This window comes from Ruegeria sp. AP12 (genome assembly GCF_056540025.1).
Window position 1 is genome coordinate 56,741 of record NZ_JBQFVZ010000006.1, and the last position, 55,089, is coordinate 111,829.

Here is a 55,089-nt window from a genome sequence, read left to right on the forward strand (position 1 = left end):
GATCGTCCCCCGGCACGTCCGAGATCGCCAATACCGTGGCCTTGCCGCCCTTGAAATGCGACAACAGCCCACCGCATTTGACTCGCGACAGTTTGCGCCGTTCGGCATTCATAGCGGTGATGTCCAGCCCTTCGGCCAACAACTGACGGTTCAGGGCCGCAAGGTCCTGCAAGGATTTACCGGGCACAAGATCCTCGGCCAGCGAGGAGGCGCCGCCTGACACCAGAAGCAACAGATGCGATCGCGCTGCCATCTGCTCCACCGCTTCCCGCAGGGCGCGGCCCCCGTTCAGGCTGCGTTGATCGGGCACGGGATGAGAGGCCTCGATCACCTCAACCCCATCCGGCAGATCGCGCCCGTGATCGTCCTTGGTTACCACAAGGGTTGGAACATCCCCGAACTGATCCAAGGCTGCCCGCGCCATGGCGGCGGCGGGTTTGCCCACAGCCAGGATGCGGTCGGGTCGGGGAACACCGGGCAGAGCCGCTTTTGTCGCCGTGTACCCATCAACCGCCGCCACACCAGCCCGCCAGTATTCGATTGCTTGTTCGGTACGCGTCATCAGTTTTCCATCCAGATCGTCACCGGCCCGTCATTGACCAGTTCAACTGCCATATCCGCCCCGAATTGCCCCGTTTCCACCGGGATACCATGCGCGGCGAGGTCTTTGGCAAAGGCTTCATACAAGCGTTCCCCGACATCCGGCGGGGCCGCCGTGGAAAAGCCGGGGCGGTTGCCGCTTGTGGTATCAGCCGCCAGCGTGAATTGACTGACCACCAGGGCCGATCCGCCACTATCGACCACCGAGCGGTTCATCTTGCCCGCTTCATCCTTGAAGATACGCAGCCGGGCTATCTTTGCGGCCAGTTTCGCGGCCTGACCTTCGTCATCTCCCTGCACGGCGCAGACAAGGATCATCAGGCCGGGGCCGGACTGCCCGATAACAGACCCATCCACCGAGACCCTGGCATGTGAGATACGTTGTATGACTGCGCGCAAAGCTCTCCCCTTCGGTATTTTTACCTGCCGGTTTAGCCGCGCCAGTCGACAATGTCACCCAATGCGGCCCGGTCGGTGCGAAAACTGTTCGCCGGGTGATCGGCATCGGCATAGCCGAACGAGATCGCGCACAGGATCAACCGATCATCAGGAATATCGAAATACTTGTGCAGGAAGGGGCTGTAGGCTGCGACTGCCGCTTGCGGGATGCTTGCAACCCCAAGCGCCTGCGCGGCCAGCGTGAACGCGGTGACGAACCCGCCGCTGTCCATTGCGCCATAAGGCCCAAGTTCGGCCGGGCTGGACAGGATCGCGCAATGGGGGGCACCGAACAGGGCATAGTTTTCCATCATCTGGCGCGCCGATCCCGCCCGGTCGCCATGTTCGACGCCAACGGCTGCGTACAACGCCCAGCCGCAGGCGCGCCGTCGATCCTGATAGACGCCGGAATAAGAACTGGGGAAAGCAAGGTCCGGAGCAGGCGTTCCGGTTTCGACTTCATCGCGCAGCGCGCGGCGGAACCGGTCCGTTTCCTCTCCGCTTGTGATCACCAACTGCCAGGGCTGCGCATTGCACCAGCTGGGCACTTGTGAGGCACTGGCAACGATTTGCTCGATATCCTGTTGTGGCACCGGGTCCGGGCGAAATGCCCGGCACGAATATCGATCCGTCAACAATGTGTTCAACGCGGATAGTGTCACGGCGATCTTCTCCTTCCCGGCAATCGCGCCGAAGATGACCGCCGCCATCAGGATGTGCAAGGGGCTGGTTTTGCGCCGTTACTGCTGACCGGTCGCCATCAGGTAGCCAGCAACAGCTGCCACCAGCAGGCCCAGAACCACGGCAATCGTGATCTTGATCGCCGACCAGGGGCGTTCGCCCTGAACGCGCCCGGTGCGCCCATTGACGACAAAGCGATAGGTCTCGCCCCGGTATTTATAGGCCGCCATCCAGACGGGCAGCAGAATGTGCTTGAACGTGACATCGCCCACGTCGGTTTCGACCGAATGAATGCGCTGACGGTCGCCGCCGATATCAAACCGCACATCCCGTTCGATCACACGTGCCATGTGCTGACGCGCTTCGGCGTACCCGTCTTGCAGGTCCACCGTGTAGGCCTCGGCCCGGAACCCGGCCAGATATTGCGGCTGATAAGGTTCCAGCGCAGGCAGATCCCACGGCTCCAGCGCGTCCGTATACGCCTTGGGCAGGGACCGCGAGGCCAGCACCAGCACATCGTCAAAACACCGTGCGACCCGACCGGATTTGGGGGTCCAGCGCACCTTGGGAACCTGCTGCTGCACGCGCTTCCCGTCACGCATCACGGTTCGGGTTTCGTAATAGACCACCCCACGCTCGCCGCGATAGCTGGATTTGGTGTCGGCGTCGAACGTCCAGTAAGGGACATAGATTCCCTGCATCTTACGGCCCTTGCGCGCATAGTCCTGCAACCCGTTGGGGGCGAACCACAACCGACCCAGCCAATCGTTCATGGCGGTGTGGGCGGTCCGTTCGTCCAGCGCAAACGGCAGAACACCCTTGGGCTTGATATGACGGTTCACGCCGGTATCCGTCACCACGGGGGTGGCACAGAACGGGCATTCGGCGGCGTGGGTGTTAGGGTCGAACTCGACCTGAGCGGCGCAGTTGGGGCAGGACAGAACCCGCGTTTCTTCGATCTCGCTGTCGGGCAGGCGATCGGCAATGGCGGCGTCAAAGTCCAGCTCGCGCAGTTTCGCACCGCCCCAAGGGCCCGCGCCGATGGGCTGGGCATGCCCGCAATGGTCACAGGTCAGCGTGCCATCACCGGGATTGAACCGATAATCCGCGCCGCATTGTTCGCAGGGAAAGCGGTGTTCTTCGTTCATGTCAGAGCCTTGCACATTTGACTCGTCCGCCCGTTCTGGTCACGCACCCGGCGGTGGGGGCGGCAGAATGGTAAACAGCTGCGCCAGTTCCTGCACCTCGCCCGCTTTCTTCCAGCCGTCCTGACCGGCAGTCCAGACATGGGTTTCGCGGGTCAACTGCCCTTCGCTGGCCATGCGTCCCATTTTGGCCTTTGAAAACGGACCGCTGGTCTGTCCGTCCACCGCGATGTGCCAGACATGTTCAACGGGAGGTGGGGGCGGCGGCGCCGCATGTGCTGCCGGTTGTGGGGCAGCGGGGGCGGGCGATCCCCACGGGCCGCGCGGCTGACCCGCTGCCATGTTCGCCATCTGCTGCGCCATGGCCATTCCCATTCCCATGCCCAGACCGGCACCCATGCCGCCACCCTGACCGGGGTTGTTCGCCGCCGCTGTCATCGCCTCGGCTGCCGAATATTGGGTGAACTTGCCCAGATCCCCCGCCAGCCCCATCGAGGTGCGCTTGTCCAAAGCGGCTTCAACCGCTGGCGGCAGCGAGATGTTCTCGATGTAGAACTCAGGCATGTCCAGCCCATAGCTGTCCAGTACCGGAGACACCTCAGCTGCGATCAGCTTGCCCAGATCGGCGGTGTTGGCGGCCATGTCCAGAACCGGGATGCCGGATCCCGCGATCACGCGGCTGAATTCCTGCACGATGATGTTGCGGATCTGAAAGCTGATCTCGTCCATGGTGAATTCACCATCGGTGCCGACGATCTCGACCAGAAACTTGGCCGGGTCCTTCACCCGCACGGTATAGGTGCCATAGGCCCGGATGCGCGTTGGGCCAAATTCCGGATCGCGCAGCATGATCGGGTTCTTCGTGCCCCATTTCAGGTCGTTGAACCGGGTGGTGTTGACGAAATACACTTCGGATTTGAATGGCGATTGAAAGCCGTGATCCCAATGCTGAAGGGTCGTCAGGATCGGCATATTGTTGGTCTCAAGCATATAAAGACCGGGCGTGAACACATCCGCCAACTGCCCTTCATGCACAAACACCGCCGACTGACCCTCGCGCACGGTCAGCTTGGCACCGTATTTGATCTCGTGCCCTTCACGTTCGAACCGCCAGACCATCGTGTCACGGGTGTCGTCCACCCAATGGATGACATCAATGAACTCGCCTGTCAGAAAATCGAAAATTCCCATCTGGGTTCTCCTGTCCTTGGGGTCAGAGCGGCTGACCCATCAATTCGCGTGCAATGATCCTGACAACAGGGCGGGCCTGATCGACGGATACCCCGGGTTGAAGCCGCGGATCGTAGAGCATTTGCAGCAGTTTCTCATCATGACTGGTCAGCAGGGCAAACTCGTCATCATCGTTGAAGATCGAAGGCCGCGCGGCGGGGCTGTCATTGGACAGGCCAAGGCCTTGCGCAATTTCTTCATGGATACAGCTTAGCCGCACCAAATCTGGCAGTTCCGCGCGGATCAAAGTGACCGCGCGCACGTATTTGTTGGGCGAGGATGTGGTGGCCGAGGCAAAGACAAAACAATCGAAATTCGCGCGCGGATTGGCGACCAGTTCCAGCGAGGCCTGACTGATATTCGGGATCAACTGCCTGAGGCGGGACACCACATAGGCGCTATCATCCTTGCCGGCGAAGAACACGTGAAAATTGGCCTTGCGGCTGACAGTCGAAACCGGGTGCCCGGTCAGCCGCGCCAGACGGGCGGCATAAGACTGCACATCCGCTGCATCCTTTTCCCGCGTGGCGGGCAGGACCGAAGGGCCAAACTCGGTCTGGATGCGCACAGGCCCATCCCAGCGGCTTAGCTGGCCATCGGTCTGGCGCGATCCCAGTGAGACGCTGTGGTTCGGGTATTCGCTGTAAAACGCAATCGTCTCGAAATTCCGGGTCAGATCGTCGGCGTCATACGGCGCGTCAGGGCCGCCGCCATCTGTCCGCAACAGGCCGCGCGTCAGCAGATCGCGTTCGACGCGCTGATAGAACCGGGCCAGGTCCTGACTGGCGGCTGAGGGCGGTACATAAGCGTTGGCCGCAGGCGGCGGCGCTGCGGGGCGCGGCGGAGGCACGACGGCGGATGTCAGGGCTTCCTCACAGCCGACCAGCGCCAGCAGCGCGATACCCCCAAGGGCCAGTTTGACAGAGTTCAAAGGCCGCACGCCCAGTCCACCTTATCCCGGAATAGCCGTTCCTGCATTGTCGCCGGTCCCGTCGCGCCGCGCCTTGGCGGCGGCAAGCGTATCGCGCAGTTCGGTCTCCATCTTCTGCAACTCCTGCTCGGCGGCGGCGCGCTTGGCCTTGCCTTCGTCGGCAATGGCGAGGCTTTCGTTGATCGTGCCGATCAGGTCGGCGTTGGCCTGTTTGACAGCCTCGATGTCGAAGACGCCGCGTTCCATTTCCTCACGGATCATCTTGTTGCTCTCGCGCAGATTGGCCGCGTTCGAGGTCAGCAATTCGTTGGTCAGGTCATTGGCGTCGCGCACGGCGGCTGCCGCCTCGGCGCTGCGCTGGATGGTGACGGCCTGCGCCAGTTGGGTTTCCCACAGCGGCACCGTGTTGACGAGGGTCGAGTTGATCTTGGTGACCAGCGACTTGTCATTCTCCTGCACCAACCGGATCGAGGGCAGCGACTGCATCGTCACCTGACGGGTCAGTTTCAGATCATGCACCCGACGTTCCAAGTCGTCGCGCGCCGCGCGCATGTCGCGCAATTCCTGCGCTTTCATAACCTGTTGATCTTCGGGCGCGGCCTGAACTTCGGCCTCTTTTTCCGGAATATCGTGGCTGTCCAACTCGGTCAGCTTTTCCTCACCCGCCGCGATGTAAAGCGCCAGTTCATCATAGAACCCCAGCGTTTTTTCATAAAGCAGGTCGAGCGATTTGATGTCTTTCAGCAGCGTATGCTCATGGCTCAGCAGATCGTCCGTGATGCGGTCGATCTGGCCCTGAACCTCTTCATATTGGGCGGTGAACTTGGCAAAAGGCGCGGCCTTGCCCAGCAGCTTTTCCCACCAGCTCCGCTCGCGCCGTACGTCCAGTTCACTGACCGAGAAGCCCCGGATCGTGGTCACAATATTGCGCAGGCTATCGCCAGCGGGGCCTACATCCTTGTTGCGCACATCGGCCAGCATGGCCTGGCTGATTTCCTGCAACTCGGCTTGCGCAGACGACCCAAAGGACACGATCGAGTTGGTGTTGCCCATATCGATCTCTTCCATGCGCTTGCGAATCTCGGCGCTGACCGGTTCGTCGGCTTCCTCAAGCGAGACAACCTCGGCCATCGGTTCGGGCAGCGCCACGGCGGTGACTTCCTGCACCAGAGTTTCGGCCTCGACCGCCTTGTTCTTGATCTCATCGGACATGGGGATGTTCCTCGCTCAATTTTTAGCCGGTCAGTCCAACCGGACGCCTTCGCGTTGCAGCCTGTCGCGCAACACGTCAATTTCGACCGTCAGATCACTGCGGTCATCCAATAGCATCTTGCGCGTGCGCGCGGCGAAATTCTGTTCAAGATCGTCCAGCAAGGCGGAATAATCGGCCAGCGCCTGCCCGTCGCGGGTGCGGGCGTAAACGTCTGCGAACTTGACCGTCGCATCGCGCGCGCCCTGCAGGTATACGGTCAGATATTTGCGCGCCCCGGCCAGATCGCGGGGGTCCTCTTCGACCGTGCGGAACAGATCGCGGGCGGTATCCTGAAACCGTTCAACCCGCGCCTCGACCCGGCGATCACCGGCGCGTTTGATCGCATCCGTCATTTCGGACAGGTGTTTTTCAGCATCATCGACCACACGGGCCACGCGATCCTGCTGGAATGTATCGACGCCTTCCATGCCTTTGTCCTTCATCGGGTCCAGCCCGAACGACACGGAATGCAAAACGGCTGCGGCAACTCCGAACAGCACGGGCGCCAGCAGGCTGACCTGTCCGGCGGTTTCGGCATCCAGATACTCGGTCCGGTACGCAGCCAGCGCGGTGCCAAGACCGGTCAGAACACTGGCAAAAATCTTGCGTGGAAAGGCCGGGCGGCGGGCGGTTTTGCGTGAATGATACGCGGCCTCGGCCCGCAACCCTTCGCGCAGCAGAAACGCGGCAGCGGTCAGCAGGCCCGCCGCAACCAGGCCGATGGTCATGCCAATCGCGCCGTCGTTCAGAGACAGGAAAACCAACGGGATCGCAGGCAGGAACAGAATATTCGCCCGCGCACCCGCAGGTTCGACCCGTGCGCCATCAAACTGGCCGCGCGGCAGCGGCGCGTCGGAAGGAGACTCACCCTGAGGGCTGTATTTGCCGCCAAACCGCTTGGCCATGCTCATAGTCCCCCCAGCAAGCCGGTGCACACGCCCAGCATCAGGACCAGCAGGACCACATAGGCCAGTTTTTGCACTCCGCTCCCGGACATTGCGCCCCCCAAATAGCAGCATTCCCAGAAAATTTAAGGGATGCGCAGGCTTGGCGCTAGGGGGAAGGTTGCCAAACCCGCGTCACTTGCGGGGTTTCTTGCCGATCGGTGGTCGTTTTCTTTGCGGCCGCGTGGCGCGTTTGGCAGTGCCTTCGGGTTTTGCGTCACCATCCAGGCCCAACTGATCGCGCATCACGCGGCGGCGCACCTCTTCCACCTGACCGGGTTTCAAATCGCCTAGCTGGAACGGGCCGTAAGAGACACGCAGCAACCGGTTCACGGTAAAGCCGATATCTTCCATCGCCCGCCTGATCTCGCGATTCTTGCCTTCGCGCAGTCCGATGGTCAGCCAGGCATTCGCACCTTGCTGGCGATCCAACGAGACGGTCATCGGCTGGAACCGCTCACCATCAATCACAAGCCCTTTGCGCAGGGGGGCGAAATCTTCTTCCTTGGGCCGTCCGTTGACCCGCACGCGGTATTTGCGCAACCAGCCGGTCGAGGGCAGTTCCAGCTTGCGCTTGATGCCGCCGTCATTGGTCAGCAGCAGCAAGCCTTCGGAATTCAGGTCCAACCGCCCGACGGACATCACGCGCGGCATATCCTCGGGCAATTCGTCGAAAATCGTCGCGCGGCCCTTTTCGTCCTTGGTCGTGGTCACCAGCCCGGTCGGCTTGTGATAGAGCCACAGGCGCGAGGGTTCGGGTTCCGAGACCGGTTTGCCGTCCACGGCGATCCTGTCTTTGGCGGTCACGTTCAGGGCCGGGCTGTCGATCACCTTGCCGTTCACGCTGACGCGGCCTGCTTCGATCATGCGTTCAGCCTCGCGCCGCGAGGCGACGCCTGCACGGGCCAGCACTTTGGCGATCCGGTCGCCGGGAATAGAGGTATTGCTCATGCCCCCGGCCTTACCCCATCCGGCCCGCTTGCGAAAGGCAGGTTTCTGATGCAGTCAGGGGCATGGTGTTCAAATCGCATATGGACAAGGCACTGGCCGAGGCGCGCGCGGCAGCTAAGCGGGGCGAGGTTCCGGTGGGGGCCGTTATCGTCGCGCCCGATGGCCGGGTCGTGGCAGCGGCTGGCAACCGAACGCGCGAGCTGAACGACCCCACCGCCCATGCCGAGATACTGGTCTTGCGCGCCGCCTGCGCCGAGGCCGGGTCCGAGCGTCTGCCGGGTCATGATCTCTATGTGACGCTGGAGCCTTGCGCGATGTGCGCCGCCGCGTTGGCCGCTGCGCGTATCCGTCGGGTGTATTATGGCGCATCCGACCCGAAATCAGGCGGTGTTTCCCATGGTGCGCGGGTGTTTTCGCACCCTCAGGCGCATCATGCGCCCGAGGTTTATGATGGTATCGCTGCTGACGAGGCGGCGGCACTTTTGAAGGATTTCTTCGAGGCACGCCGCAAGGATGTGCCGGGCTGAAGCCCGGCCTACAGTTTGATCGGCTGCATCACTTCGGGTTCGATCACGTCCACTCCGGGCAATCCGTCGATCAGCGTTTGCGCCGATTGTTCGAGGATGGGGAAGGTCTTGTAATGGCAGGGAATCACCGTCTTGAAATTGAAGTAGCGCTTGGCCGCATAGGCGGTCGCTTTCATGTCCATTGTGAAATGCCCGCCCGCAGACAGGATGCCGATATCGGGTTTGTAGTAATCCCCCATCCACTCCATATCCGCCATGATGTCGGTATCGCCCGAGACATACAGCATCCGCCCTTCGGCTGCGATCATGAAGCCGACCTCGCTGCCCCCGGTTCGCAAGCCGTCGGGCGTTGAAAAGGTCGAGCTGTGCGAGGCAGGCACCATCGTCACCTTGACCCCGTTCAGATTGACCGTGCCGCCTTTGTTGAAACCGATGGTCTCGATCCCCTCGGCCTCGGCCCAATAGCCCATCAGGTCGTACTGCCCGACGACCGGTATGTTCAGGTTTTTTGCCAAAGGCAGAACATCCACCACATGATCGAAATGGGTGTGGGTCAGCAGGATATGCGTCGCGCCGTCCACGGCTGCATCGTGCTGGTCTTCAGGCAGAACGGGGTTGCCTGTCAGCCATGGATCGACCAACAGCACCTGCCCCTCGGTTTCGATGCGAAAACTGCCATGGCCCAACCAAATGATGTTCATGCCGAAATTCCTCCTGCGATGCCTATTGGCTCCAGCCTAGCATTCGCTATGTAAAATTCCATGGACTGGATGCAGCAAATCGACGGCTATTGTGAGCGATTGTCCGCCGCCTATTGGGCCGAGCCCATAAATGCGGTCACCAACGCGGCCTTTCTGATCTCGGCCTTCATCATGTGGCGGCGGGTGCGGGGGCAGGATATGCCGCTTGCGATGGCGTTGGTCACGGTGTTGGCGGCGATTGGCGTTGGCAGCTATCTGTTTCACACCCACGCGCAGGTCTGGGCCGCGATTGCCGACGTGACGCCGATCCTGCTGTTTATCCTGATCTATATTTTCGCGGTGAACAAAAATGTCTTGGGCATCTCCACGGGCTATGCGCTGAGCGCGACGATCTTGTTCATCCCCTATGCCGCGGTGACGCCGCCCGTGTTTCAGCTTGTGCCGGGATTGGGTGGCTCTGCCGCCTATGCCCCGGTGCCTTTGCTGATCTTGATTTATGCATTCCTGTTGCGGCATCGAGAGCCAGCGTTCGCAAAGAACATGGCGATTGGTGCAGCTCTTTTGATGTTGTCGATTACCTTCCGCGCACTGGACGCGCCGATCTGTCAGCAGTTTCCTACCGGCACGCATTTCCTGTGGCACATCCTGAACGCCACCATGCTGGGCTGGATGATCGAGGCCTACCGCCGGGTGATCATCCGGACGCGCGCCGCTACAACCCCTGATCCTTGATCACGCTGGCGATCCGCTCGCCGATGATCCGGCTGGATTTGCGCGACGGATGGATCAGATCGAATGAGAAATACGAGGCATCGCCGGGCCGCGCAACATCCTGGCTTGAGACAAAGGTGATCCCCTCATCCAATTGCGCGAGCCTTGCGATCCGCGCCTCGAATTCATCGCCTTCGGCCTTGCAGTGTTCGATGGGTGTGTACAGGTCGGGGCTGCGCAGGTAACCCACATAGATAACCCGCGTACCGGTTTCGCGAATCTGGCGCACAAAGCGGGGTATCTGACCGCTTTGACCGTCTTCCGAGATCATGTTGTCCAGCACCGCATCGCAACGCGAACACCCGCAGCCCAGCATCAGATCATTGCCGCCGCCATTGACCACCGCCCAGGACCAGTCGCCTTTGACAAACTGGGCCTGCACCCCACTTTGGGGCGCGCCCTTGTCGTCAAACTGCGTTTGCAACCACGCCGCAGATACCGTGCGATCCACCACCGGAGCGCCGATGTTTTCTTCGATCACATCCGGAATCGACGACCCGGAGGGCGAATTCCACGCCATCAGCGAATCGCCAACCGCAATAACCTTTGCATCCGGCTTGCTTGACGGCAGTTCCTGACAGCCCAGCAACAGGCACAGCAACCCGGCGGCGAGATACAGTTTTTTGAACACGGCTGAGACTCCGGAGATTCTACGGGTCTCAGAGTGAGCGTTAAATGGTTAATGCCCGATTAACCGCATCAAAACACGAACAGGTTTGCGTCAGGCCCGGAATGCGGCGGCCAGATGCTCGGGCAGGTCGAACTCTGCCAACACCCGCGCGCGCCCGTCTGCGGACATCTTGCGGGCCGTTTTCTCGACAATGCTCTGGATTTTCTCAGCTGAATGCTTGCCGGCGAAGGGTTGGAAATACCACTTGAGGAACACAAAGCAGATCACGTCCTCCAGCGCCTGAACCTCGGAGTCACGTTTTATACCCTGCTTGCGCAGCATCCGTCCGGCGGCTTCGGCCTCTTCTTCGCTATACCCACCCTCGGTCATCAGGGACATCACCACATCTGCATGATGTTCGCCCTGCGCTTTGCGCCAGGCCAGATACCCGGCCCGTCCTTCGGGGTATTCCGTGCGCGCCAGTTTCCAACGTTCGACATGTTGACCGCGCGCCGCGATTTGCAGCGCGTCCGAGGCATCGGGGAACAGCCGCTCCAACTCGGCGCTCATGCGCGTGCCATACAGCAGCGCTTCGGGTTGGCCATCGTCGAGATTGGGATCTTTTTCATTGGCCGCATCAATTGCGTCCAGAACCGCTTGCTTGCGCGCGCTCATGTCTTGCTCCGTTGGCTTTGCGGATGCGCGTTTTGCGTTGATCATCCGATTGATTTTCAAAGCCACCGTAGCGTGATGCCGCAGAAGGTGCAGCACCCAAATGCACAGGGCCGGGTCAGACGGGGGGCCTCTGACCCGGCCGAGGCGGGCTGGTTACTTGCCCGGCTTGACCTGATCCTGCGTGACCGGTTCCGAGACAGGGGAGGGGAAGCTCAGGTTGCGGGTCAGGTTGGTGGAGTCGATGCCCAAAGCCATGGCCGGCGCGGCCAGAAGAGTGGCGGACAAAGTGACGGCTGCGATGAGGCTTTTCATTTTCAGTCTCCGGTTTGTGTTGTCTTGTGAGATGTAAAATGAACAGTACAGTACAGTTTTTCAAGTCATAAAATGAACTAAACGGTTTACTTTTTTGCATGGCGGGTATGCAAGATTGAATGGCAAGCGATTTGCGGGGGTGTGAATCATATGCTGTGCAGGGGCCTGCCGGTCTTGCGACTGCTGCAACAGACGGGTAAATGCCCCCCTGAGCGTATATGAGGTTTTCCGATGTCGATTGACCAAAGCACCGCCGCCAAGGTGGCCAAACTGGCCCGGATCAAGGTCGAGGATGACGCCCTGCCGGCGCTGGCATCCGAGTTCAACACTATCCTGGGGTTCATCGAACAACTGAACGAAGTGGATGTCGAAGGTGTCGAGCCGATGGTTTCAGTCGAGCCGATGCGCCTGAAGCGTCGTGAGGATGTGGTCACCGACGGAAGCCAGCAGGACAAGGTTCTGGCCAACGCCCCCGACGCGCGCGAAGGGTTCTTCGCGGTCCCCAAAGTGGTGGAGTAAGACATGAGCGATCTGAACAAACTGGGCCTGGCCGAGGCCCGCGACGCGCTGCGCAAAGGTGACGTGACCTCGGTTGAACTGACCGAATCCTGCCTCAAGGCCATCGACGAGGCCGACGCGCTGAACGCTTTTGTCCACAAGACCCCCGAAATCGCGCTGGACCGTGCCAAGGCGGCTGATGAGCGGATCAAGGGCGGCGACGCGCCGTCGATGTGCGGTCTGCCGATCGGCATCAAGGACCTGTTCTGCACCAAGGGCGTGCCGTCGCAGGCGGCCTCGAAGATTCTGGAAGGCTTCAAGCCGGAATACGAATCCACCGTATCGCAGCAACTGGCAGATGCGGGTGCCGTGATGCTGGGCAAGCTGAACATGGACGAGTTCGCCATGGGCTCGTCCAACGAAACATCCGTTTACGGCAACGCGGTCAGCCCGTGGCGGCGCGGCAATGACGACGCGCAACTGACACCGGGCGGGTCGTCCGGTGGCTCGGCCTCGGCTGTGTCCGCCGACCTGTGTCTGGCCGCAACCGGCACCGATACCGGCGGCTCGATCCGCCAGCCCGCCGCCTTCACTGGTATCACCGGCATCAAGCCAACCTATGGTCGTTGCTCGCGCTGGGGCATCGTGGCCTTTGCCTCTTCGCTGGATCAGGCCGGACCGATGACCAAGAATGTTCGCGATGCGGCCATCATGCTTGAGGCGATGTGCGGTCACGACCCAAAGGATTCCACCAGCACCGAACTGGCCGTCCCGAATTTCGAGGCGATGCTGACCGGCGACATCAAGGGCAAAAAGATCGGTATCCCCAAGGAATACCGCATGGACGGGATGCCCGCCGAGATCGAAAAGCTGTGGGCCGACGGTGCGGCGATGCTGAAAGACGCAGGCGCCGAGATCGTCGACATCTCGCTGCCCCACACCAAATACGCGCTGCCTGCGTATTATGTGATTGCGCCGGCCGAGGCGTCCTCGAACCTCGCGCGTTATGACGGTGTCCGCTATGGCCGCCGCGCGACGCTGGCGCAGGGTGACGGCATCACCGAGATGTACGAGAAAACCCGCGCCGAGGGCTTCGGCCACGAGGTACAGCGCCGCGTGATGGTCGGCACCTATGTGCTGTCGGCTGGCTTCTATGACGCCTATTACAACCGCGCCCGCCGCGTCCGCACCCTGATCAAGAAAGACTTCGAGGATGTCTTCGCCGCAGGCGTCGACGCGATCCTGACCCCGGCGACGCCCTCGGCATCCTTCGGTCTGGGCGAGATGACCGAGGCTGATCCTGTTCAAATGTACTTGAACGACGTCTTTACAGTGACCGTGAACCTTGCCGGTTTGCCGGGTATCTCGGTGCCCGCTGGCCTCGATAAACAAGGCCTTCCGCTGGGTCTGCAACTGATCGGACGCCCGTGGGACGAAGGCGATCTGCTCAACACCGCCTACGCGCTGGAAAACGCCGCCGGGTTTGTGGCAAAACCAGCGAAATGGTGGTAAGCCTCGGGCTGCCAGTTCACCAGTATCGGAGCGGTTATATGCGTCTTTTGCCAGTGATCCCTTTTGTTGCCCTGGTGGCAGCCTGTAGCACGGTTGCACCGGTTCAGGGCACAGGGTTCAACACGCCGGAATACCAGGCCCAGCGTGAGGCGCAACTGGCCGGACAGGGTATCGCAGGCAACCCGTTGCTGGCGCCGGTTGATGTGTCGCAGCAACCGTTGGGCGCGCCCGGCACCGCCGTGGCGACGGGCGAAAACGCAGATATCGCGAACCAGGCGGCGGCGGCGCTGGCCAGCACTTCGGGGCAAGCAACGGTACCTGCGCCCGGCAACCCCGCAATTTCCGATGAACAGGACTTTGCCGCGGTGTCCGAGCGTCGCAGCATCGAATCCGACGCCGCCCGGATCGAGCAGAACCGCCAGACCTACGAACTGGTCGCCCCGACCGCCGTGCCCGAGCGTGGTGCGGACGGTCAACCCAACATCGTGCAATATGCGCTCAGCACGTCGAACCCTGTTGGCACACAGCTCTATAGTCGTGCGGGGTTCAACCTGCAGGCCAAGGCCCAACGCAACTGCGCGCGCTTCCCATCGGCGGATCAGGCTCAGATCGAGTTCCTGTCCAATGGCGGCCCGCAGCGCGACCGCAAGGGGCTGGACCCCGATGGCGATGGCTATGCCTGCGGCTGGGATCCCAGCCCGTTCCGCAGTGCCGTCAGCAACTGATCACCCGTCCGCCGTCTGGCATCCTTCACCCAATTTCGGTCCGCGCCGGGATGGGCTGACACCGGGCATTATCGTCCTGCACTATACCGCTATGGACAGCGCAAGGGCTGCGCTGGACCGGCTCTGCGATCCACAGGCCGAGGTCTCGGCGCATTACCTTATCGGCAATGACGGCACGCTATGGCAGATGGTGCGCGAACAAGATCGCGCCTGGCACGCCGGGGCGGGTGAATGGCTCGGTCAGGACGACATCAACTCGCGCTCCATCGGGGTCGAGCTGGACAATACGGGCGCGCACCCGTTTTCCGACCCCCAGATGACCACGTTGGAAAGGTTGATAAAGGGCATCATGGCACGCTGGTCCATTCGACCTGAGAATGTCATTGGCCATTCCGACATGGCTCCGGGCCGGAAGATCGACCCCGGCCCCCGATTCGACTGGCACCGCCTCGAAAAACAATGTCTGGCCGGTAAGCGCGGTAAGGGCGCAGCCTTACCAGACCCAACCCCACAGGCATTCCGCACCCTGGCCCAAGACTCAGGTTTTACGGCAAATGTGGACGACGACACCCTTCTCGCCGCTGTCCGCCTGCGATACCGACCTTGGGCCAAAGGTCCGCTGGAACCCGCTGATCTGACTCCGCTCATCCAGTCTGGTCCACAGACCTGATCCGCCCTTCATCTGGCCAAAAATATCCCGGGGATGAATTGGCCGCAGGCCAAGAAGGGGCTGGCCCCTTCAGCACCCTATCCACTCTTGACGCCGCCAATCACTCCGCATACCCAACCCACGCGCGGAGGGCCGGATGGCCGCTGGGGTCGCAAGACCCGAGAGGAAAGTCCGGACTCCACAAGACAACGGTGCCGGGTAACGCCCGGGCGGGGCAACCCGACGGAAAGCGCCACAGAAATCAGACCGCCTGCGACTTCGGTCAAAGGTAAGGGTGAAACGGTGGGGTAAGAGCCCACCGCGCCCCTGGCAACAGGGGCGGCACGGCAAGCCCCACCGGGAGCAATGCCAAATAGGGTCCCCGCGCGGGCCGGTCGGCGTCAGCCGATACCGCCGCTAAGCGCGTCTTGGCCGAGAGGGACCGGGTTGGCAGCTTGAGCCGCGCAGCAATGCACGGCCTAGAGGAATGGTCATCGAAGGGGGCAACCCCGGAACAAGATCCGGCTTACAGGCCCTCCGCGCGTATCCAAAATCCGGCCAACCCATAAGTGGCGATCCGCCCAGAACCTCGCAAATGGTGTTCTCAACCCTGTTCCGCTGCTACGCTTGTAAACAGGGATTAGTGAACCCGGGAGGATTGTTATGAGTTTCATGAAGGCATTGGCATCGGTTGCCGTAGGTTTTGCGGCGGCCAAGGGAATGGAAAAATACAAGGAAATGGGCGGCATGGCCGGGCTGCAGAAAATGATGCAAGGGTCCGGCGGTGGCTTGGGCATGGACCAGCTTGGCAAAATGGCCGAGCAGTTCGGAATGCCGGGCGGTGCGTCGGGTTTGCAGGACATGATCGGCAAGATGGGGCTGGGCGGTGGGGCCGCCGGTGCTGCTGGTCTGGGTGGCCTTCTGAACGCCATGCAGGGTGCTGCCAAGACCGGCAGCCAGCAAACGGCCGACATGATGGAGACGGTGTTCAGCGGCACGCCCGCCGGGGCCGCGATGGAAGAGCAAGCCAAACTGATGCTGCGCGCCATGATCCAGGCCGCGAAATCCGACGGAGAGCTGGACGAGCAGGAGAAACAGACCATCATCGGAGAGTTGGGCGACGACATCAGCGACGAAGAACGCGCCTTTGTTCTGGAACAGCTCGAATCCCCGGTCGATGTCATCGGGCTGGCGGCGGCTTCGGGCGGGCCGCTCAAAACTCAGATCTATGCCACATCCCTGGCGGCGATTCGGCTGGATAACGAGCGTGAGGCGGCGTATCTGCTGCAACTGGCCACGGCGTTGGGCTTGTCCGACGCCGAACGGGACCAGATTCACGCCTATATGGGCGCCCCGACCTTATCCGCCTGAGGAGCGGGGTCGAATCCTGAACGACACGAGGCCGATTGGCCTTGACATGGGCGGTGCAGCGCGTAAAAGCGCACGCTCATAGGAATTCAACCGAAAGGCCCCTGCCTTTTCGGACGCAGGAGATCAACCATGGCGAAGCCGACGACAATCAAGATCCGTCTGAACTCGACCGCGGGCACGGGCCACTTCTACGTGACCAAGAAGAACGCACGCACCATGACCGAGAAAATGACCATTCGTAAATACGATCCGGTCGTTCGGAAGCATGTCGAGTACAAGGAAGGCAAGATCAAGTAATCTGCCGTTCTGAACTGACTTTCGGGAAAGGCTCTGCTGCGGCAGGGCCTTTTTTCGTGCTGGCATTGGGGTCATTCAACGGCTGCTAAATCGCACAGTCCGTTGCAGCCGCGCATCAGGGCAAGGGGCAATCGTTTGGGCGGCGGCTTGCTTTTTGCAACCCGCTGCACTTACGGTTGAGCAAACCGCCACAAAATGTTGACCGCCATGAAAAAAATCTTGTTATCCACAATTGCCGTTCTGACCCTTACGGCTTGTGAAGACCCGTTCAACCGCCAAGGTGTTGGGTTTACTGGAATTGATGGCGAACCCCGCACCATTTCCGACGTTCCGGGCGCGGTGGCCTTTGTCCCGCCCGCAACGAATATCCCGGCTGAACTGGCCGAACTGCCAACCGTTACAGTTCTCTCGGATCAGGTCGATCCGAACAAGGTGGCCCGTGTTGCCATCGACAATGGTGGCCGGAACCCGGACACCGCCGTACAATTGTCGGGCAGCGATACCAACCTGTACCTGAGCACGGTCAACGTGAATGGCACGCTTTTCGGAGTGCTGCGCACATCCAACAACAGCACCCGCGTCGATAACTCGATCGGTGCAACCTTCGGCAGCGAAACTGAGCGCTTTACCGGATGCCTTCCTGCGGGGGACGTGTTCCGCAAAGGCTCGTCCGAGCGGAGCAGCGGGTTTGCGGTGCCATTGAACTGCAGCTGACGACTTAGACGATTTGGAATTACAGCCCCCGCTTCCGCAGCGGGGGTTTTTGTTTGTTGGACAGAGGGCAAAAGAAAAGGGCCGGTCACTGACCGGCCCATCGTATTTGTCTTGCCTTGCAGTCGTTATTCCTGTTGCCCCATGAACATCAGCAGGAACTGGAACATGTTCAGGAACGAGATATACAGGCTCAGCGCGCCATCAAAGGCAGCTTTGTCCAGCCATTCCTGATCGCCATGTGCGGCGTGTGCCACATAGGTGTTCTTGATGTCCTGCGTATAGAACGCGGTCAGACCGGCAAAGATCAGGATGCCGATGGCCGAGATGGCCAGCATCATCACGCCCGACTGCAGGAACAGGTTGATGATCATGGCAACCAGCAGACCGATCACGCCCATCATCAGGAAGGTGCCCATGCCGCTGAGGTTACGCTTGGTGGTGTAACCGTACAGGCTGAGGCCGGCGAATGCGATTGCTGTCACCAGGAAGGTCTGCGTGATCGAGTAGGGCGTAAAGACCATGAAGATCGAGCTCATCGAAACGCCCATAACGGCCGCGAAGATGAAAAAGCCCAGTTGCACAGCCGCAGCCGAACCGCGCCGCATCAAAGCGCCCCAGCCAAACAGCAGGAAGCCCAGCGGGGCAAACATGACAACCCATTTCAGCGGCGTCAGGAACAGGGTGCCACCGAGGCTGGTCAGATAGCGATCAGCGCCGATCTGGGCGACCGCATTGGTCGGATCGCTGGTTACGGCAAGACCGGCAATTGCCCACGCGGCCAGCGCCGTGATCAGCATGCCGACGGACATTGTGCCGTAGACTTTGTTCATATGGGCGCGCAGGCCCTGATCAATCTCGGCGGCGCGCGCGCCGGATACCGTCCGGATCGTGTCGAATTGTGCCATCAAAGGGTCTCCCTTATCGTCCTGTTAGAACGCCCCGACAGGGCGGGGCGGTTTTCCCCTCAAATATCGGCAACTAATGGCTGTGTTTCAAGACTTTCCGGCGGAAAACCGACGAAAACACCCAACAAAACGAGCGACAGGCGACACTGCGTCACCAATCGCTCGGGAAAACATGACTATCCAGGTCATCTTTTCCAGATTTGCGGCGCGTCCCAGAAAAACCGATCCGCTTCTGCCGAGGCTTCGGCGCGGGTAATGCCAATGTCTTTCAGCGCGGCATCGTCCAGTTGTGCCAGTTTGCGACGCTGACGCTTCACCGAAAGCGCCTGAAGCACCAAGGAAACGAACGAGCGTTTGGCGGGTTTGCAGCTGTGATGGATTGCAATTTGGGTCATAGCAATTGTCCTTTCTGCGATTTTCGATGGATTTGTCGCCATCGATCAACTTCCTTGATTGATATGGCAAAGCATGTCATATTTTGAAAACGAATATTTATGATGTAACCCATAAGGAATCGTGAAGATGCGAAATCTGGACATTACAACCCTGCGCTCTTTCGTGGCCGTGGCAGATCAGGGTGGTGTAACCCGCGCAGCCGGATTCCTTCACCTGACCCAATCCGCAGTTTCAATGCAGTTGAAACGGTTGGAGGAGCTTCTGGGCCTTGAACTGCTGGACCGCAGCGGACGGACCATTGCGTTGACGGCCTCGGGCGAGCAATTGCTGGCCTATGCCCGACGGATGATTGCGTTGAATGATGAGGTGATTTCGAAACTCACTGATCAGGCGTTTGAGGGCGAAGTGGTGCTGGGCGTGCCCCATGACATCGTCTACCCGGCGATTCCCCGTGTCCTGCAACGGTTCAATGCCGACTTCCCGCGCGTGCGGGTGCAATTGGTCTCGTCCTACTCACTCCAGTTGAAGGATATGTTCAAACGCGGTGAGTGCGATGTGATCCTGACCACCGAACCGTCTTCGGCGGACGGGGCTGAGACGATTGCCGAACTGCCGCTACGCTGGATCGGCGCGCCGGGCGGGTCTGCCTGGCGTAAAAATCCGCTACCGTTGGCGCTGGGGCGGCGGTGTCTGTTCCGCCCGCAGGTGATCGCGGCGCTGGACGCGGCGGGTATCCCATGGGAATTGTCCGTGGAAACCGAAAACGACCGGACCATCGAGGCCACGGTCAGCGCCGATCTGGCCGTTCACGCGATGCTGGACGGGACCGAGGCCGCGCATCTGGAACAGATCGACTCGGGCGGTGCGCTTCCGGACCTGCCCGCGCATATGATCAACCTCTACGGCGGCGATTCGGGGCGTGACCCGGTTGTCGAGGCATTGGCTCAGCTGGTGCGTCAGAACTTCCGCATGTTGGGCGGCAGCCAGTTGCGGGCGGTCGTCGGGTAGGCGCGTTCAGATCGTGATAACGATCTTGCCGGTGGATTTACGCTCTTTCAGCAATTGCATCCCCTCTGCCACATCTGCCAGAGGCAGGGTGTGGCTGATATGCGGTTTGATCTTGCCCTCACTGTGCCAGCGAAACAGCGTTTTGAAACTGTCCTGAACGATCCTGGGGCGAAAGCTGAGATAGCCGCCGATGTAAAAGCCGATCACGGTCAGGTTCTTGACCAACAGATGATTGGCCGGGATTTGCGGAACCTCGCCACCGGCAAATCCTATGGGCAGCAGGCGACCTTCGGGGTTGGTGGCGCGAAAGGCCGCCTTGAACACATCGCCGCCAATGGCGTCATAGACAACGTCCGCGCCGCCCAGTGCTTTGACGGTTTCCCGCAAATCCTCGGACGCATCGATCAGGTGATCCGCACCCGCAGCTTGTGCAACGGCCAGCTTTTCGGCCCCCCGCGCCTGAGCGATCACGGTCGCGCCCATCAGCTTGCCAACCTCGACCGCCGTCAGACCAACCCCGCCTGCGGCACCGGTAACCAGCAAGGTCTCGCCCGGTTGCAGCCGGGCCCGGTGATCCAGCGCAAGGTGGCTGGTGCCATAGGCGATCTGGATCGCAGCTGCATCCTCGAAACTGGTCGTGTCGGGCAGGGGGATCACACGATCTGCGTCAAATACCCCGAACTCGGCCAAACCACCCTGACCCGAGTAAACCGCGACCCGGTCACCCTGTTGGAGATGAGCGATGTCCGGGCCAACCGACTCGATCACCCCGGCAATTTCCAGACCCAGGGTGAACGGGGCCTTGGGGGTGTCCTGATAGGTGCCTTTCTGCATCAGCAGGTCGGCAAAATTCAGCCCGCAGGCCTTGATGGCAACGCGCACCTGACCCGCAGACGGGGCCGGAACCTCGACCTCACATAATTGCGCGACTGCGCCGTCGGATTGAACACGATATGCCAGCATAGATTGACCGCCCCTCGATTTGCGGGAATAGGCGCGCGTCGTGCGTCGCTTGTCAATATGCACGCCACGTCGGGCATAAACGGCCCGTCGAATACAACCAATGGTGTAGGGTCAAAAGGGACACAACCACAAACCACCATGTCGGGTGCATGACTCAACCAGCTTGAAAAAAATTCCAAAAGCAGCAATATAGGCACCTAGTGCTGTAATCGGGGGGTGGCACGATCCAGGTTAGGGAGTGGTTAAGGCCCGCTCGCTAAGGTTGCGATCACGGACGTCGCGCAATCCCGTACAGATGTTTGTGTAGTAAAGGAGAATACCAATGACTCATCACGTCGATGTCCATGTGGGCAAGCGCGTTCGGCATCGCCGCTGGCTGATTGGGATGACCCAGCAGCAATTGGCGCAGCAGGTTGGTATCAAGTTTCAACAAATCCAAAAATACGAAACCGGAGCCAACCGAATCAGCGCATCCCGCCTGTGGGACATCGCCGAGGCATTGGACGTTCCGGTCAGCTTTTTCTTTGAAGGTCTCGAAGAAGCAGAAAAAAGCCCGTCAGACAAGAAATCGGTGCCTGCTGACCTGATGGGGGACAAGGAAGCCTTGGATCTGGTGCGCTCTTACTACGCAATCCCGGAAAACCAGCGCCGCCGTCTGTTTGAACTGGCACGGGTTCTCAGCGACGTCGCCTGATCGCTTGACTCTGCCGGGCGTTGGCCGCACCAGTGGCCCATGCACCAGACGCCTTTGACCGACATGGATGTAGCCGAAGCAATGGCCGACGCGGCGCGCGCGGCTATTCTTCCGCATTTTCGCCAACGCGATCTTGAAACCTCGAACAAGCTGGAAGACGGGTTCGACCCGGTCACCGTTGCGGACCGCGCTGCGGAACAGGCAATGCGCGAGGTTCTCAGCCGTCACCGCCCGGATGACGGTATTCTGGGGGAAGAATACGGCCAGACCGAAGGCAGCAGCGGGCGTGTCTGGGTTCTGGACCCGATTGACGGCACACGCGGGTTCGTCAGCGGCACACCGACCTGGGGCGTTCTGATCGCGCTTGGCACAGCGGATGGGCCTTTCCTGGGTGTAGTCGATCAGCCCTATATCGGCGAACGGTTCATGGGATCGTCGGACATAGCGCAGATGAAGGGCCCGTTGGGCACATCTGATCTGGCGACACGCAAAACAAAAACCCTGGACGAGGCGATCCTGTTCACAACTTTCCCCGAGGTCGGCACGGCGCAGGATCGCGCGGGGTTTGAGGCTGTATCCAAACAGGTTAAACTGACGCGCTATGGGATGGACTGCTACGCCTACGCTCTGTTGGCGGCAGGGCAGGCGGATCTGGTGATCGAAGCCGGGTTGAATTCCTATGACATCCAGGCACCGATTGCTGTGATCGAAGCCGCTGGCGGCATTGTCACCGACTGGCAGGGCGGGCCGGCCCATAATGGCGGCCGCGCTTTGGCCGCCGCCAATGCCGAGATCCACGCTGCAGCCTTGCAGATCCTGCGCAACCACTGAAATTGGTTGCCGCTTGCCGGGCCTGCAATTACAGTAAGTAACAGCCGGTTCTTACGCCCGTTTTCCACCGGCCACACACTCCTTGCATGAGACGGGCAGATGCAGGAGTGCTGATATGACCGAAATTCTCATCAAAAACGCCGATACCATCCTGACCATGGATGACGACCGCCGCGAATTGACCAGTGCGGATCTTCTGATCCGCGACGGCCAGATCGCGCAGCTTGGCCATGGGCTGACGACAACAGGCGAAGTGCACGATGCCAAGGGCTGCGTGGTCACACCGGGTCTGGTGAACACGCACCATCACCTCTATCAAACCCTGACCCGCGCGGTTCCGGGCGGACAGGACGCATTGCTGTTTGGCTGGCTGCAAACACTCTACCCGATCTGGGCCCGCTTCGGGCCGGATGAGATGTTTACCTCGGCCCAGATCGGGCTGGCAGAGCTGGCGCTGTCCGGCTGCACGCTCAGTTCCGATCACCTGTACCTGTATCCAAATGGCGCGCGGCTTGAGGACACGATTGCCGCCGCCTCCGAGCTGGGTCTGCGCTTTCACCCCACCCGCGGCGCGATGAGCATCGGCGAAAGCGATGGCGGCCTGCCGCCGGATAGTCTGGTCGAAGCTGAAAGTGACATCCTGAACGACATGATCCGAGTGGTCGATGCCTTTCACGACCCCAGCGAAGGCTCGATGTGCCGCGTCGGCCTCGCTCCCTGTTCGCCCTTCTCGGTCAGCCGCGATCTGATGCGCGATGCGGCCCTACTGGCGCGCGACAAGGGCGTCATGCTGCACACCCATCTGGCCGAAAATGACGAGGATATCGCCTATTCCCAGGCGCAATTCGGCTGTCGCCCCGGACAATATGCCGAGGATCTGGGCTGGACCGGTCCCGATGTCTGGCACGCCCATTGCGTCAAGCTGGACGGGGCAGAAATCAACCTGTTCTCGAAAACTGGAACAGGCGTCGCCCATTGCCCGTGCTCCAATTGCCGTCTCGGCTCGGGCATCGCGCCGGTGCGAACCATGCGCGATCAGGGCGTGAAAGTTGGTTTGGGCGCGGACGGGTCGGCCAGCAACGACAACGGCAACCTGATGCTCGAGGCACGGCAGGCCATGTTGTTGCAACGTGTCGCCAATGGGGCCGACGCCATGTCCGCCCGCGAAGCGCTTGAGATCGCGACCCGAGGCGGCGCGGATGTGCTGGGACGGTCCAATTGCGGCCGGCTGATGCCGGGCAAACGGGCCGACATCGCCGTGTGGGATACGCGCTGCATCGAAAGCGCGGGCAGTTGGGATCCGGCGGCCCTGCTGCTGGCCGGACCGATGCAGGTCAAACACCTGTTTGTCGAAGGACGTCAGATCGTGAGGGGCGGCCAAATCACGACAATCGACCTGCCACGCGCCATCGAAACCCAAAACCGTCTGGCGCGCGCGCTTGCACAATAGCGGAATCCGCCCTTCATCTGGCTAAAAATATCCCCGCCGGAGGCATGCGCCGCAGGCGCATTCAGCAAGCGACCTGCGTGCCTCCGATCCAGACCTCGGCAATGGCGCGGTCGTCGCCCATCATGATGGTCGGGAACACGGCCTCCCACAGATCATCTGCGTGGGCCTCACGCTGGGCAATCGCCGGGGTCGAGGCAAGGTCGATCACAATCAGATCCGCCTCCATCCCCGGAGCAATATTGCCGATGCAATCCTCCATCCGCAGTGTCCGCGCCGAGCCGACTGTACCCAGCCACAGCAACTGCGCCGGGTGGAGGGGACGGCCGCGCAACTGACCGATCTCGTAAGCGGCGGCCATCGTGCGCAGCATCGAAAAACTGGACCCACCGCCCGTATCGGTGGCCAGCCCGACCCGGTGGCCGTCATGGATCAGCCCGTTCATGTCAAAAAGACCCGAGCCGATGAAAGTGTTCGAAGTCGGGCAATGCACCAGCGCCGCATCCACCTCGCGAAGTCGGTCGCGCTCGCGGTCTTCCAAATGGATGACGTGGCCATACAAGCCGTTCTGACCCAGCAGGCCAAATTTCTCATAGGTGTCCAGATAATCCCGCGCGTCGGGAAACAGGGACCGGACCCATTCGATCTCGTCAGTCTGCTCGCTCAGATGAGTTTGCATCAGGCAATGCGGATGCTCGGCCCATAGCGCCCCCAAAGCCTCAAGCTGTTCGGGCGTCGAGGTGGGCGAAAAGCGCGGCGTGATCGCGTAGGACAACCGATCCACGCGGTGCCATTTCTCCAGCAGGGCCTCGGACTGGTCATAGGCCGTCTGCGCGGTGTCCTGCAGCCCTTCGGGGGCGTTGCGGTTCATACAGGTCTTGCCCGCGACGACCCGCTGGCCGCGCTGTTGAGCGACCGAGAAGAACGCATCGACGCTTTCGGGATGGATCGTGCAGAAACTGCACATGGTCGTCGTGCCATGCCCGGTGGTCAGGTCGAGATAGCGGTTGGCAATCTCGGTCGCATAGTCCGTGTCGCCGAACTTCATCTCTTCTGGAAACGTATAGGTGTTCAGCCAATCGATCAGCCGTTTGCCCCAGCTCGCGATCATTGCGGTTTGCGGGTAATGAACGTGGGGGTCAACAAAGCCCGCCATGATCAGATGGTCGCCATAATCCCGCGTTTCGGCATCCGGATGTGCGGCGCTCAGCGCGTCCAGCGCGCCGACGGCCTGTACACGCCCGTCTTCGATCAGCACCGCCTCGTCCAGCCGGGTTGCATCGGTTGGTTCCCCGTCAAACGGCGATCCGTCGAAACTCAGAACGCGCCCTTTCAAAAGCGTCTTTTGCGCCATTCGCCCTGTTCCCTAGCTGTTTGAGACCGTTGATCAGCATATGTCGGCGAAAGATGTGGGTAAATCGGCGCATTGTCATTGTTTTCCGGTAGCTGCTTCTTCTAATTAAGGGCCAATGGCAAAATAAGCGGGAGCAGCACATGACGACAGGCTTTGATGATCCCGCAGCCGACTCGGCAGACGAAGACGTCTACGCGCTGGACCGCCGAACCGTGGCGGCGATTCTTTATGCAGTGGATGTGGAAGACCGGGCCCAACTGATCGAGTTGATGGAGCCGCTGCACGCCGCCGACATCGCCGACCTTCTGGAACAGATCAACCCCTATGACCGCGCCGGCCTGATCCGCCTGTATGACAAGGAATTCGACGGCGACATTCTGTCGGAACTTGATGAAGCCGTCCGGGAAGAGGTCATCGGTGTTCTGAAGCCGGATGTTCTGGCCGAAGCGGTGCGGGACATGGAAAGCGACGACGTCGTCGACCTGCTGGAAGACCTTGAGGAACCCCAGCAGGAGACCATCCTGGACGCGCTGGAGGATTCCGAGCGTTTGGCGGCAGAGCAGGCGCTGTCCTACCCCGAAAGCTCGGCCGGACGTCTTATGCAGCGCGAGGTCGTCATGGCGCCCGAGCATTGGACCGTAGGGCAGGCCATCGATTTCATGCGCGCCAATGATGATTTGCCGGAGCAGTTCTATCACGTCGTTCTGGTCGATCCGCGCCTGAAACCCATTGCGCAGGTCACGCTGGGCAAGCTGATGGCGACGCGGCGCGAGGTTCCGTTGCAGGATCTGGCCGAGGAGGAATTCCACATCATTCCCGTCGATCAGGACGAAGAGGATGTGGCCTATGCGTTCAACCAGTACCACCTGATCTCGGCCCCCGTGGTTGACGCCGATGGCCGTTTGGTCGGGGTGATCACCATCGACGACGCCATGGTGGTTCTGGACGAAGAGCACGAGGAAGACATCCTGCGTCTGGCCGGTGTCAGCGACGAAAGCTCTCTGTCGGATAGCGTGGCCGCGACCAGTCGTCGGCGTCTGCCGTGGCTGGCGGTGAATCTGTGTACGGCCATTTGTGCCTCGCTGGTGATTTCGCAGTTCGAGGCGGCGATTGATCAACTGGTGGCACTGGCGATCCTGATGCCGATTGTGGCCTCGATGGGCGGCAATGCGGGTACGCAGTCGCTGACCGTTGCGGTGCGGGCGTTGGCCACGCGCGACCTGACCGGTTCAAACGTGGGGCGTGTGATCCGGCGAGAGCTGTTGGTCGGCATGCTCAACGGGCTGTGTTTTGCCATCGTTCTGGGGACGGTTGGGATGCTGTGGTTCGACTCGCCGCTGCTGGGCGTCGTGATTGGATCAGCCTTGGTCGTGAACATGATCATCGCGGGCTTTGCGGGTACGGTAGTACCGGTCTTGCTGGACCGAATGGGCGTTGACCCGGCTCTGGCATCGGGGACCTTTGTGACAACCACAACGGATGTGATGGGTTTCTTCATTTTCTTGGGGCTGGCCAGCGTGGTGCTTTTGTGACCGATCTGACTGAAGTCAAGGCCGCAGCGCGCAAAGCGGCGTTCGCACGCCGCAAAGCCGCGTTTGACGCGCGCCTGCCCGGCGCCGCTGGGCGTCTGTCCGAAGTGCTGGCTGGCTACCGCGGTGTGCCGCTGTCGGGCTACATGCCGATCCGAACCGAGATTGATCCGCTGCCCGCCATGGCCGAGGCCTCGGCCTATGGTCCGGTCGGTGTGCCTGTGATTCAAGCCGCCGGTCAGGCGCTCAAGTTCTCGCGCTGGACGCCCGAAGGCGTGCTGAAAGACGGGCCTTTCGGGGCAAAAGTGCCCGAGATTGACGACTATTTCGACCCCGAGATCCTGATCGTCCCGCTGGTGGCTTTCGATGCGCAGGGTGGCCGCCTGGGCTATGGCGGCGGGTTCTACGACCGTACACTGGAAGGGCTGCGTGCCAAGCATCCGACGCTGGCCATAGGGTTCGCCTTCGATGCGCAAGAGGCCGACGGGCTGCCGCTGGAACCGACCGATCAGCCGCTGGATATGGTCATCACCGAAAGCCGGGTGCTGAGCTTCGGACCCTAACCCATATTCTCCGCCCGGAAATACTCCCACGCATCTTGCGTTGAACCATTTGGCAGCGTGCAGGTCCCTGTTTGACCGTCCGCGCCGTCCTGTATCTCGTACTGCCCGCCTTTTTCGACGCAGTAGGTCGCCGCCGGATTGGCAAGTTCCGTCGATTGTTTCGACGGCTGATCGCAGGCCGCCAGAGGGATCAGCATGGCAACCGAAATGAGGTAGCGGGTCATAAATCTCTCCTGTCCAAAGCAGTTTTGCGCTCTATCGCCATAGTTTAACCGCTTGTGCTTGGCATTGACCACACTTAGGACGGTTGGCATGAGGATACTTTTTCTGGGGGACGTCATGGGCCGCGCGGGACGCACGGCCATCCAGCAGCATCTGCCGCGTCTGCGCGACGAATGGCGGCTGGATTTCGTTGTGGTGAATGGTGAGAATGCCTCGAACGGGATGGGCCTGACCGGCGATCACGCCAAGCTGTTGCTGGATGCGGGCGCGGATTGTGTGACGCTGGGCGATCATGCCTTCGATCAGAAGGACATGCTGCAATTCATCGAGAAAGAGCCGCGCATCGTGCGCCCGGTGAACTTTGCCAAAGGCGCACCGGGTCGGGGGCATCGCCTGTTCAATGCGCCTGGCGGCCGCAAGGTGCTGGTGGTTCAGGTGCTTGGGCAGGTCTTCATGAAACGGCCCTTCGACGATCCGTTTTCGGCCATTGAACCGATCCTGAAATCCCACCCGCGCGGCGGGCAGGCGAACGCAATTATCGTCGATATGCACTGCGAGGCCACGTCCGAGAAGATGGCCATGGGCCATTATTGCGACAAGCGCGCCAGCCTTGTGGTGGGAACGCATACGCATGTGCCGACGGCGGACTCACAAATCCTGCCCGGTGGCACCGCCTATCTGACGGATGCGGGGATGTGCGGCGACTATGACTCGGTCATTGGCATGGACAAAATCGAGCCGATGCGCCGTTTCATCACCGGCATGCCCAAGGCCCGCTTTACCCCGGCGAATGGCGAGGCAACGCTAAGCGGTGTATTCGTCGAGACCAACGATCAGGACGGCAGCGCAAAAACCGTGCGAATGGTGCGCGTCGGTGGGCGGTTAGAGCAGGCGGGGCCGTAAAGGCTTGCTCTGCCCCGCGCAATGCGGGAAACTACCCATCAGGCGCTTGGGCCAGGGTTCGGACAGAATACCACGAATGCAATTCCTCTCACTGACAGATACGGGCAGCGCAATTCTGGCGCTTTTGATCGTTGCGGGCATGTTCGTCATGTTCCTGCGCGAGGTCTACCCGACCGAGGTTGTGGCCATTGGCGGCGTTGCCCTGATGCTGGTCACTGGGATCTTGCCCTATCAAAGCGCGCTGGCCGTCCTGTCGAACCCGGCCCCATGGACCATTGCCGCGATGTTCATCATCATGGGGGCGCTGGTGCGCACCGGAGCACTGGACGCCTTCACCTCGACCGCGCAGAAACAGGCTCAGGTGAACCCGCGCATTGCCATTGGGCTGCTGATGGCGTTTGTTGTGCTGGCCTCGGCGGTTGTGTCGAATACGCCGGTCGTTGTGGTGATGATCCCGGTTTTCGTCCAGATCGCGCGCACGCTGAACGTTCCGGCCTCAAAACTGCTGATCCCGCTGAGTTATGCGGCCATTCTGGGCGGTACGCTGACCCTGATCGGAACCTCGACCAATCTGCTGGTGGATGGCGTAGCCCGCGCGCAGGGCATGGCGGCGTTCACGATCTTCGAGGTTACGCCATTGGGCATCGCTCTGGTCATTTATGGCATGGTCTATCTGCGCTTTATCGCCCCGCGCTTGCTGCCGGATCGCGACAGCATGGCAACCCTGCTCAGCGACCGGTCAAAGATGAAGTTCTTTACCGAGGCCGTCATTCCCCCCGACAGCAACCTGATCGGGCGCGAGGTTACTGGGGTCCAGCTGTTCAAACGCCCCGGCGTACGGCTGATCGACGTGGTTCGGGGCGACGAGTCCCTGCGGCGCAACCTTAAAGGGATCGAGCTGCGCGTCGGTGACCGGGTGGTTCTGCGCACTGAAATGACCGAGCTTCTCAGCCTGCAAAGCAATAAAGAGCTGAAGCGCGTTGATCAGGTCTCGGCGGTTGAGACAAAAACTGTCGAGGTTCTGATCACCCCCGGATGCCGCATGGTCGGTCGCACGTTGGGCGCAATGCGTCTGCGTCGCCGGTATGGTGTCTACACTCTGGCCGTGCATCGCCGGAATCAGAATATCGGGCGACAGCTGGATGATCTGGTGGTGCGTGTCGGGGACACGCTGCTGTTGGAAGGGGCCCCGGCGGATATTCAGCGTCTGGCGGCTGAAATGGATATGGTCGATGTCAGCCAACCTTCGGCCCGAGCGTTCCGCCGCAGCCATGCCCCGATTGCGATCGGCGCATTGATCGGCATCGTCGCACTGGCCGCGCTGGGCGTGGCGCCTATTTTGTTGCTGTCGATCCTTGCGGTTGCGATTGTCCTTTTGACCCGCTGCATCGACGCGGATGAGGCGTTTTCCTTTGTCGAAGGCCGCCTGTTGGCGCTGATCTTTGCCATGCTGGCTATCGGGGCGGCGCTGGATGCCTCGGGCGCGGTGTCGCTGATCGTGGAAGCCATCGCGCCGTCGCTGGGGCTATTGCCGCCCTTCCTGATCATCTGGGCGGTTTACCTTCTGACCTCGGTCCTGACCGAGCTGGTGTCCAACAACGCGGTGGCGGTGGTTGTGACCCCCATTGCCATCGGTTTGGCGCAGGCGGTGGGCATTGATCCGCGCCCGCTGGTTGTTGCCGTCATGGTCGCAGCCTCGGCTTCGTTCGCGACACCTATCGGCTATCAGACCAATATGATGGTTTACGGCCCGGGCGGCTACAGGTTCACCGATTTCATGAAGGTTGGCATCCCGCTGAACCTGACGGTCGGTCTGCTGGCCTCGCTGCTGATCCCGCTGATCTGGCCGCTGTGATACCGGCACTGTTTTGCCGAACGCATCGTCGCAACCTTGTAAATCCCGTTTTTGTCCCAATCTTTTCTTTAAATGTTTGAAGTGAAAGGACAGAGTGATGCCTTTTCCAAAGATCGGTCAGGCCATTGTTGCCGGTGCAATCGTATTGACCCTGTTAGGCACCAACAGCATGGCGCAGAGTGACAGCGATCCGGCACAAACACCGGATGCCGCGGTGTTGGAGAACACAAAATGGTCCGCCATCGGTATCGATGGGGCCGTGTTAAACGCCGAAAAAAGCCCCGAACTTGCCTTTGAAGCCGATGGTGCCTTTGGCGGCAGCGGCGGGTGCAACCGGTTTACCGGACGGGCCGAGATGTCGGGCGATCGGATCGAATTCCCCGAGAATATCGCCGCGACCCTGATGGCCTGCCCGCCCGAGGCCGAGCAGACGGAACGCCAGTTCTTTGACGCGCTGCAACAGGTCGCGACCTATGCCGTTGCGGGCGACAGTCTGGTCATGCTGGATCAGGATGGCGAGCCGGTGTTGAAATTCGTCCGCCTGCCCTAAGCGTTTACGCCACGGCCCGGGACCGTCCCGCGTTGCGGCCCGAGAAGATGCAACCACCCAGGAACGAGCCTTCAAGCGCGTTATACCCGTGATAGCCGCCGCCGCCGAATCCGGCGACCTCGCCGGCGGCGAACAGGCCGGGGACGACCTGACCGTCCGCGCCGATCATCTGGCTGTCCAGATTGGTCTGCAAACCGCCCAGCGTCTTGCGGGTCAGGATATGCAGCTTGACTGCGATCAGCGGGCCGTTGGACGGGTCAAGGAACTTGTGCGGCTTGGCTGTGCGGATCAGTTTGTCGCCGCGATAGTTGCGCGCCGCCAGAATCGCCGCAATCTGCGCGTCCTTGGTAAAGGGGTTTTCGACCTGGCTGTCCCGCGCCTCGATCTGGGTGCGCAGATGCGCCTCGTCGATCAGGCCGCCGCCCAGTTGGTTCATGCCGCTGACCAGTTCGGTTAGCGTGTTGGCAACAATGAAATCCTCGCCATGTTCCTTGAACGCTTCGACCGGGGCAGTGGCTTTTGACCCGGTCAGGACGCGCTGGAACAGCACCTCGCGCCAGCCACCCTCGGTCATGTCGGGGTTTTGTTCAGACCCCGACAGGGCGAATTCCTTCTTGATCACCTTCTGGGTCAACACAAACCAGCTATAGTCATACCCGGTTTTCAGGATTTCTTTCAGCGTGCCCAAAGTGTCAAACCCCGGCAGGCAAGGTGGTTTCATCCGATTGCCGCGCGCGTCGAACCACATGGAACTGGGGCCGGGCAGGATGCGAATGCCGTGCGAGGGCCAGATCGGGTTCCAGTTGCGCAGCCCTTCGGTGTAGTGCCACATCCGGTCGCCATTGATCACATGCCCTCCGGCCTTTTCGCTGATCGCGATCATGCGGCCATCCACATGGAACGGAACACCCGCCACCATGTCCTTCGGGGGCTCGCCCAGCCTGTCACGGGGCCAGTTCTTGCGCACCATCTCGAAATTGCCGCCGATCCCGCCCGAGGTGACGATGACCGAGGGCGCATAGACCTCGAACTCACCCACCTCATCCCGGTTGGTTTTGGCACCGTGCGGAGCGGTATCATCCGCCAGCACCTCGCCCGAGACGCCCTTGGCGCTGCCGTTCTGCATGATGATATGGCTGACCTGATGGCGGAATTTCAACTCGATCCGTCCGGCGCTGACATGGTCACGCACGCGGCGAATGAAGTGTTTCAGAACGCCCGGGCCGGTGCCCCACGTGATGTGAAACCGGGGAACCGAGTTGCCGTGACCGTCCGCATATGACCCGCCTCGCTCGGCCCATCCCACGATTGGGAACCAGCGCAGACCCATCTCGTGCAGCCATGGGCGCATTTCTCCGGCAGCGAATTCCACATAAGCCTCGGCCCATTTGCGCGGCCACGCGTCCACGTCGCGGTCGAACTGCGCGCTGCCCATCCAATCGCGCAAGGCCAGGTCGTGGCTGTCCTTGATCCCCATCCGACGTTGTTCGGGGGTATCGACCATGAACAGCCCACCAAGGCTCCAGAATGCCTGACCGCCCAGAAAACGCTCAGGCTCCTGATCCAGCAGGATTACCTTTTTACCCCGATCACCCAGTTCCGCTGCCGCAACCAATCCCGCCAGTCCGCCACCGACGACAACCGCATCTGCCGTGTTATTGGTCATGAACAGTCCTTTCAGCGTTGGCGAAACCAGACAAGGAAGGGGAACACGACCGCATACATCGTAATCCCATAGACAGCAGATGGCAGGGCCAGGGGGCTGAACCCGCTATCCGTGCCGGTGATCAGGGCCGCCAGCGTGATCCCCAGCGTCGAGTTCTGGATACCTGTTTCGACCGAGACAGTTTTACTCTCGGGCCATGACAGATTTGCGGCACGCGCGATCCCCAGCCCGATCAGCAAAAGCGCAACGTTCAGGGAAATCAAGCCCGCACCCATGATCCCGAGGTTATCGACAAAAAGCTGCCAGTTTCCGGCCAGCGCGGCGACGACGATCAGAACGAACAATACGGTTGCCAGCTTGGACAAACCGTTTTCGATCCGGTTTGCAAACCCAGTTGCAAACCTGCGAAGTCCCACGCCGATGGCCACGGGAAGTGTTGTGATCAGGAACATGGCAATGGCCAGACCGCTGATCGAAACCTCGGGCGCGTTTTCGCCCATGAAATGCGTGATGGACCATGCTGCAAGAACGGGTACCGTCAGGATCGACAGGATGCTGATCACCGCCGTCAGGCTGACCGACAGGGCCACGTCCCCCTTGGCCAGTTTGGTCAGGATGTTGCTGGTCACACCGCCGGGACAAAAGCTGAGCAGCATGAAACCGACCGCGATTTCAGGTGGCAGGCCGAACAGCTTGACGGTCGTGAACGCCGCGATGGGCAGAAGGACGACCTGACATGCCGCACCGATTGCAAAAGGGTATTTGCGGCTCAGCACACGCCGGAAATCCGCGATTTCAAGCCCGACGCCCAGCGACAGCATGATAATGGCCAGCGAGATCGGCAGGCCGACATTAATGAGTAGATCCAAGAACAACTCCTCCCCAAGTCGTTTCGGATCAGCCTATGCGAGCCTGAAAGCCGCAGGCAATACCGCCGTTAGGTCACTTGTAGCGGTCGACGAAGCGTCTCAGGATTTCTCCGGGTTGGGTGACGTCTGCGGCGTTGCAGATATCGATCAGACGTTGCGCGTCTTCAGGCGGGAAATAGCCGTGATGCTTGTAGATATTGATGCGCTGCTCGAAATCCTTTGCGTCCGCCTCGGGGTGAAACTGCGTGGCATAGACGTTCCGGCCCCAGCGGATCATCTGAAACGGGCAGGGGTCAGACGCAATAAGGTGCACGCAGCCGTCAGGCAGAGCTTGCACGGCTTCCTTGTGGCCGACAAAGGCGTCGAATTCCGGGGTCAACCCTGCTGTCAAAGGGTCTGATGCGCCGTCGTCGGTCAGTCGGCAGGATGATGGGCCAACCGGCTCGCCGAACCGGGCTTTGCTGACATCCCCGCCCAGATGCGCGGCCAGAACGCCCAGCCCATAGCAGCAGCCCATGAAGGGATGATCTTGCGCCGTGATCTGAGGCATCAGCCCCATTACCGCGCCTTCGATCTTTGCGTCCAACGCGGATTTTGTCTCGGGCTCGTCACTGACGCAGCCCGGGCCGCCGCCGACGATGACGCCCGCATAGTCGGTGACATCCAGCCCCGCGGGCAGGTCTTCGCAATCCAGCCGAATGCGGTGGGTCTGTTCGGGCGACAGACCGGTCTTGTCCAGGATCGAGGCATATTCCGCGTCCGAGGCATCGGTTTCGGGACGCAGTTGGAGGATCAGAAAACGTTTCATGGGCTGGCTTTACCTGTCAAAGCGGCCAGAACACAAGGATGGCGGGGATCGAGACGGCGATGATCAGGATCTCAAGCGGCAATCCCATGCGCCAATAGTCACCAAACCGATACCCTCCGGGACCCAGCACCAGCGTATTGTTCTTGTGCCCAATCGGCGTCAGAAACGCGGCCGAGGCTGCCACGGCCACCGTCATCAGGAACGGATCCGGCGAAACATCAAGCGTGCGGGCCATCTGGATACCGACCGGGGCGGCGACAATGGCGGTGGCCGTGTTGTTCAGAACGTCCGACAGTGTCATCGTCACAACCATCAGCACGGTCAGAATGGCCCAAGCGGGCAATCCGCCAGTCAGTTGGATCAGGGCGTTTGCGATCAACTCGGTGCCGCCCGAGGTCTCCAAAGCGCTGCCCAGCGGGATCATCGAACCCAACAGAACGACAACCGGCCATTCGATATGATTGTAGATGTCGCTGATGGGCATGATCTTGGTCAGGACATAGGCAATGACCACCAATCCCAAAGCGATAGGCAGATAGATCAGGCCGACACTGGCGGCCAGAACGGCAGCTGCGAACAGACCAATGGCGAGCCACGCTTTTTCGTTCGCCGTCACGTTCAGGCCCCGTTGCGCCAGAGGCAGACAGCCTAGCCATTCGGTGACGTCGGCTCCGCGGTCGCGGGGGCAGAGCAACAGAAGGATGTCACCGGCCTCGACTTCCGTCTTGCGGACCTGTTCTGTGATCCGGCGGCCTTGTCGGGAAATACCCATCAGCACCGTGCTCTGCCGCCAGGCCAGCCCCAGCCCTTGCGCGGTACGGCCCGTGATCCGGGCGTTTTCGGTGGCGACGACCTCGATAACCTCAAGCCCTTCGCCTTCGGCGGTCAGCACTTCTTGCCGCCGGGTATCCGAGAAATCCAGGTTCAGGGCGGCGCGGAACTCGTCCAGCGCCTCGGGGCGGGCTTCCAGAACCAGCGCGTCGCCTTCGGCCAGAGTCGCATGGGCAGAGCGGCCATAGCGCCGCTTGCCGTCCCGGATCAGGCCGATAATGGCCACGTCGGATTTTTCGGCGGCCTCGTACAGCTCGCTGACGCGCTTGCCGATATGGGACGATTCAGGCGGCAGGGTCAGTTCGGCGATATATTCGGCAAGGGTCTCGGACGCCTCTTCCTGCTTGCCCCGGTTGGGGATCAGTCGCCAGCCGATCAGAGATACAAAGGCCAGCCCGGCAATGGCGGCAATGCCACCGACCGGGGCGAAATCGAACATCCTGAAGGGCTCACCCAGCGTCTCTGCCCGAATTGAGGCGATGATGATATTGGGCGGCGTGCCGATCAGGGTTGCCATCCCGCCCAGAATGGTCGCGAAACTCAGCGGCATCAGCGACAGGCCCACGGATCGCCCCGCTTTGCGTGCGGTCTGAATGTCCACCGGCATCAAAAGGGCCAGCGCGGCAACGTTGTTCATGAAGGCCGACAGGACCGCACCGATCCCGCCCATCAGCGCGATATGCGCCCCCAGACCGCGCGAGGCATCGACCAGAGTGCGGGTGATCAGAAACACGGCCCCGGACCGGACCAACCCGGCCGACACGACCAGCACAAGTGCGACAATGATCGTGGCCGGGTGCCCAAACCCCGCAAAAGCGTTGTCGACGGGCACCACGCCCAGCACGACGCCCACCATCAAGGCGGCAAAGGCCACAAGGTCATAGCGGAAACGCCCCCATAGCAGCAGCCCAAAAACAGTAATGAAAAGCGCAAAAAGAATGATTTGATCTGTCGTCATGGGCTCACCATACCCGCAAGGGGGCGTCTCGCAAGCCGGTCTCTTGATCCTGCCCCCCGCAAACGTCTATATGAGCGCCGAATACGCAAACACGATGACGAGGACGCATTATGGCAGGCCACTCCAAATGGGCCAATATCCAGCACCGCAAGGGACGTCAGGACGCCGCGCGGTCCAAACTGTTTTCCAAACTGTCGAAAGAGATCACCGTGGCCGCCAAGATGGGCGACCCTGATCCCGATAAGAACCCGCGCCTGCGTCTGGCGGTGAAAGAGGCCAAGTCGAACTCGGTCCCCAAGGACGTGATCGACCGCGCGATCAAGAAATCGGTCGCGGGTGAAGGCGACGATTACGAAGAAATCCGGTACGAGGGCTACGGCCCCAATGGCGTTGCTGTGATTGTCGAGACGATGACGGATAACCGCAACCGGACGGCCTCGACCGTGCGCTCGACGTTTTCGAAGAATGGCGGCAATCTGGGTGAGACCGGCTCGGTCGGGTTCATGTTCGACCGCAAGGGTGAGGTTGTCTATCAGGCGGACGCAGGCGACGCGGATACTATTTTCGAAGCCGCGATCGAGGCCGGGGCCGAAGATGTCGAAAGCTCTGAAGACGGCCACATCATCTGGTGCGCGGATACTGATTTGAACGATGTGTCCAACGCGCTGGAAGAGGCGCTGGGTGAATCCGAATCCACCAAGCTGGTCTGGAAACCCACGACCACAACCGAACTTGGTCTGGAAGACATGCAAAAGCTGATGAAACTGGTCGATGCGCTGGAAGACGATGATGACGTGCAGCGCGTCACAACCAATTTCGAAGCGACTGATGAGGTCATGGCGCAGCTCTGACCCTTTTGACCTGATTGGTGTTGGGCCCGGCCAGTTTGGCCGGGCTTTTTTGTTTCGGGCATTTCACGTGATGCTTGGTCAAGGCCGGGGAACGCAATAGTCTGGGGGCCTGACAAAGCAACCGGGACGGGCGCGCAGGCTGGCTGCGTGGCTTGGGATTTCGACAAGAATGGCAAAAGACCCATCAGATCTGGCAAAGCGAAACGTTCCGGTTTTGGCCGGGCAGAGCATTTTGTCCCAGGTCGCCTGGACGCTGGGCAGCCCTTCGGTTGTTCTGCCGTTTCTGGCGGTGTCTTTTGAATTGCCGATGTTCGTCGCCGGGGCGTTGGTCTCGGTCCGGATGGTTGGCAGCATGATTGCTGATTTTTTCCTGGCCCGAACCATTGCCGCCCAGACGCAGAAAAAGCGCGGGATCGCGATGACCGAGGTTGCGATTGGCGCCTGCCTGTTGATCGCCATAGCTGTGGCGGCGACGGGATTGGTGCCCCTGATCGCGGTTGCATTCATTTCGATCTTTTTCCTGATCGGTCTGTTCGATGAGATCCAAAACCTGATGTATACGGATCTGATCGGGGATCATGTTCAGTCCAAATCCCGAATGCTGATGCATTACCTGCAACTGGGTGCAGGCGGTTTGGGCGCAATTGGGCTGGCATTGCTGGTCCACGAAATCACCAAGGACAACCCGCCCTTTTCCCGCCATTCTGCCGTTATTGCCGTTTCGGTCACGTTCTTCCTGCTGTCCGGCCTGTCGATCCTTGCCATGGCCGAGATTGGTCAGGCTACACAGGGCAAAGGCACTGAAAAATCGACACTGAAACTGTCGCTGAGGGCCAATATCCAGTCCGTTCTCAGCATGTTTCAACATCAGTGGTTCCGGCGCTATCTGGTCATGCGGATGCCATTGGTGGTTGTCTCGCTATCTGTGCCCTTCTTCGCGCTGATCGCGGCCGAGGCGCATCACAGTTCGGCCAAAGGGCTGACGGCGATGATTGTGTCGTCGGCCTCGGGATATCTGGTCTCGGCCCCATTGTGGCAGATCGTGAACATGAAATCCCATCGCGCGGTCATGGTGGCCGGGACGCTGATGGTCGCGGCGACGGGCATCATCCTGCTGGCGTTTCACTATCTTGGTATCGATCACGAGGTTCATCTGCACGCGATTGCGTTGTTCATTGTCACGGTCGCAGTGACCGGGATCAGCAGCGCCCGCAAGCTGTACTTTCTGGATGTCGCGCCGAAAGAGCAGCGCGTTCAGGGGTCAGCCGCGATCAAAAGCATCGTGCGCCTGACCGCCGTTGCCGTATCCGCCGCCCTTGCAGGCGTTGCGCATCTGCATGAGGTGTCGCTGGCGGTCGCCTTCATCGTGTTGTGCAGTTTGATCGCCGCGGTGGCCTGTTACCGTGTGGTTTTGCCGAAAGAGGCACAGGTTGCGCCAGGCAGCGCAACCGGCACCTGATCCAAGATCGCGTTGCTTAGAAGAAGGAGGAAATCTCCTCCAGCGGCTTTTTCAACTTGGCCACCGCCGGAACCGTCGCACTGTTCGACGGGTGCCCGACCGCAATGATCATCGTGGGCTTTTCCGAGGCCGGACGTCCCAAAGCGTCGTTGAGGAATTTCATGGGGTTGGGTGTGTGCGTCAGGGTGGATAACCCCGCGTGGTGCAAGGCGGCCAGCAGAAAGCCGGTGGCGATGTTGACGCTTTCAGGGACGTAGTAGTTCTTGTAGCGCGTCCCGTCCTCGAACTCGCCCCAGCGCTGGGCGAACACCACGATCAGCCAGGGGGCGATGGTCAAGTGTTCTTTGACGGCGTTGGTGCCGATGGGTTCCAGCGCCTTGATCCATTCATCGCTTGCACCGCCATCGTAGAACCGGCGCTCTTCTTCTTCCGCCTCTTCGCGGATGCGCTGTTTCAGGGCAGGGTCGGAGATGGCGGCAAAATGCCAGGGTTGATGGTTCGCACCAGAGGGCGCGGAACCCGCTGTACGCAGGCAGGTCTCGATCACCTCTTTTTCAACCGGTCGATCTGTGAAGTCGCGGACCGAATGGCGCTGCCGCATCTTGTCATAGAAGGCCTGCGCCGCCTCCTGCATCTGTGCGTCGGTGAAATCGCAGCGGTCGGGCAGGGGAATGGGATCATAGCTGAGAGCGTCGCGTGAAAACATGAGGTTACTCCGAAGGTTTCCCTTTTATCCGGCGGTCAGCGGCAGGGATCAAGGCTTTGGCAGCAGCGTGTTTGACGGCTCGGGTCAACGGGGCCAGCGCCGGGGCCAGAACGCGCCTGACCTGCCAGGTCAGCGCAATGTCCAGCGGCGCGTCCGGGACAATCGGCTGCAAGCGCCCATCTGATATAGGGCCGCGCACAAGGGGTTCGGGGTTCATGCCCCAGCCGATTCCTGCAATCGCGGCATCGACGAACCCATGGGATGACGGCAAAAAATGCGATGGCGGAGAAATACGGCGACTGACCCGCCCGGCAATCCACGCCTTTTGCAGCCCGTCCTTGCGATTGAATACAAGGTTGGGCGCCGCGCTGAGGGATTCGGCATCGACACCGTCGCGAAACCAGCGTCGGATGAAGTCCGGGCTGGCAGTTGGCAGGTATCGCATGGCGCCAAGCTCGACCGCGTCGCAGCCCGTGACCGGCTGGCCGCCCACGGTGATCGCCGCGCTGACCTCGCCTCGGCGCAGCCACTCGGCAGAATGGTCCTGATCGTCGATGACCAGATCGAACAGCAAGCCCGGTGCGTTGGCCATCGCACCCACGAACCACGTGGCCAGAACATCAGCTGGAATCGCCACCCGCACCCGTGCCGGATCGGTGCCTTGATCCAGCGTGAGCTCGCGGGCCAGCTGCGCCTCTAGCAGCCCGATATCCTCTGCATATTGTGCGATGCGCAGGCCAGCCGGTGTGCCGGTGCAGGGTGTCCCCCGGTTGATCAGCGCCGCGCCGATGCGATCCTCCAGCGCCTTGATCCGTTGCGAGATCGCCGAAGGCGTCACCGCCAGCGCGTTTGCGGCCGCGTCAAAGCTGCCATGGCGCAGAATGGCGGACAAAGCCGACAGATGGTTGGGATCAAGCAGCATTAGCCAGATTTAATTCACTTCAGCATCTTTAATTTGATAGAGCGCGCCGCGACCGCTAGTCAACGCCTCGCAACAGCAGGAGGCCCTATGTCGACAACCCTTATCGCCGGATTTGTGCTCAGCTTCAGCCTGATTCTTGCCATCGGGGCGCAAAACGCCTTCATCCTGCGGCAGGGTGTGCGGCGCGAGCATGTGTTTGTCCTGTGCCTGACCTGCGCGGTCTCTGACGCGATCCTGATTGCAGCGGGTGTGGCGGGGTTTGGTTCGTTGGCAAAGGCAATGCCCTGGTTCGAACCCGTCATGCGGTACGGCGGGGCCGCGTTTCTGACCTGGTACGGGCTGCGCAGCTTTCTGTCGGCCTGGCGGGGTGGGGCGGCATTGGAGGCAGGCAATGGCCAACGTACTAGCCTGCGCAGCGCGTTGCTGACAGTGTTGGCCTTCACCTGGCTGAATCCGCATGTTTATCTGGATACGGTTGTCCTGATCGGTTCGATTTCGGCGCAATATGACGACCGGCTGAGCTTTGCGGTCGGGGCCATTCTGTCCAGCTTTGTGTTCTTCTTTTCCCTTGGCTACGGGGCCCGAATTCTGTCCCCGCTTTTTGCACGTCCCCGGGCCTGGCAGGTGCTGGATGTCCTTATCGGTCTGGTCATGCTGAGTATCGCTTTGAAACTTGTTATCATGTGAAGGGTTGTTCCCGAGCGGGTTTCAGTGTTCAACCAAAGCCATGACCACCCTTGCCGTTTCATCCCGCCCGATCGCAGGCATGTTCTGGATGTTTTCCGCCGGGCTGTGCTTTGTTGTCATGACCGCGCTGGTGAAATCGCTCGGCTCGACGATGGACCCCATACAGGCGGCGTTCCTGCGTTATGCGCTGGGGCTTGTGTTTCTGCTGCCCGCCTTGCGATCCATCCTGGCCACCCGTCTCAGCAAACGTGATCTGACGCTGTTCGGGCTACGTGGCGTGATCCATGCGGGCGCAGTGATGCTGTGGTTTTATGCGATGACCCAGATCCCATTGGCCGAAGTTACCGCAATGAACTACATGACGCCGGTTTACGTCACCCTTGGGGCTGCGCTGTTTTTGGGCGAAAAACTAGCGTTTCGCCGGATCGCTGCCATTCTGGTCGCGGTGGTGGGCGTGCTCATCATCCTGCGCCCCGGATTCCGAGAGGTCTCGACCGGGCACATAGCAATGATCGGAACGGCACTGACGCTGGGCGGGTCTTACTTGTTGGCCAAGCTGCTTGTGCGCGATATCCCGCCCTCGGTCGTGGTGGCGCATTTGTCGATCTGGACGACGCTGGCTTTGATCCCTTTCGCCATTGCGGTCTGGAGCGCGCCCAGCTTGCGCGACATCGGTGTTCTGTTCCTGATCGCCACTTTTGCCACCGCCGGGCATTATTTCATGACGCTTGCCTTGCAGGCGGCCCCGGTTGCGGTGACGCAGCCGGTAACGTTCCTGCAACTGATCTGGGCGACCTTGCTGGGCGCCGCTGTGTTTCACGAAGGCGTTGACGTGTGGGTGGTGGCTGGTGGTACGTTGATCCTTGCGGCGGTCAGTTTCATTTCCTGGCGCGAACTGGTGCTGAACCGCCGTGACGTGACCCCACCCAGCATCGCGACCAAGCTGTAACCCGGCGTGGCTTCGTTATTGATTGACGAGTCAATAAAAACGCCCTAGCTTTGGCGTGCAGCGCCAGTTCAGGGGGTAGGGATGCCGAAAGTCGGAATGGAACCAATCCGTCGCGATGCGATTGTCCGTGCCACGATCGCCGAGCTTGGCGTGAAGAAATCCCTGGACGTCACGGTCAGCCAGATCGCCAAACGGGCGGGCATGTCCAGCGCGCTTGCTCATCACTATTTCGGCGGCAAGGACCAGATCTTTCTGGCGGCCATGCGTCAGATTCTGTCAGATTTCGGGGCCGAGGCGCGGGCCGAGCTTAAAGCTGCCGCCCCGACCGAGCGCGCGCAGGCCATTATCCGCGCCTGTTTTGCCCCTTCGTGTTTCTCGCCGGATGTGATCGCCGCCTGGATGACATTCTACGTTCTCGCGCAGACCAATGATGATGCGCTGCGGTTGTGGAAGATCTATCAGGCGCGGATCCGGTCGAACCTGATCGTCGGGCTGCGCCCCTTGCTCGACGATCCGGTGGCTGCTGCGGAAGACATGACCGCGCTGATCGACGGGCTGTATATCCGCGCGGCGCTCAGCGCGCCCGAAGACCCGCAACTGGCCGTGAACCATGCGATGCGTGTTCTCAACACTCTGCTCGAGGCTGAAAAATGACAAACCCGAACATTCTGATCCTGATGGTGGATCAGCTGAACGGAACCCTCTTTCCCGATGGTCCCGCGGACTGGCTTCATGCACCGAACCTGAAAAAGCTGGCCGAGCGTTCGACCCGATTTTCCAATGCGTATACGGCATCGCCGCTTTGCGCGCCGGGGCGGGCGAGCTTCATGTCCGGTCAGTTACCCTCGCGCACAGGGGTCTATGACAACGCCGCTGAGTTTCGCAGCGATATCCCCACCTATGCGCACCACCTGCGCCGGGCGGGCTATTACACCTGCCTGTCAGGCAAGATGCATTTCGTCGGTCCCGACCAGTTGCACGGGTTCGAGGATCGCCTGACCACCGACATCTACCCCGCCGATTTCGGCTGGACCCCTGATTATCGCAAACCGGGCGAACGCATCGACTGGTGGTACCACAACATGGGCTCGGTCACGGGCGCGGGCGCGGCCGAAATCTCGAACCAGATGGAATATGACGATGAGGTCGCCTACAACGCCAAGGCCAAGCTGTATGATCTGGCCCGTGGCAAGGATGACCGCCCTTGGTGCGTGACCGTCAGCTTTACCCATCCGCACGATCCGTATGTGGCGCGCCGGAAATACTGGGACCTTTATGAGGATTGCGAGCACCTGCTGCCCGAAGTCGCAGACCTTGGCTATGACAATCAGGACCCGCATTCGCAGCGCATTTTCGATGCCAATGACTGGCGCAGCTTTGACATTACCGAAGACGACATCCGCAAGTCCCGCCGCGCCTATTTCGCCAACATCTCGTATCTGGACGACAAGATCGGCGAAATCCTTGAGGTACTGGAAAGCACCCGGCAAGAGGCGATCATCCTCTTTGTCTCGGATCACGGTGATATGCTGGGCGAGCGTGGTCTTTGGTTCAAGATGACCTTCTTCGAAGGTTCGTCCCGCGTGCCGCTGATGATTTCAGCGCCGGACCTGCCTGCAGGGCGGATCGACGCGCCGGTTTCGACCATCGACGTCACGCCGACCTTAGGCGCGCTGGCAGGTGTGGATATGGCCGAGATCGCCCCTTGGACCGATGGCGAAAACCTTGTGCCGCTGGCGCAGGGCGAGGAACGCACCACACCGGTTGCAATGGAATACGCGGCCGAGGCGTCTTATGCGCCGCTGGTGTCTCTGCGCTATGGCAAATGGAAATACAACCGCTGCGCGTTGGACCCGGACCAACTGTTCGATCTGGAAAACGACCCGCAGGAATTGACAAATCTGGCGGGCAATCCGGAACACGCAGGCACGTTGCAAACCCTGCGCGCCAAATCCGAAGCACGCTGGGATCTGGACCGGTTCGATGCTGATGTCCGCGCCAGTCAGGCCCGCCGCTGGGTGGTTTACGAGGCGCTGCGGCAGGGCGGCTATTACCCCTGGGATTACCAGCCGCTGCAAAAGGCCTCGGAACGCTACATGCGCAACCACATGGATCTGAACATCGTCGAGGAAAGCCAGCGCTTCCCGCGCGGCGAATAACCTCTTCATCTTTTTGAAAATACTCCCGCCGGAGGCGAATAGATTATGCGACGGATAATCTGGGCTGGCGGGCAAAGGAGACCCGAAAATGGAAGCTGATTTCGTCATTGTGGGTGCCGGTTCCGCCGGTTGCGCGATGGCCTATCGCCTGAGCGAGGCCGGGGCCTCGGTTCTGGTGATCGAACATGGCGGCACGGATGCCGGACCGTTCATCCAGATGCCTGCCGCGCTGAGCTACCCGATGAATATGTCGCGTTATGACTGGGGCTTTAGCTCGGAACCCGAGCCACATCTGAACAACCGCCGCCTGGCTTGCCCGCGAGGCAAGGTGATTGGCGGCTCATCCTCGATCAACGGCATGGTCTATGTGCGCGGCCATGCGCGCGACTTTGACACCTGGGCGGAAATGGGGGCCGATGGTTGGTCCTATGCCGATGTGCTGCCCTATTACAAACGGATGGAGACCTGGCACGATGGCGGCCATGGGGGCGATCCCGAATGGCGCGGTACGGATGGTCCGCTGCATGTCTCGCGCGGCCCTCGCGAAAATCCGCTGTTCCAGGCTTTCGTCGATGCAGGTCGGCAAGCGGGATACCAAGTCACGGGCGACTATAATGGCGAAAAGCAAGAAGGCTTTGGCCCGATGGAGCAGACCGTCTGGAAAGGGCGGCGCTGGTCGGCGGCGAATGCTTATCTGCGGCCTGCGCTCAAACGGGACAATTGCGAAATCATCCGCGGTCTGGCGGCGCGTGTGGTGATGGAAAACGGGCGCGCCACCGGTGTCGAGCTGGTGCGCGGGGGAAAGACCGAAATTATCCGCGCCCGGCGCGAAGTGGTTCTGGCCGCATCGTCGATCAACTCTCCCAAACTGCTGATGCTGTCGGGGATCGGCCCTGCGGCCCATCTGGCCGAGCATGGGATCGATGTTGTCGCGGATCGCCCCGGCGTGGGTGCGAACCTTCAGGATCATTTGGAGCTTTATATCCAGCAGGCCTCGCTGCAGCCGATCACGCTGTACAAGCATTGGAATCTGATCAGCAAAGGGTTGATCGGGGCGCAGTGGCTGTTCACCAAAACCGGGCTTGGTGCCTCGAACCAGTTCGAAAGCGCGGCCTTTGTCCGGTCGAAACCGGGTGTGGAATATCCCGATATTCAGTATCACTTCCTGCCCATGGCAGTGCGCTATGACGGTCAGGCGGCGGCCGAGGGGCATGGGTTCCAGGCGCATGTCGGTCCGATGCGCTCACCCTCGCGCGGGGCAGTCACCTTGCGGTCGAACAGACCCGAGGATGCGCCTGTTATCCGGTTCAATTACATGAGCCACGAAGAGGATTGGGAGGATTTCCGGACCTGCATCCGCCTGACCCGCGAAATCTTCGGTCAGGATGCCTTCAAACCCTATGCGGGGAAAGAGATTCAGCCGGGCGCAGATGTTCAAAGTGATGAGGAATTGAACGGCTTCATCGCGGAACATGCCGAAAGCGCCTATCACCCCTGCGGCACCTGTCGGATGGGGCGGGCGGACGACAAGATGTCCGTTGTCGATCCCGAAGGTCGTGTCATTGGTGTAGATGGTTTGCGCGTCGCCGACAGCTCGATTTTCCCGCAGATCACAAACGGCAACCTGAATGCGCCGTCGATCATGGTTGGCGAAAAAGTCTCGGACCACCTGCTGGGTAAAGACGCGTTGCCAAAGGCCAATGATCGCCCTTGGATTCACCCGCAATGGGCCATTGCGCAGCGGTGATTTGATCCGCGTCAAAGCGGGGTGGGGCAGGGTCCGGTAGATGTGACTCGCAATGACATAATTCAGGAGCGAACAGGAATGTCCCACACCCCGCATGAACTGGCCGAAGAGTTTCCGGACAAGGTCGAATTGATGAGCCAGCTCAAGCAATCGGACGCGCATTTCGCCCGGCTGGCCGAGGAATATCACGAGATCAATCGCGTCGTGCATCGGGCCGAAACCAATATCGAGCCTATGGAAGATCTGGCTGAGGGTGAGATGCGCAAGAAACGCGCGGCCCTGAAAGACGAGATCTGGGCGATTCTTTCAAAAGCCTGAGCCATGTGGCGGGGGCTCTGCCCCCGTCGCGGCAGGCCGCGACTCCCCCGGGATATTTTCAGCCAGGTGAAGTTCAGGTGACCTGATAGGGCAGGGTGCCGCGGGTATGGGTGTCGATGGTGAGGCGACGTTCCAACGGCGGAACCGAGCGCTGGTGGCAGGTTTGCCGCTCGCAGATGCGGCAGGAAATGCCGATAGGCTCGTAAGCGCTGGCGTTGTTGATGTCGAGGTTGTCGGCATAGACCAGGGCTTGGGCGTGGCGCACCTCGCACCCCAATGCAATGGCATAGCGGCGGACGGGCGCGCCATAAGATCCGCCCGATTTCGAAACATCTGTGGCCAACGAGATATAGCGGACGCCATCCGGCGTTTCCGCAAGTTGCAACAGGAAGTGACCGGGTGTCTCAAACGCGCGGTGAACGTTCCACAGAGGGCAGGCGCCGCCGAAACGCGCAAATTGCAGCCGCGTGGCCGAGTGGCGTTTGGTGATTGTTCCGGCCTGATCGACGCGTACGAAGAAGAACGGGATACCCTTTGCGCCGGGTCTTTGAAGTGTGGACAGGCGGTGGGCGATTTGTTCGATTGATGCCCCGAACCGGGTGCTGAGCAATTCCAGATCGTGCCGGTAATCCTGTGCGGCGGCCAGAAATTTGGCATAGGGCATCAGGGACGCGCCTGCAAAGTAATTGGCCAGTCCGATTTTGGCGATCGAGCGCGCCTCCTCGCTTTGGAATTTGGCGAAATCCAGTGTGGCTTCGAGGAGCTTGTCCTGGCTGATCAGAGCCACTTGCAGCAGCAGTTGAAAAACCTGCGTCTGTGGTGCGGTCCGTGAGGACAAGCGCAACGTTTTGCTTTCGGCGTCGTAGACGCGCAGGTCCTCGATATCGGAAAAGACGACCTGAATGCCGCGCTCGGACAGGCTGCTGAGGGCTGCTTCTCGTATGCCGCCCGGCTCTTCTGCGCGGTTGGCGAACAGTTCGGCTGCGCGGTCGACGGCGTCGATATAGTTGTCGCAATAATGGAAGAAATCCCGCACCTCTTCCCAGGGGCTGGCCTGTGTGCTGGCATCCTCGCGCCCCAATGCTTCGTCCAGCGATGCCAGACGTTCGTGGGTCTGGCGGTAAGTACGGTGCAGTTCGATAAAGGCGCGGGCCAGAGCGGGGGCGTTCGAAGCCGTCAGGCGAAGATCGGCCAGCGGCGGGACCGCGTCGGCAAAGACCGGATCGGCCAGCGCCTCGCGCATGTCCGAGACGAGGCGTTCGCTGTCACCGGTGCTAAGCTCGGTGACGTCCATGCCAAATTCCTGCGCAAGCGCCAGAACCACCGTGGTCGAGATCGGACGGTTATTATTCTCCATCTGATTGAGGTAGGGTAGTGAGACGCCCAGCTTTGCGGCGAATTCCCGTTGTGTCAGGGACAGTCGTGTGCGCATCTCGCGTAGTTTTGCACCGGCGTAGAGTTTCTGGGTGGGCATGGAGTGCCTTTGCAACTTTACTTTTGTTGCAGGCTAACTTTGCAAACCCACAATGGCAAGCGATGTTAAAGGCCCAATTGCCGCTCGCGCCAGATCACGGTGCAAATCGCGCAGATGGCCAGGATGGCGGTGGTCAACATCAGCCAAAGCAGAGGCATAGCGCCCGATTCCACGGTCAGCAATGCGCCGGCTATCGCGCTCAGGCCCGCGCCGCCGCCCAGCATGATCGCCCCGCTGAGGCCCGAGGCCGTGGCCGCCAGATGCGGGCGCACGGACAGGGCGCCGGATGTGGCGTTTGGGATGGTCATGCCGTTGCCAATGCCGACAAAGGTCATGAAGCTGAAAAAGCTAAGCGCAGTTCCCATCCCGGTCAGGAAAATGACTGCAGAAATGGCGACGCCGGTTGCGTTCAGAATGCTGCCCCACAGAACCATGCGGTTGACGCCAAAGCGGACGGAAAACCGACCGCTGAGGAAATTGCCGAGGAAATACCCGACGGCAGGCGCGCCAAAGTAAATGCCGACCTCGGCCGCGCTCAGGCCAAAAACCTCGGTTCCGATGAAGGGTGCGCCACCGAGATAGGCAAAGAATGCGCCCGACGAAAACGCTGAAGACAGCGAATAGCCCCAGAAGCGGGGGGATTTCAGAAGCTCGGGGTATTCGCGGAATTGCTGGATCAGGGTTTTGCCGCTTTTGGCCGAGGTCTCGCCGAAGTCCACATATGTCAAAAGAAGCGTCAGTGCGCCCAAGGCAAATGGGAGCCAGAAATTGGCCTTCCAGCCGAAGGTCTCTTCGAGCAATCCGCCAATGGCGGGGCCGATCATCGGAACCACCGCCATGCCCATTGTAACATAGCCGATCATCGATGCGGCTTGGTCCTGATCGTATAGATCCCGCACGGCTGCCCGGCTGAGGACCATGCCGACAACAACCACCGCCTGACACATGCGGAAGGCCAGAAATATCTCGGCAGTTGGAGCGAAAATACAGCCCAGCGTAGCCAGCAGGAACAGCGACAGCCCCCACAGAAGAACCGGTCTGCGCCCCGCCTTGTCAGCCAGCGGGCCAAGGAGGATTTGCAGGACAGCGTTCACCAGCAGGTACAGCGCGATGGACAATTGCATGACCTTATAATCGGTCTCGAAATGCAGTGCCATGTTCGGCAGGCTGGGCAGAAACAGGTTCATGCTGAGCGCGGCGAGGCCAGACAGCAAGACAAGTGTGCCGATCTTTGGGGGTGTGCGGCGGGCCGGTGATGTTCTGAACTGCATAGTTCACATGTATAGCTGCGGTTCCGAGGAATGCCAGACGGGCGCTGCCGCTACGTCAGTAATTTGCACTTTTACAGTTTTCCAGAATGTAGTTGCCAAGACTTTGCAAATTTGCCGAAAAGGGCTTTGGTCGGATCACAACTGCATATACTGTCCGTCCAAATTTAATAGGGGATACGCGCCATGAAAGACATCCTTTCCGAGCTTGAAGACCGTCGCGAAGCCGCCCGTTTGGGTGGTGGGCAAAAGCGAATTGATGCACAGCACGGGCGTGGCAAACTGACCGCGCGCGAGCGGATCGAACTGTTGCTGGATGAAGGCAGCTTTGAAGAGTTCGACATGTTTGTCAGCCATCGCTGCACAGATTTTGGGATGGATAAACAAAAGCCTGCCGGTGACGGTGTGGTGACCGGCTGGGGCACGATCAATGGCCGTATGGTCTATGTGTTCAGCCAGGATTTCACCGTGTTCGGCGGCTCTCTGTCAGAAACGCACGCTCAGAAGATCTGCAAGATCATGGATATGGCGGTGCAGAACGGCGCGCCGATCATCGGCATCAACGATTCGGGCGGTGCGCGAATCCAGGAAGGCGTTGCCTCGCTTGCCGGTTACGCCGAAGTGTTCCAGCGCAACATTACGGCCTCGGGCGTGGTGCCGCAGATCAGCGTGATCATGGGCCCCTGTGCCGGTGGCGCGGTGTACAGCCCGGCGATGACGGACTTTATCTTTATGGTAAAGGACTCGTCCTACATGTTCGTGACCGGCCCCGACGTGGTGAAGACCGTCACCAACGAGGTTGTGACAGCCGAGGAACTGGGTGGCGCATCGACCCATACCAAGAAATCGTCTGTCGCGGACGGCGCGTTCGAAAACGATGTCGAAGCACTGGCCGAGGTGCGCCGGCTGGTCGACTTCCTGCCGCTCAACAACCGCGAGAAGCCGCCGGTTCGCCCGTTCTTTGATGAACCGGACCGCGTCGAGAAATCGCTGGACACGTTGGTGCCGGACAATCCGAACACGCCCTATGACATGAAAGAGCTGATCACCAAGATCGCGGATGAGGGTGACTTCTACGAAATTCAGGAAGATTTCGCCAAGAACATCATCACCGGTTTCATCCGCCTCGAAGGGCAGACGGTCGGCGTTGTGGCCAACCAGCCGATGGTTCTGGCCGGGTGTCTGGACATTGATAGCTCGCGCAAGGCCGCGCGGTTCGTGCGCTTCTGCGACTGTTTCGAGATCCCGATCCTGACTCTGGTCGACGTGCCGGGCTTCCTTCCCGGGACGCAGCAGGAATATAGCGGCGTCATCAAGCACGGGGCCAAGCTGCTGTACGCGTATGGCGAAGCAACCGTGCCGAAGGTCACCGTGATCACCCGCAAGGCCTATGGCGGTGCTTATGTTGTTATGGCGTCCAAGCACCTGCGCGGCGATTTCAACTATGCCTGGCCCACCGCTGAAATCGCCGTGATGGGCGCCAAGGGCGCGACCGAGATCATCCATCGCGCCGATCTGGACGATGCCGAAAAGACGGCGCAGCATGTGGCGGACTACGAAGACCGCTTTGCGAATCCGTTCGTGGCGGCCGAGCGTGGCTTTGTCGATGAGGTGATCATGCCGCAATCGACCCGTCGCCGGGTGTCGCGCGCATTCGCCAGCCTGCGCGGCAAGCAGCTGAAGAACCCGTGGAAAAAGCACGACAATATTCCGTTGTAAGCCTACGGGGTGGGGCAACCCACCCCATCCGGCCCTTGGCCGGGTAACGCGAAAAACAGGTCAGAACTCACCGCCAAATGAGGCAGGTTTGACAATAGCCGATAAATAGTTAAATGATCCGTCCCACCAGACATAGAACCGCGCAGGCCAACAGCACTGCGCGCGCGACTCCGGAAGGAGGAGCCTGCCGTCGGTGGGTCCGGGGTCGCGCCATTGGTCTGGTCTTGTCCGTTCTTGGCACCGCAACCTTTGCGCAATCCGACGTAACCTTGCCGGTACCGTCAGGGCAGCCGGTGCACCTGAACGATGTCTTGCTGGACAATAACCCCGGAGAGCTGTGGGTGCGGTTCCGGTTCATCGCTCCGAAGATCGGCGCGACGGTGGGACGGATCGGATATGATGTGGCATCGCAGGACATGGCGCATCTGTGCCAGACGCTGGCGGTGGCCTATGTTGCGCAGCATGAATTGGACCCGGCGCTGGTGATCATTTCGCTGGCCGATCGCCCGATCGAGTTCGGCAACACGGCACCGGATGCCACGCAATTCTTCGAAGCCTACAGGCTGGAATCGTCAGATTGCATCTGGGAGGGGCTTTGATCATGTCCTTCGGGTTTCGCGACCTCAGCGCGCCGCAGGCCAAAGCTGCCATATTCGGGGTGCGCCGCATGAAAGCGCCCCATAAAGGCTGTGTTATTTCCCGTCTCGGTGCTACCCGGGGCACGGAGGTAACGACATGCTGAAACATCGTGGATTCCCCGGACGTCTGGCCGGGACAGATTTTCAATTCACCATCCGCCGCGCTAACCCCAAGGGCGTGACGCCGATCACACGGCGCGAGCGGTTTCGGGATCGCAAACCGGCGGACCGGCGGGCTGATGCGGCGTTCATGGAAGCGCTGTGGCACCATTTCGGAGATCAGCCGTTTGAACGCGGCAACCTGGATGCAGGCCGGTTAAGCTGGCTGTTCGGGCGCGAGGTTGTTCCGGCGGAAGATCCGTTTGATCCGGCAAGCTATGATGCGCTGCTGGTGATCGACCCGGATGCGGCGCGTGCGTCGTTCCCTGATCTGTTTGGAGCGGCCTGATCATGCAGAGGCCGATGCCGCATAATCTCGTCCGGTGTGGCAAGACCCCGCCCAGAAATGGGCGAGGCCGATTTGCGGTATCAGAAGTTCAGCTGGGCGGCGACTTGTACCCGGCTGCCATCGAAGGTGTCGCCGGAATTCACGTCATTCCGCTCACCGTAGATGTACTCGGCGCTGAGCGTCAGGTTGTCGGTGGCCTTGTAGAAGGCGTTGACGTGGATCGTCTCAAGTTCGGTGAAGGCCAGATCGCCGGTCGAGGTGGGGAGGTCGTAATCCTCGCGCCCGTAGGCGATGCCGACATTCCACTTCGGGCTCAGATCCTGCCGGAACTCTATCGTGTAGCCGTCGACATCGTTGGCCTGCCCGCCGACGATTGGATCACCAAGGCCGATCAGGTAGGGGCCAAGCGCTTCGCCGGTCACGTAGTTGACTTGGAACAAGCCGCCCTGCCAAGGACGGATCGAACCGGACAGTGTAAAGCCGGTCTGATCCACCTCGACGCTACCGGACTCAGCCTTGCCGTAGAGCGCCGACGCACGCGCGATGTACTTGCCATCATTGTACTCCACCGCACCGGTCAGAACCGGATCGTCCGAGTTCGAGCCGCCTACGTTCTCTTCAACAGACACTGCGAAAGTAGTGTTCGCGCCAATGGTGTTCGTGTAGCGCACTTGGGGTACGCGAGCGAACGGAATACCAACCGGACCGTTGAATTCGACCGAGGTAGGATAGGTGTCCAGCGGCTGGAAGTTTGTCCAGTACTGACCGATGAGCCAATGATCACCAATGGTGATGTTCGCGTGACGCAGGCGAAGCTCAGCAGCGCCGCCACTGGCAAACAAGTCCAGTTCCAACTGACCTCCGATTTCGCCGATGCTGGTGGGGGTGCTTGTCCGCAAACCGATACGCGATTGGCGGATCGTGGCGCCAAACGTTCCGTCAGTAGCCGCAGAAGGCTCACCGATGACGTTCACAAAAGCCGTGTCTCCCTGATCGAAATCGAAATCGTAGAAGAAGTCGGCTTTGACGTATCCGTAGACGTCCAGAGTGGTGTTTCCGATTCTGAAGTCGCCATTGGCGGGGCCGGACTTGTTGGCCTCGAGCGCTTCGACCCGGGCGCGCAGCGCGTCGAGTTCGGCCTGCGAGGCGTCCTGGGCAAAAGCAACCGTGCCGGTCACACAAAGCGCAGAGGCAGCAAGCAGGATTGCCTTGGTTCGTATGGTCTTCATGTAGGTGTTTCCTTGTGTGCGAGTGTGCGCTCGCACCGTTTCACGCAGTTGTTAGTGAAGGAAATCACGAGAATGGGATCGAAAAAGCCAAACTTCTCAAGCAATTGTGCATTGGTTGCGGAAAATTCTCACGCCAAGGTGAACAGATCGGTCAACTCTATGAATCCGAACGTGTTTCTGCACGGCGGCGAGTCATTGGATTGTGATGCTGCGTGTGCGAATAGTCTCAGCCAGAGAGAAAAATGTAACAGCAATGTGACTGCTGATCTCGTGCATGTGGCTGGAATGTCAGAAAACCGGATCGGCACGATTTTGCGCGGATTTTCGCCGGATGGGCAATTTCCAGCCGGAATCTCACTTGGAAACAATACTTTGTTTGCGGCCATGATTGTGGCGTGCAACCTGTTCAAGCCGTGCGGCTCTACTTTGCCTGCGCCGCACATGCACCTACTATTCCGTACCCCTTCCTTCCGCGGGCAGGCTTGTGTTCCCCACATAGTCCTGTCCGCGTTTTTCTTTGCGCAGTCTGCAGGCGTAAAGCGGCATAAATCTGCGCAAAACGCGGAAATGCCGCGTCTGATATTGAATAACAAAGCCCAAAACCGGCATCTGCCCTCAAAGCTATCGAGACGACAAAAAGGGCAGACATCATGCGACTCTCACGTTTCTTCCTTGTTGCGGCAACCTGTGCAGGCCTTGCCGCGTGCGGCGACACAACCGGCGAACAGGCCATCCTGGGCGGCGGTGCAGGGGCAGTTGGCGCTGCCGTGCTCAGCGCCGATCCGCTGTTCGGGGCCGCAGTGGGCGCCGCGGGCAACGTGCTCTACTGCAAAACGCAGAACACCTGCCGCTAACCTGAAATTCCCGGGGCGCGTTTCGTCGCCCCGTCCGTCATCGCGCATCACGCCGTCGTGGGGGTTGCTCCCTGCGGCGGCGTTGTGCGTTTCCAGAACACCAAGCCAAAGGACGTTCCATGTTCAATAAGATCCTGATCGCCAACCGGGGCGAGATCGCCTGCCGGGTTATCAAGACCGCCCGCAAGATGGGTATCGGCACTGTTGCCATCTTCTCGGACGCAGACAAAAACGCGCTGCATGTGTCGATGGCCGACGAATCCGTGCATATCGGCCCGCCCCCTGCGAACCAGTCCTATATCGTGATCGACAAGGTCATGGACGCCATCCGCCAAAGCGGCGCGCAGGCGGTGCACCCCGGCTATGGCTTCTTGTCTGAAAACGCCAAATTCGCCGAGGCGCTTGAGGCCGAAGGCGTTGCCTTTGTCGGCCCCCCGAAAGGCGCGATTGAGGCGATGGGTGACAAGATCACCTCGAAAAAGATCGCTCAGGACGCCGGTGTTTCCACGGTTCCCGGCTACATGGGTCTGATCGAAGACGCGGAAGAAGCGGTCAAGATCTCGAACGAGATCGGCTATCCGGTGATGATCAAGGCCAGCGCCGGGGGCGGAGGTAAAGGCATGCGGATCGCGTGGAACGACGAAGAAGCGCGCGAGGGCTTCCAGTCGTCCAAGAACGAAGCCGCAAACTCGTTCGGCGATGACCGGATTTTCATCGAGAAGTTTGTGACCCAGCCGCGTCACATCGAGATTCAGGTTCTGTGCGACAGCCACGGCAACGGCATCTATCTGGGCGAGCGTGAATGTTCGATCCAGCGCCGGAACCAGAAAGTGGTGGAAGAAGCGCCGTCGCCATTCCTGGACGAAGCGACCCGCAAGGCGATGGGGGAACAGGCCGTGGCCCTGGCCAAGGCCGTGGGTTATGCCAGCGCCGGTACGGTGGAATTCATCGTTGATGGTCAGAAGAACTTCTACTTCCTTGAAATGAACACTCGCCTGCAGGTGGAACACCCTGTGACCGAGCTGATCACCGGCGTAGATCTGGTCGAACAGATGATCCGTGTTGCAGCCGGTGAGCCTCTGTCGATCACGCAGGATGACGTGACCCTGACCGGTTGGGCCATCGAAAACCGCCTGTATGCGGAAGACCCCTATCGCAACTTCCTGCCCTCGATTGGGCGACTGACCCGCTATCGCCCACCGCAAGAGGTCGCGGCTGGCCCGATGCTGGTGAACGGCAAATGGCAGGGCGAGGCGCCCGAAGGTGATGCCGCCGTGCGTAACGATACCGGCGTCTATGAAGGCGGCGAGATCAGCATGTATTACGACCCGATGATCGCCAAGCTGTGTACATGGGCCCCGACCCGCGAGGCCGCGATCGAGGCAATGCGCGTGGCGCTGGACAGCTTTGAGGTCGAAGGCATTGGCCACAACCTGCCGTTCCTATCCGCCGTGATGGACCATCCGAAATTCATCAGCGGCGACATGACCACGGCCTTCATCGCCGAGGAATATCCCGAAGGGTTCGAAGGTGTCACCCTGCCCGAGGATGATCTGCGCCAGATCGCAGCATCGTGCGCCGCGATGCACCGCGTGGCTGAGATTCGCCGCACCCGCGTATCGGGCCGAATGGACAACCACGAGCGTAAGGTCGGCAAACGCTGGGTCGTCTCGCTGGAAGGTCACGAGTTCGCCGTTCAGGTCAACGCTGACAAAGAAGGCGCGACGGTCAAGTTCGAAGATGGCTCAACCCTGCGTGTGGCCTCTGATTGGACA

The 55,089-nt window shown here is 60.5% G+C and carries 58 protein-coding genes and 1 other RNA gene (2 of these 59 only partly in view); 32 read left to right on the plus strand and 27 right to left on the minus strand.

The annotated features are described in order from the left end of the window. The 9 genes from ACR0E6_RS15820 to ACR0E6_RS15860 form a co-directional block, all read right to left on the minus strand. Window positions 1-562, minus strand: the 5' portion of a protein-coding gene (locus ACR0E6_RS15820) for a glycerate kinase type-2 family protein (protein WP_480585050.1). The gene continues 542 nt to the left of window position 1, outside the view; 562 of the gene's 1,104 nt are visible here — the first part of the coding sequence; it begins with the start codon at window positions 560-562; the stop codon falls past the left edge of the window. Continuing rightward, window positions 562-999 carry a D-aminoacyl-tRNA deacylase gene (gene dtd / locus ACR0E6_RS15825; RefSeq protein ID WP_170519891.1) on the minus strand — a complete coding sequence of 146 codons (438 nt, stop codon included), beginning with the start codon at window positions 997-999 and terminating at the stop codon, window positions 562-564. Before dtd ends, ACR0E6_RS15820 begins: the two co-directional genes overlap by 1 nt. Window positions 1,000-1,031: 32 nt before the next feature. Continuing rightward, window positions 1,032-1,748: a nitroreductase gene (locus ACR0E6_RS15830; RefSeq protein WP_480585053.1), complete on the minus strand. Its 717-nt coding sequence runs from the start codon at window positions 1,746-1,748 to the stop codon at window positions 1,032-1,034. 30 nt (window positions 1,749-1,778) lie between these two features. Beyond that, window positions 1,779-2,867: a TFIIB-type zinc finger domain-containing protein gene (locus tag ACR0E6_RS15835; protein ID WP_480585056.1), complete on the minus strand. Its 1,089-nt coding sequence runs from the start codon at window positions 2,865-2,867 to the stop codon at window positions 1,779-1,781. Between the two features lie 39 nt (window positions 2,868-2,906). Continuing rightward, the gene (locus tag ACR0E6_RS15840) at window positions 2,907-4,055 is read right to left on the minus strand and encodes an SPFH domain-containing protein (protein WP_170634070.1); all 1,149 of its coding nucleotides are present in this window, start codon (window positions 4,053-4,055) and stop codon (window positions 2,907-2,909) included. 22 nt (window positions 4,056-4,077) lie between these two features. Next, on the minus strand, window positions 4,078-5,034 hold the full coding sequence (locus ACR0E6_RS15845) for a DUF2927 domain-containing protein (protein ID WP_170454988.1): 957 nt from the start codon (window positions 5,032-5,034) through the stop codon (window positions 4,078-4,080). Window positions 5,035-5,046: 12 nt separating this feature from the next. Continuing rightward, window positions 5,047-6,237, minus strand: a complete 1,191-nt coding sequence (locus tag ACR0E6_RS15850; RefSeq protein WP_480585059.1) for a toxic anion resistance protein — start codon at window positions 6,235-6,237, stop codon at window positions 5,047-5,049. Between the two features lie 30 nt (window positions 6,238-6,267). Beyond that, window positions 6,268-7,182 carry a 5-bromo-4-chloroindolyl phosphate hydrolysis family protein gene (locus tag ACR0E6_RS15855; RefSeq protein ID WP_170519899.1) on the minus strand — a complete coding sequence of 305 codons (915 nt, stop codon included), beginning with the start codon at window positions 7,180-7,182 and terminating at the stop codon, window positions 6,268-6,270. A 174-nt stretch (window positions 7,183-7,356) separates the two neighbouring features. Further along, on the minus strand, window positions 7,357-8,172 hold the full coding sequence (locus ACR0E6_RS15860; protein WP_480585062.1) for a pseudouridine synthase: 816 nt from the start codon (window positions 8,170-8,172) through the stop codon (window positions 7,357-7,359). A 62-nt stretch (window positions 8,173-8,234) separates the two neighbouring features. Here ACR0E6_RS15860 and ACR0E6_RS15865 point away from each other — a divergent pair, with 62 nt between their 5' ends. Continuing rightward, complete coding sequence (locus ACR0E6_RS15865; RefSeq protein ID WP_480585065.1) at window positions 8,235-8,699, plus strand: nucleoside deaminase; 465 nt, start codon at window positions 8,235-8,237, stop codon at window positions 8,697-8,699. Between the two features lie 8 nt (window positions 8,700-8,707). On the opposite strand, the gene ACR0E6_RS15870 is transcribed toward ACR0E6_RS15865, so the two are convergent. Then, the gene (locus ACR0E6_RS15870) at window positions 8,708-9,400 is read right to left on the minus strand and encodes a metal-dependent hydrolase (RefSeq protein WP_480585067.1); all 693 of its coding nucleotides are present in this window, start codon (window positions 9,398-9,400) and stop codon (window positions 8,708-8,710) included. Between the two features lie 60 nt (window positions 9,401-9,460). Between ACR0E6_RS15870 and ACR0E6_RS15875 the strand changes: the two genes are divergently transcribed. Continuing rightward, entirely contained in the window at window positions 9,461-10,132 is a 672-nt protein-coding gene (locus ACR0E6_RS15875; protein WP_480585070.1) for a ceramidase domain-containing protein, read from the plus strand. Here the strand turns inward: ACR0E6_RS15875 and ACR0E6_RS15880 are convergent. The 3 genes from ACR0E6_RS15880 to ACR0E6_RS15890 all read right to left on the minus strand — a co-directional run bounded on the left by ACR0E6_RS15880 (window position 10,113) and on the right by ACR0E6_RS15890 (window position 11,768). After that, window positions 10,113-10,802, minus strand: coding sequence for an SGNH/GDSL hydrolase family protein (locus ACR0E6_RS15880; protein ID WP_480585073.1), 690 nt, complete (start codon window positions 10,800-10,802; stop codon window positions 10,113-10,115). The genes ACR0E6_RS15875 and ACR0E6_RS15880 overlap by 20 nt on opposite strands. Before the next feature lie 90 nt (window positions 10,803-10,892). After that, the gene (locus tag ACR0E6_RS15885) at window positions 10,893-11,456 is read right to left on the minus strand and encodes a DUF4202 domain-containing protein (RefSeq protein ID WP_170634057.1); all 564 of its coding nucleotides are present in this window, start codon (window positions 11,454-11,456) and stop codon (window positions 10,893-10,895) included. 153 nt (window positions 11,457-11,609) lie between these two features. Then, the gene (locus ACR0E6_RS15890; RefSeq protein ID WP_170454969.1) at window positions 11,610-11,768 is read right to left on the minus strand and encodes a hypothetical protein; all 159 of its coding nucleotides are present in this window, start codon (window positions 11,766-11,768) and stop codon (window positions 11,610-11,612) included. Between the two features lie 231 nt (window positions 11,769-11,999). Here ACR0E6_RS15890 and gatC point away from each other — a divergent pair, with 231 nt between their 5' ends. From gatC to ACR0E6_RS15930, 8 genes are all read left to right on the plus strand, one after another. Further along, entirely contained in the window at window positions 12,000-12,287 is a 288-nt protein-coding gene (gene gatC / locus ACR0E6_RS15895; protein WP_037308265.1) for an Asp-tRNA(Asn)/Glu-tRNA(Gln) amidotransferase subunit GatC, read from the plus strand. 3 nt (window positions 12,288-12,290) lie between these two features. Beyond that, window positions 12,291-13,778 carry an Asp-tRNA(Asn)/Glu-tRNA(Gln) amidotransferase subunit GatA gene (gatA, locus tag ACR0E6_RS15900; RefSeq protein ID WP_480585077.1) on the plus strand — a complete coding sequence of 496 codons (1,488 nt, stop codon included), beginning with the start codon at window positions 12,291-12,293 and terminating at the stop codon, window positions 13,776-13,778. Between the two features lie 38 nt (window positions 13,779-13,816). After that, window positions 13,817-14,503, plus strand: coding sequence for a hypothetical protein (locus tag ACR0E6_RS15905; protein ID WP_480585080.1), 687 nt, complete (start codon window positions 13,817-13,819; stop codon window positions 14,501-14,503). Beyond that, window positions 14,454-15,173, plus strand: a complete 720-nt coding sequence (locus tag ACR0E6_RS15910) for an N-acetylmuramoyl-L-alanine amidase (RefSeq protein WP_480585083.1) — start codon at window positions 14,454-14,456, stop codon at window positions 15,171-15,173. Before ACR0E6_RS15905 ends, ACR0E6_RS15910 begins: the two co-directional genes overlap by 50 nt. A gap of 124 nt (window positions 15,174-15,297) precedes the next feature. Then, window positions 15,298-15,697: RNase P RNA component class A (gene rnpB, locus ACR0E6_RS15915), an RNA gene on the plus strand. Window positions 15,698-15,815: 118 nt separating this feature from the next. Beyond that, window positions 15,816-16,523: a DUF533 domain-containing protein gene (locus ACR0E6_RS15920; protein ID WP_480585085.1), complete on the plus strand. Its 708-nt coding sequence runs from the start codon at window positions 15,816-15,818 to the stop codon at window positions 16,521-16,523. A 129-nt stretch (window positions 16,524-16,652) separates the two neighbouring features. After that, entirely contained in the window at window positions 16,653-16,820 is a 168-nt protein-coding gene (gene rpmG, locus ACR0E6_RS15925) for a 50S ribosomal protein L33 (RefSeq protein WP_037309480.1), read from the plus strand. A gap of 207 nt (window positions 16,821-17,027) precedes the next feature. After that, window positions 17,028-17,534, plus strand: coding sequence for a hypothetical protein (locus ACR0E6_RS15930; RefSeq protein WP_170519917.1), 507 nt, complete (start codon window positions 17,028-17,030; stop codon window positions 17,532-17,534). A gap of 125 nt (window positions 17,535-17,659) precedes the next feature. Here the strand turns inward: ACR0E6_RS15930 and ACR0E6_RS15935 are convergent, their stop codons facing one another. Beyond that, window positions 17,660-18,439, minus strand: a complete 780-nt coding sequence (locus ACR0E6_RS15935; protein WP_170454955.1) for a Bax inhibitor-1/YccA family protein — start codon at window positions 18,437-18,439, stop codon at window positions 17,660-17,662. 185 nt (window positions 18,440-18,624) lie between these two features. Continuing rightward, window positions 18,625-18,834, minus strand: coding sequence for a YjiS-like domain-containing protein (locus ACR0E6_RS15940; protein WP_170454952.1), 210 nt, complete (start codon window positions 18,832-18,834; stop codon window positions 18,625-18,627). Between the two features lie 127 nt (window positions 18,835-18,961). Here ACR0E6_RS15940 and ACR0E6_RS15945 point away from each other — a divergent pair, with 127 nt between their 5' ends. Continuing rightward, window positions 18,962-19,843, plus strand: coding sequence for a LysR family transcriptional regulator (locus ACR0E6_RS15945; RefSeq protein ID WP_170454950.1), 882 nt, complete (start codon window positions 18,962-18,964; stop codon window positions 19,841-19,843). A gap of 6 nt (window positions 19,844-19,849) precedes the next feature. Here the strand turns inward: ACR0E6_RS15945 and ACR0E6_RS15950 are convergent, their stop codons facing one another. Beyond that, window positions 19,850-20,806 carry an NADPH:quinone oxidoreductase family protein gene (locus ACR0E6_RS15950; protein ID WP_480585092.1) on the minus strand — a complete coding sequence of 319 codons (957 nt, stop codon included), beginning with the start codon at window positions 20,804-20,806 and terminating at the stop codon, window positions 19,850-19,852. 322 nt (window positions 20,807-21,128) lie between these two features. On the opposite strand from ACR0E6_RS15950, the gene ACR0E6_RS15955 reads away from it, so the two are divergent. The 3 genes from ACR0E6_RS15955 to ACR0E6_RS15965 all read left to right on the plus strand — a co-directional run bounded on the left by ACR0E6_RS15955 (window position 21,129) and on the right by ACR0E6_RS15965 (window position 23,781). After that, window positions 21,129-21,500 carry a helix-turn-helix domain-containing protein gene (locus ACR0E6_RS15955; protein ID WP_170454946.1) on the plus strand — a complete coding sequence of 124 codons (372 nt, stop codon included), beginning with the start codon at window positions 21,129-21,131 and terminating at the stop codon, window positions 21,498-21,500. A gap of 39 nt (window positions 21,501-21,539) precedes the next feature. Beyond that, window positions 21,540-22,331: a histidinol-phosphatase gene (gene hisN, locus ACR0E6_RS15960; protein ID WP_480585095.1), complete on the plus strand. Its 792-nt coding sequence runs from the start codon at window positions 21,540-21,542 to the stop codon at window positions 22,329-22,331. 115 nt (window positions 22,332-22,446) lie between these two features. Next, window positions 22,447-23,781: an 8-oxoguanine deaminase gene (locus tag ACR0E6_RS15965; protein WP_480585098.1), complete on the plus strand. Its 1,335-nt coding sequence runs from the start codon at window positions 22,447-22,449 to the stop codon at window positions 23,779-23,781. 61 nt (window positions 23,782-23,842) lie between these two features. On the opposite strand, the gene guaD is transcribed toward ACR0E6_RS15965, so the two are convergent. Next, complete coding sequence (guaD, locus tag ACR0E6_RS15970; protein ID WP_480585101.1) at window positions 23,843-25,132, minus strand: guanine deaminase; 1,290 nt, start codon at window positions 25,130-25,132, stop codon at window positions 23,843-23,845. Between the two features lie 140 nt (window positions 25,133-25,272). Here guaD and mgtE point away from each other — a divergent pair, with 140 nt between their 5' ends. After that, complete coding sequence (mgtE, locus tag ACR0E6_RS15975; RefSeq protein ID WP_480585104.1) at window positions 25,273-26,664, plus strand: magnesium transporter; 1,392 nt, start codon at window positions 25,273-25,275, stop codon at window positions 26,662-26,664. Continuing rightward, complete coding sequence (locus ACR0E6_RS15980; RefSeq protein ID WP_480585107.1) at window positions 26,661-27,224, plus strand: 5-formyltetrahydrofolate cyclo-ligase; 564 nt, start codon at window positions 26,661-26,663, stop codon at window positions 27,222-27,224. The genes mgtE and ACR0E6_RS15980 overlap by 4 nt, the downstream gene beginning before the upstream one ends. On the opposite strand, the gene ACR0E6_RS15985 is transcribed toward ACR0E6_RS15980, so the two are convergent. Further along, a complete protein-coding gene (locus tag ACR0E6_RS15985) occupies window positions 27,221-27,448 on the minus strand; it encodes a putative hemolysin (protein ID WP_480585109.1) in 228 nt (75 codons plus the stop codon). The two genes, ACR0E6_RS15980 and ACR0E6_RS15985, sit on opposite strands and share 4 nt — an antisense overlap. Window positions 27,449-27,536: 88 nt before the next feature. Between ACR0E6_RS15985 and ACR0E6_RS15990 the strand changes: the two genes are divergently transcribed. The 3 genes from ACR0E6_RS15990 to ACR0E6_RS16000 all read left to right on the plus strand — a co-directional run bounded on the left by ACR0E6_RS15990 (window position 27,537) and on the right by ACR0E6_RS16000 (window position 30,754). Beyond that, the gene (locus tag ACR0E6_RS15990; RefSeq protein WP_170634032.1) at window positions 27,537-28,349 is read left to right on the plus strand and encodes a TIGR00282 family metallophosphoesterase; all 813 of its coding nucleotides are present in this window, start codon (window positions 27,537-27,539) and stop codon (window positions 28,347-28,349) included. 76 nt (window positions 28,350-28,425) lie between these two features. Next, complete coding sequence (locus ACR0E6_RS15995) at window positions 28,426-30,204, plus strand: SLC13 family permease (RefSeq protein WP_170519942.1); 1,779 nt, start codon at window positions 28,426-28,428, stop codon at window positions 30,202-30,204. Window positions 30,205-30,301: 97 nt separating this feature from the next. Continuing rightward, window positions 30,302-30,754 (plus strand): META domain-containing protein, encoded by a 453-nt coding sequence (locus ACR0E6_RS16000; RefSeq protein ID WP_480585114.1) that lies wholly within the window; start codon window positions 30,302-30,304, stop codon window positions 30,752-30,754. Window positions 30,755-30,758: 4 nt separating this feature from the next. Here the strand turns inward: ACR0E6_RS16000 and ACR0E6_RS16005 are convergent, their stop codons facing one another. The 4 genes from ACR0E6_RS16005 to ACR0E6_RS16020 all read right to left on the minus strand — a co-directional run bounded on the left by ACR0E6_RS16005 (window position 30,759) and on the right by ACR0E6_RS16020 (window position 35,886). Next, window positions 30,759-32,420: an FAD-binding dehydrogenase gene (locus ACR0E6_RS16005; RefSeq protein ID WP_480585116.1), complete on the minus strand. Its 1,662-nt coding sequence runs from the start codon at window positions 32,418-32,420 to the stop codon at window positions 30,759-30,761. Between the two features lie 11 nt (window positions 32,421-32,431). Continuing rightward, window positions 32,432-33,289 (minus strand): bile acid:sodium symporter family protein, encoded by an 858-nt coding sequence (locus ACR0E6_RS16010; protein ID WP_170519950.1) that lies wholly within the window; start codon window positions 33,287-33,289, stop codon window positions 32,432-32,434. 73 nt (window positions 33,290-33,362) lie between these two features. Beyond that, on the minus strand, window positions 33,363-34,097 hold the full coding sequence (locus tag ACR0E6_RS16015) for a glutamine amidotransferase (protein ID WP_170454922.1): 735 nt from the start codon (window positions 34,095-34,097) through the stop codon (window positions 33,363-33,365). A 16-nt stretch (window positions 34,098-34,113) separates the two neighbouring features. Then, window positions 34,114-35,886 carry an SLC13 family permease gene (locus ACR0E6_RS16020; RefSeq protein ID WP_480585120.1) on the minus strand — a complete coding sequence of 591 codons (1,773 nt, stop codon included), beginning with the start codon at window positions 35,884-35,886 and terminating at the stop codon, window positions 34,114-34,116. A gap of 110 nt (window positions 35,887-35,996) precedes the next feature. On the opposite strand from ACR0E6_RS16020, the gene ACR0E6_RS16025 reads away from it, so the two are divergent. Beyond that, the gene (locus tag ACR0E6_RS16025) at window positions 35,997-36,737 is read left to right on the plus strand and encodes a YebC/PmpR family DNA-binding transcriptional regulator (protein WP_170519960.1); all 741 of its coding nucleotides are present in this window, start codon (window positions 35,997-35,999) and stop codon (window positions 36,735-36,737) included. A gap of 169 nt (window positions 36,738-36,906) precedes the next feature. After that, on the plus strand, window positions 36,907-38,196 hold the full coding sequence (locus ACR0E6_RS16030) for a permease (RefSeq protein ID WP_170737508.1): 1,290 nt from the start codon (window positions 36,907-36,909) through the stop codon (window positions 38,194-38,196). A 16-nt stretch (window positions 38,197-38,212) separates the two neighbouring features. Here ACR0E6_RS16030 and ACR0E6_RS16035 read toward each other — a convergent pair whose 3' ends face one another. Both ACR0E6_RS16035 and ACR0E6_RS16040 read right to left on the minus strand, forming a co-directional pair. Further along, a complete protein-coding gene (locus ACR0E6_RS16035; RefSeq protein WP_170737509.1) occupies window positions 38,213-38,902 on the minus strand; it encodes a nitroreductase family protein in 690 nt (229 codons plus the stop codon). Between the two features lie 4 nt (window positions 38,903-38,906). After that, window positions 38,907-39,824 carry a LysR family transcriptional regulator ArgP gene (locus ACR0E6_RS16040; protein ID WP_480585124.1) on the minus strand — a complete coding sequence of 306 codons (918 nt, stop codon included), beginning with the start codon at window positions 39,822-39,824 and terminating at the stop codon, window positions 38,907-38,909. A gap of 87 nt (window positions 39,825-39,911) precedes the next feature. Between ACR0E6_RS16040 and ACR0E6_RS16045 the strand changes: the two genes are divergently transcribed. The 6 genes from ACR0E6_RS16045 to ACR0E6_RS16070 all read left to right on the plus strand — a co-directional run bounded on the left by ACR0E6_RS16045 (window position 39,912) and on the right by ACR0E6_RS16070 (window position 45,684). Then, entirely contained in the window at window positions 39,912-40,511 is a 600-nt protein-coding gene (locus ACR0E6_RS16045) for a LysE/ArgO family amino acid transporter (protein WP_170624372.1), read from the plus strand. A 40-nt stretch (window positions 40,512-40,551) separates the two neighbouring features. Next, complete coding sequence (locus ACR0E6_RS16050) at window positions 40,552-41,460, plus strand: DMT family transporter (protein WP_170454910.1); 909 nt, start codon at window positions 40,552-40,554, stop codon at window positions 41,458-41,460. An 81-nt stretch (window positions 41,461-41,541) separates the two neighbouring features. Beyond that, entirely contained in the window at window positions 41,542-42,114 is a 573-nt protein-coding gene (gene betI, locus ACR0E6_RS16055) for a choline-binding transcriptional repressor BetI (protein WP_170454908.1), read from the plus strand. Then, window positions 42,111-43,619: a choline-sulfatase gene (gene betC / locus ACR0E6_RS16060; protein ID WP_480585129.1), complete on the plus strand. Its 1,509-nt coding sequence runs from the start codon at window positions 42,111-42,113 to the stop codon at window positions 43,617-43,619. Before betI ends, betC begins: the two co-directional genes overlap by 4 nt. Before the next feature lie 88 nt (window positions 43,620-43,707). Next, on the plus strand, window positions 43,708-45,366 hold the full coding sequence (gene betA / locus ACR0E6_RS16065; RefSeq protein ID WP_480585131.1) for a choline dehydrogenase: 1,659 nt from the start codon (window positions 43,708-43,710) through the stop codon (window positions 45,364-45,366). A gap of 78 nt (window positions 45,367-45,444) precedes the next feature. Continuing rightward, on the plus strand, window positions 45,445-45,684 hold the full coding sequence (locus ACR0E6_RS16070) for an HP1242/YdcH family protein (RefSeq protein WP_170454901.1): 240 nt from the start codon (window positions 45,445-45,447) through the stop codon (window positions 45,682-45,684). Between the two features lie 73 nt (window positions 45,685-45,757). On the opposite strand, the gene ACR0E6_RS16075 is transcribed toward ACR0E6_RS16070, so the two are convergent. Further along, complete coding sequence (locus ACR0E6_RS16075; RefSeq protein ID WP_480585135.1) at window positions 45,758-47,158, minus strand: helix-turn-helix domain-containing protein; 1,401 nt, start codon at window positions 47,156-47,158, stop codon at window positions 45,758-45,760. A 65-nt stretch (window positions 47,159-47,223) separates the two neighbouring features. Continuing rightward, window positions 47,224-48,429: a multidrug effflux MFS transporter gene (locus ACR0E6_RS16080; protein ID WP_480585138.1), complete on the minus strand. Its 1,206-nt coding sequence runs from the start codon at window positions 48,427-48,429 to the stop codon at window positions 47,224-47,226. Between the two features lie 183 nt (window positions 48,430-48,612). Between ACR0E6_RS16080 and ACR0E6_RS16085 the strand changes: the two genes are divergently transcribed. The 3 genes from ACR0E6_RS16085 to ACR0E6_RS16095 all read left to right on the plus strand — a co-directional run bounded on the left by ACR0E6_RS16085 (window position 48,613) and on the right by ACR0E6_RS16095 (window position 51,231). After that, window positions 48,613-50,145, plus strand: a complete 1,533-nt coding sequence (locus tag ACR0E6_RS16085) for an acyl-CoA carboxylase subunit beta (RefSeq protein ID WP_170519996.1) — start codon at window positions 48,613-48,615, stop codon at window positions 50,143-50,145. Between the two features lie 113 nt (window positions 50,146-50,258). After that, window positions 50,259-50,744 (plus strand): DUF6497 family protein, encoded by a 486-nt coding sequence (locus ACR0E6_RS16090; RefSeq protein WP_170520000.1) that lies wholly within the window; start codon window positions 50,259-50,261, stop codon window positions 50,742-50,744. Window positions 50,745-50,880: 136 nt separating this feature from the next. Next, complete coding sequence (locus tag ACR0E6_RS16095) at window positions 50,881-51,231, plus strand: hypothetical protein (protein ID WP_170624363.1); 351 nt, start codon at window positions 50,881-50,883, stop codon at window positions 51,229-51,231. An 80-nt stretch (window positions 51,232-51,311) separates the two neighbouring features. Here ACR0E6_RS16095 and ACR0E6_RS16100 read toward each other — a convergent pair whose 3' ends face one another. Continuing rightward, a complete protein-coding gene (locus tag ACR0E6_RS16100; protein WP_480585144.1) occupies window positions 51,312-52,460 on the minus strand; it encodes a DcaP family trimeric outer membrane transporter in 1,149 nt (382 codons plus the stop codon). 650 nt (window positions 52,461-53,110) lie between these two features. Between ACR0E6_RS16100 and ACR0E6_RS16105 the strand changes: the two genes are divergently transcribed. Beyond that, window positions 53,111-53,314, plus strand: a complete 204-nt coding sequence (locus tag ACR0E6_RS16105; protein ID WP_170454887.1) for a hypothetical protein — start codon at window positions 53,111-53,113, stop codon at window positions 53,312-53,314. Between the two features lie 119 nt (window positions 53,315-53,433). Continuing rightward, a protein-coding gene (locus ACR0E6_RS16110) for an acetyl-CoA carboxylase biotin carboxylase subunit (RefSeq protein WP_170520005.1) crosses the window boundary here: on the plus strand, window positions 53,434-55,089 show its 5' portion. Its footprint extends 390 nt past the window's final position; the window shows 1,656 of its 2,046 coding nt (coding positions 1-1,656); it begins with the start codon at window positions 53,434-53,436; the stop codon falls past the right edge of the window.

Bases quoted from the DNA above. Each gene is read 5' to 3' on its own strand.
- ACR0E6_RS16080 (WP_480585138.1), bottom strand. From the start codon at position 48,429: ATGCAGTTCAGAACATCACCGGCCCGCCGCACACCCCCAAAGATCGGC.
- ACR0E6_RS15885 (WP_170634057.1), bottom strand. From the start codon at position 11,456: ATGAGCGCGCGCAAGCAAGCGGTTCTGGACGCAATTGATGCGGCCAAT.
- hisN (WP_480585095.1), top strand. From the start codon at position 21,540: ATGCACCAGACGCCTTTGACCGACATGGATGTAGCCGAAGCAATGGCC.
- ACR0E6_RS16035 (WP_170737509.1), bottom strand. From the start codon at position 38,902: ATGTTTTCACGCGACGCTCTCAGCTATGATCCCATTCCCCTGCCCGAC.
- gatC (WP_037308265.1), top strand. From the start codon at position 12,000: ATGTCGATTGACCAAAGCACCGCCGCCAAGGTGGCCAAACTGGCCCGG.
- ACR0E6_RS15955 (WP_170454946.1), top strand. From the start codon at position 21,129: ATGACTCATCACGTCGATGTCCATGTGGGCAAGCGCGTTCGGCATCGC.
- ACR0E6_RS16000 (WP_480585114.1), top strand. From the start codon at position 30,302: ATGCCTTTTCCAAAGATCGGTCAGGCCATTGTTGCCGGTGCAATCGTA.
- betI (WP_170454908.1), top strand. From the start codon at position 41,542: ATGCCGAAAGTCGGAATGGAACCAATCCGTCGCGATGCGATTGTCCGT.
- ACR0E6_RS15940 (WP_170454952.1), bottom strand. From the start codon at position 18,834: ATGACCCAAATTGCAATCCATCACAGCTGCAAACCCGCCAAACGCTCG.
- ACR0E6_RS16005 (WP_480585116.1), bottom strand. From the start codon at position 32,420: ATGACCAATAACACGGCAGATGCGGTTGTCGTCGGTGGCGGACTGGCG.
- betA (WP_480585131.1), top strand. From the start codon at position 43,708: ATGGAAGCTGATTTCGTCATTGTGGGTGCCGGTTCCGCCGGTTGCGCG.
- betC (WP_480585129.1), top strand. From the start codon at position 42,111: ATGACAAACCCGAACATTCTGATCCTGATGGTGGATCAGCTGAACGGA.
- gatA (WP_480585077.1), top strand. From the start codon at position 12,291: ATGAGCGATCTGAACAAACTGGGCCTGGCCGAGGCCCGCGACGCGCTG.
- ACR0E6_RS16025 (WP_170519960.1), top strand. From the start codon at position 35,997: ATGGCAGGCCACTCCAAATGGGCCAATATCCAGCACCGCAAGGGACGT.
- ACR0E6_RS16090 (WP_170520000.1), top strand. From the start codon at position 50,259: ATGATCCGTCCCACCAGACATAGAACCGCGCAGGCCAACAGCACTGCG.
- ACR0E6_RS15860 (WP_480585062.1), bottom strand. From the start codon at position 8,172: ATGAGCAATACCTCTATTCCCGGCGACCGGATCGCCAAAGTGCTGGCC.
- ACR0E6_RS15870 (WP_480585067.1), bottom strand. From the start codon at position 9,400: ATGAACATCATTTGGTTGGGCCATGGCAGTTTTCGCATCGAAACCGAG.
- ACR0E6_RS15990 (WP_170634032.1), top strand. From the start codon at position 27,537: ATGAGGATACTTTTTCTGGGGGACGTCATGGGCCGCGCGGGACGCACG.
- ACR0E6_RS16015 (WP_170454922.1), bottom strand. From the start codon at position 34,097: ATGAAACGTTTTCTGATCCTCCAACTGCGTCCCGAAACCGATGCCTCG.
- ACR0E6_RS15830 (WP_480585053.1), bottom strand. From the start codon at position 1,748: ATGGCGGCGGTCATCTTCGGCGCGATTGCCGGGAAGGAGAAGATCGCC.
- ACR0E6_RS15905 (WP_480585080.1), top strand. From the start codon at position 13,817: ATGCGTCTTTTGCCAGTGATCCCTTTTGTTGCCCTGGTGGCAGCCTGT.
- mgtE (WP_480585104.1), top strand. From the start codon at position 25,273: ATGACGACAGGCTTTGATGATCCCGCAGCCGACTCGGCAGACGAAGAC.
- ACR0E6_RS15850 (WP_480585059.1), bottom strand. From the start codon at position 6,237: ATGTCCGATGAGATCAAGAACAAGGCGGTCGAGGCCGAAACTCTGGTG.
- ACR0E6_RS15910 (WP_480585083.1), top strand. From the start codon at position 14,454: ATGCCTGCGGCTGGGATCCCAGCCCGTTCCGCAGTGCCGTCAGCAACT.
- rpmG (WP_037309480.1), top strand. From the start codon at position 16,653: ATGGCGAAGCCGACGACAATCAAGATCCGTCTGAACTCGACCGCGGGC.
- ACR0E6_RS15930 (WP_170519917.1), top strand. From the start codon at position 17,028: ATGAAAAAAATCTTGTTATCCACAATTGCCGTTCTGACCCTTACGGCT.
- guaD (WP_480585101.1), bottom strand. From the start codon at position 25,132: ATGGCGCAAAAGACGCTTTTGAAAGGGCGCGTTCTGAGTTTCGACGGA.
- ACR0E6_RS15890 (WP_170454969.1), bottom strand. From the start codon at position 11,768: ATGAAAAGCCTCATCGCAGCCGTCACTTTGTCCGCCACTCTTCTGGCC.
- ACR0E6_RS16070 (WP_170454901.1), top strand. From the start codon at position 45,445: ATGTCCCACACCCCGCATGAACTGGCCGAAGAGTTTCCGGACAAGGTC.
- ACR0E6_RS15865 (WP_480585065.1), top strand. From the start codon at position 8,235: ATGGTGTTCAAATCGCATATGGACAAGGCACTGGCCGAGGCGCGCGCG.
- ACR0E6_RS15920 (WP_480585085.1), top strand. From the start codon at position 15,816: ATGAGTTTCATGAAGGCATTGGCATCGGTTGCCGTAGGTTTTGCGGCG.
- ACR0E6_RS15855 (WP_170519899.1), bottom strand. From the start codon at position 7,182: ATGGCCAAGCGGTTTGGCGGCAAATACAGCCCTCAGGGTGAGTCTCCT.
- ACR0E6_RS15875 (WP_480585070.1), top strand. From the start codon at position 9,461: ATGGACTGGATGCAGCAAATCGACGGCTATTGTGAGCGATTGTCCGCC.
- ACR0E6_RS16045 (WP_170624372.1), top strand. From the start codon at position 39,912: ATGTCGACAACCCTTATCGCCGGATTTGTGCTCAGCTTCAGCCTGATT.
- ACR0E6_RS16020 (WP_480585120.1), bottom strand. From the start codon at position 35,886: ATGACGACAGATCAAATCATTCTTTTTGCGCTTTTCATTACTGTTTTT.
- ACR0E6_RS16085 (WP_170519996.1), top strand. From the start codon at position 48,613: ATGAAAGACATCCTTTCCGAGCTTGAAGACCGTCGCGAAGCCGCCCGT.
- ACR0E6_RS15950 (WP_480585092.1), bottom strand. From the start codon at position 20,806: ATGCTGGCATATCGTGTTCAATCCGACGGCGCAGTCGCGCAATTATGT.
- ACR0E6_RS15935 (WP_170454955.1), bottom strand. From the start codon at position 18,439: ATGGCACAATTCGACACGATCCGGACGGTATCCGGCGCGCGCGCCGCC.
- ACR0E6_RS15840 (WP_170634070.1), bottom strand. From the start codon at position 4,055: ATGGGAATTTTCGATTTTCTGACAGGCGAGTTCATTGATGTCATCCAT.
- ACR0E6_RS16050 (WP_170454910.1), top strand. From the start codon at position 40,552: ATGACCACCCTTGCCGTTTCATCCCGCCCGATCGCAGGCATGTTCTGG.
- ACR0E6_RS16075 (WP_480585135.1), bottom strand. From the start codon at position 47,158: ATGCCCACCCAGAAACTCTACGCCGGTGCAAAACTACGCGAGATGCGC.
- ACR0E6_RS15965 (WP_480585098.1), top strand. From the start codon at position 22,447: ATGACCGAAATTCTCATCAAAAACGCCGATACCATCCTGACCATGGAT.
- ACR0E6_RS15945 (WP_170454950.1), top strand. From the start codon at position 18,962: ATGCGAAATCTGGACATTACAACCCTGCGCTCTTTCGTGGCCGTGGCA.
- ACR0E6_RS16030 (WP_170737508.1), top strand. From the start codon at position 36,907: ATGGCAAAAGACCCATCAGATCTGGCAAAGCGAAACGTTCCGGTTTTG.
- ACR0E6_RS16095 (WP_170624363.1), top strand. From the start codon at position 50,881: ATGCTGAAACATCGTGGATTCCCCGGACGTCTGGCCGGGACAGATTTT.
- ACR0E6_RS15995 (WP_170519942.1), top strand. From the start codon at position 28,426: ATGCAATTCCTCTCACTGACAGATACGGGCAGCGCAATTCTGGCGCTT.
- ACR0E6_RS16105 (WP_170454887.1), top strand. From the start codon at position 53,111: ATGCGACTCTCACGTTTCTTCCTTGTTGCGGCAACCTGTGCAGGCCTT.
- ACR0E6_RS15985 (WP_480585109.1), bottom strand. From the start codon at position 27,448: ATGACCCGCTACCTCATTTCGGTTGCCATGCTGATCCCTCTGGCGGCC.
- ACR0E6_RS16040 (WP_480585124.1), bottom strand. From the start codon at position 39,824: ATGCTGCTTGATCCCAACCATCTGTCGGCTTTGTCCGCCATTCTGCGC.
- ACR0E6_RS16100 (WP_480585144.1), bottom strand. From the start codon at position 52,460: ATGAAGACCATACGAACCAAGGCAATCCTGCTTGCTGCCTCTGCGCTT.
- ACR0E6_RS15835 (WP_480585056.1), bottom strand. From the start codon at position 2,867: ATGAACGAAGAACACCGCTTTCCCTGCGAACAATGCGGCGCGGATTAT.